This is a genomic window from Agathobaculum butyriciproducens, from assembly GCA_003096535.1.
Taxonomy (GTDB): Bacteria; Bacillota; Clostridia; order Oscillospirales; family Butyricicoccaceae; genus Agathobaculum; species Agathobaculum butyriciproducens.
In genome coordinates, this window is the sequence record QEKJ01000021.1 from 1 (window position 1) to 45,348 (window position 45,348).

37 protein-coding genes and 1 rRNA gene are annotated in these 45,348 nt (G+C 56.3%); 15 read left to right on the top strand and 23 right to left on the bottom strand.

From position 1 onward, the window contains the following. From C7386_RS11640 to C7386_RS13525, 5 genes are all read right to left on the bottom strand, one after another. Window positions 1-203 (bottom strand): 16S ribosomal RNA (locus tag C7386_RS11640); the annotation flags it as partial. Between the two features lie 453 nt (window positions 204-656). Next, the gene (locus tag C7386_RS11645; RefSeq protein ID WP_110435895.1) at window positions 657-1,553 is read right to left on the bottom strand and encodes a DMT family transporter; all 897 of its coding nucleotides are present in this window, start codon (window positions 1,551-1,553) and stop codon (window positions 657-659) included. A 30-nt stretch (window positions 1,554-1,583) separates the two neighbouring features. After that, entirely contained in the window at window positions 1,584-3,452 is a 1,869-nt protein-coding gene (locus C7386_RS11650; RefSeq protein ID WP_110435894.1) for an ABC transporter substrate-binding protein, read from the bottom strand. A 17-nt stretch (window positions 3,453-3,469) separates the two neighbouring features. Continuing rightward, window positions 3,470-4,270: a peptidoglycan editing factor PgeF gene (gene pgeF / locus C7386_RS11655; protein ID WP_110435893.1), complete on the bottom strand. Its 801-nt coding sequence runs from the start codon at window positions 4,268-4,270 to the stop codon at window positions 3,470-3,472. Window positions 4,271-4,359: 89 nt separating this feature from the next. After that, window positions 4,360-4,632 carry a hypothetical protein gene (locus C7386_RS13525; protein WP_165815548.1) on the bottom strand — a complete coding sequence of 91 codons (273 nt, stop codon included), beginning with the start codon at window positions 4,630-4,632 and terminating at the stop codon, window positions 4,360-4,362. A 145-nt stretch (window positions 4,633-4,777) separates the two neighbouring features. Here C7386_RS13525 and rny point away from each other — a divergent pair, with 145 nt between their 5' ends. Next, window positions 4,778-6,322: a ribonuclease Y gene (gene rny, locus C7386_RS11660; protein ID WP_110435892.1), complete on the top strand. Its 1,545-nt coding sequence runs from the start codon at window positions 4,778-4,780 to the stop codon at window positions 6,320-6,322. Window positions 6,323-6,378: 56 nt separating this feature from the next. Here rny and C7386_RS11665 read toward each other — a convergent pair whose 3' ends face one another. The 5 genes from C7386_RS11665 to C7386_RS11685 all read right to left on the bottom strand — a co-directional run bounded on the left by C7386_RS11665 (window position 6,379) and on the right by C7386_RS11685 (window position 13,231). Then, a complete protein-coding gene (locus C7386_RS11665) occupies window positions 6,379-8,148 on the bottom strand; it encodes a sensor histidine kinase (protein WP_110435891.1) in 1,770 nt (589 codons plus the stop codon). Beyond that, complete coding sequence (locus tag C7386_RS11670) at window positions 8,145-8,822, bottom strand: response regulator transcription factor (RefSeq protein ID WP_110435890.1); 678 nt, start codon at window positions 8,820-8,822, stop codon at window positions 8,145-8,147. The genes C7386_RS11665 and C7386_RS11670 overlap by 4 nt, the downstream gene beginning before the upstream one ends. Before the next feature lie 146 nt (window positions 8,823-8,968). Then, window positions 8,969-9,760 carry an HAD-IIA family hydrolase gene (locus C7386_RS11675; protein ID WP_116705587.1) on the bottom strand — a complete coding sequence of 264 codons (792 nt, stop codon included), beginning with the start codon at window positions 9,758-9,760 and terminating at the stop codon, window positions 8,969-8,971. Between the two features lie 609 nt (window positions 9,761-10,369). After that, window positions 10,370-11,695, bottom strand: a complete 1,326-nt coding sequence (gene aspS, locus C7386_RS11680; protein ID WP_110435888.1) for an aspartate--tRNA(Asn) ligase — start codon at window positions 11,693-11,695, stop codon at window positions 10,370-10,372. A gap of 108 nt (window positions 11,696-11,803) precedes the next feature. Then, window positions 11,804-13,231 (bottom strand): lipopolysaccharide biosynthesis protein, encoded by a 1,428-nt coding sequence (locus tag C7386_RS11685; protein ID WP_165815549.1) that lies wholly within the window; start codon window positions 13,229-13,231, stop codon window positions 11,804-11,806. A 343-nt stretch (window positions 13,232-13,574) separates the two neighbouring features. Here C7386_RS11685 and csaB point away from each other — a divergent pair, with 343 nt between their 5' ends. From csaB to C7386_RS11745, 12 genes are all read left to right on the top strand, one after another. Further along, the gene (csaB, locus tag C7386_RS11690) at window positions 13,575-15,797 is read left to right on the top strand and encodes a polysaccharide pyruvyl transferase CsaB (RefSeq protein ID WP_252197192.1); all 2,223 of its coding nucleotides are present in this window, start codon (window positions 13,575-13,577) and stop codon (window positions 15,795-15,797) included. A 73-nt stretch (window positions 15,798-15,870) separates the two neighbouring features. Then, entirely contained in the window at window positions 15,871-17,058 is a 1,188-nt protein-coding gene (locus tag C7386_RS11695; RefSeq protein ID WP_110435885.1) for a glycosyltransferase, read from the top strand. Between the two features lie 277 nt (window positions 17,059-17,335). After that, the gene (purE, locus tag C7386_RS11700; RefSeq protein WP_110435884.1) at window positions 17,336-17,827 is read left to right on the top strand and encodes a 5-(carboxyamino)imidazole ribonucleotide mutase; all 492 of its coding nucleotides are present in this window, start codon (window positions 17,336-17,338) and stop codon (window positions 17,825-17,827) included. A gap of 334 nt (window positions 17,828-18,161) precedes the next feature. Beyond that, complete coding sequence (gene purC, locus C7386_RS11705) at window positions 18,162-18,872, top strand: phosphoribosylaminoimidazolesuccinocarboxamide synthase (protein ID WP_110435883.1); 711 nt, start codon at window positions 18,162-18,164, stop codon at window positions 18,870-18,872. Between the two features lie 42 nt (window positions 18,873-18,914). Further along, a complete protein-coding gene (gene purF, locus C7386_RS11710) occupies window positions 18,915-20,387 on the top strand; it encodes an amidophosphoribosyltransferase (protein ID WP_110435882.1) in 1,473 nt (490 codons plus the stop codon). A 161-nt stretch (window positions 20,388-20,548) separates the two neighbouring features. After that, window positions 20,549-21,589: a phosphoribosylformylglycinamidine cyclo-ligase gene (gene purM / locus C7386_RS11715; RefSeq protein WP_110435881.1), complete on the top strand. Its 1,041-nt coding sequence runs from the start codon at window positions 20,549-20,551 to the stop codon at window positions 21,587-21,589. Between the two features lie 145 nt (window positions 21,590-21,734). Further along, complete coding sequence (gene purN / locus C7386_RS11720) at window positions 21,735-22,358, top strand: phosphoribosylglycinamide formyltransferase (protein WP_116705589.1); 624 nt, start codon at window positions 21,735-21,737, stop codon at window positions 22,356-22,358. Window positions 22,359-22,375: 17 nt separating this feature from the next. Beyond that, complete coding sequence (locus C7386_RS11725) at window positions 22,376-23,089, top strand: IMP cyclohydrolase (RefSeq protein ID WP_110435879.1); 714 nt, start codon at window positions 22,376-22,378, stop codon at window positions 23,087-23,089. Window positions 23,090-23,119: 30 nt separating this feature from the next. Then, a complete protein-coding gene (locus tag C7386_RS11730; protein WP_116705590.1) occupies window positions 23,120-24,295 on the top strand; it encodes a phosphoribosylaminoimidazolecarboxamide formyltransferase in 1,176 nt (391 codons plus the stop codon). After that, window positions 24,295-24,828: a hypothetical protein gene (locus C7386_RS11735; RefSeq protein ID WP_116705591.1), complete on the top strand. Its 534-nt coding sequence runs from the start codon at window positions 24,295-24,297 to the stop codon at window positions 24,826-24,828. The genes C7386_RS11730 and C7386_RS11735 overlap by 1 nt, the downstream gene beginning before the upstream one ends. Continuing rightward, complete coding sequence (gene purD, locus C7386_RS11740) at window positions 24,829-26,079, top strand: phosphoribosylamine--glycine ligase (protein ID WP_116705592.1); 1,251 nt, start codon at window positions 24,829-24,831, stop codon at window positions 26,077-26,079. It abuts the gene before it with no gap. Between the two features lie 126 nt (window positions 26,080-26,205). After that, complete coding sequence (locus C7386_RS11745) at window positions 26,206-26,730, top strand: type III secretion system chaperone family protein (protein WP_110435875.1); 525 nt, start codon at window positions 26,206-26,208, stop codon at window positions 26,728-26,730. 320 nt (window positions 26,731-27,050) lie between these two features. On the opposite strand, the gene C7386_RS11750 is transcribed toward C7386_RS11745, so the two are convergent. Together C7386_RS11750 and C7386_RS11755 are read right to left on the bottom strand one after the other, a co-directional pair. Beyond that, window positions 27,051-28,514, bottom strand: coding sequence for a DNA recombination protein RmuC (locus C7386_RS11750; RefSeq protein WP_242994927.1), 1,464 nt, complete (start codon window positions 28,512-28,514; stop codon window positions 27,051-27,053). 11 nt (window positions 28,515-28,525) lie between these two features. Continuing rightward, window positions 28,526-29,191, bottom strand: a complete 666-nt coding sequence (locus C7386_RS11755; RefSeq protein ID WP_110435874.1) for a GTP pyrophosphokinase — start codon at window positions 29,189-29,191, stop codon at window positions 28,526-28,528. A gap of 197 nt (window positions 29,192-29,388) precedes the next feature. Here C7386_RS11755 and C7386_RS11760 point away from each other — a divergent pair, with 197 nt between their 5' ends. Beyond that, complete coding sequence (locus tag C7386_RS11760) at window positions 29,389-30,102, top strand: M23 family metallopeptidase (protein WP_116705593.1); 714 nt, start codon at window positions 29,389-29,391, stop codon at window positions 30,100-30,102. 1,159 nt (window positions 30,103-31,261) lie between these two features. Here the strand turns inward: C7386_RS11760 and C7386_RS11765 are convergent. The 5 genes from C7386_RS11765 to C7386_RS11785 all read right to left on the bottom strand — a co-directional run bounded on the left by C7386_RS11765 (window position 31,262) and on the right by C7386_RS11785 (window position 35,071). Beyond that, window positions 31,262-31,924, bottom strand: coding sequence for a response regulator transcription factor (locus tag C7386_RS11765; protein WP_158580978.1), 663 nt, complete (start codon window positions 31,922-31,924; stop codon window positions 31,262-31,264). A gap of 187 nt (window positions 31,925-32,111) precedes the next feature. Then, window positions 32,112-33,176, bottom strand: a complete 1,065-nt coding sequence (locus tag C7386_RS11770; RefSeq protein WP_110435871.1) for an aminopeptidase P family protein — start codon at window positions 33,174-33,176, stop codon at window positions 32,112-32,114. A gap of 19 nt (window positions 33,177-33,195) precedes the next feature. Continuing rightward, window positions 33,196-33,630, bottom strand: a complete 435-nt coding sequence (gene aroQ, locus C7386_RS11775) for a type II 3-dehydroquinate dehydratase (RefSeq protein WP_110435870.1) — start codon at window positions 33,628-33,630, stop codon at window positions 33,196-33,198. Window positions 33,631-33,696: 66 nt separating this feature from the next. Then, a complete protein-coding gene (locus tag C7386_RS11780) occupies window positions 33,697-34,566 on the bottom strand; it encodes a TIM barrel protein (protein ID WP_110435869.1) in 870 nt (289 codons plus the stop codon). Beyond that, entirely contained in the window at window positions 34,559-35,071 is a 513-nt protein-coding gene (locus C7386_RS11785; RefSeq protein WP_110435868.1) for a YqeG family HAD IIIA-type phosphatase, read from the bottom strand. The genes C7386_RS11780 and C7386_RS11785 overlap by 8 nt, the downstream gene beginning before the upstream one ends. A gap of 113 nt (window positions 35,072-35,184) precedes the next feature. Here C7386_RS11785 and C7386_RS11790 point away from each other — a divergent pair, with 113 nt between their 5' ends. Next, window positions 35,185-35,961: a hypothetical protein gene (locus C7386_RS11790; RefSeq protein WP_110435867.1), complete on the top strand. Its 777-nt coding sequence runs from the start codon at window positions 35,185-35,187 to the stop codon at window positions 35,959-35,961. A 195-nt stretch (window positions 35,962-36,156) separates the two neighbouring features. Here C7386_RS11790 and ybaK read toward each other — a convergent pair whose 3' ends face one another. From ybaK to C7386_RS11820, 6 genes are all read right to left on the bottom strand, one after another. Beyond that, entirely contained in the window at window positions 36,157-36,636 is a 480-nt protein-coding gene (ybaK, locus tag C7386_RS11795) for a Cys-tRNA(Pro) deacylase (protein WP_110435866.1), read from the bottom strand. A gap of 324 nt (window positions 36,637-36,960) precedes the next feature. After that, on the bottom strand, window positions 36,961-40,071 hold the full coding sequence (locus C7386_RS11800; protein WP_116705594.1) for an efflux RND transporter permease subunit: 3,111 nt from the start codon (window positions 40,069-40,071) through the stop codon (window positions 36,961-36,963). A gap of 6 nt (window positions 40,072-40,077) precedes the next feature. Beyond that, window positions 40,078-41,256, bottom strand: coding sequence for an efflux RND transporter periplasmic adaptor subunit (locus tag C7386_RS11805; protein WP_158557384.1), 1,179 nt, complete (start codon window positions 41,254-41,256; stop codon window positions 40,078-40,080). Between the two features lie 56 nt (window positions 41,257-41,312). Then, window positions 41,313-42,578, bottom strand: a complete 1,266-nt coding sequence (locus C7386_RS11810; protein WP_165815550.1) for a TolC family protein — start codon at window positions 42,576-42,578, stop codon at window positions 41,313-41,315. A gap of 19 nt (window positions 42,579-42,597) precedes the next feature. After that, window positions 42,598-43,881, bottom strand: a complete 1,284-nt coding sequence (locus C7386_RS11815; protein WP_165815551.1) for a TolC family protein — start codon at window positions 43,879-43,881, stop codon at window positions 42,598-42,600. 13 nt (window positions 43,882-43,894) lie between these two features. Further along, entirely contained in the window at window positions 43,895-44,917 is a 1,023-nt protein-coding gene (locus tag C7386_RS11820) for a LacI family DNA-binding transcriptional regulator (RefSeq protein WP_110435861.1), read from the bottom strand. Window positions 44,918-45,348 lie beyond the last annotated feature (431 nt).

The following is a 45,348-nucleotide window of genomic DNA, read 5'->3' on the forward strand; positions in this document are numbered from 1 at the left end:
ATTTAATGCTTTATGCGGTATTAGCAGCCGTTTCCGACTGTTATCCCCCTCTTAAAGGCAGATTGCTCACGCGTTACTCACCCGTCCGCCACTAAACTAAAGATTCCACTCCCGAAGGAGTTTCCAAAATAGTTTCGTTCGACTTGCATGTGTTAGGCACGCCGCCAGCGTTCATCCTGAGCCAGGATCAAACTCTCTAAAAATTGTATTAAAAGAACCGAAGTTCATTTAATCGACTTTAGAGTCTGACGTGTCACTTTGTTTTAACTGGAGTTGTGACTTCCAGCGATTTACCAAGAGTAAAAAACTCTCGAAATTTCAGGTTCGCACTACAACCTTCGTTCTTTTGAACAAAAGTTTAAGCACATCGTTGTTTAATTTACAAGGTACAATCTGCTGTTTTCAAAGAGTTTTCACAACTTTTCGTTGTTCTTAACTGCTCATCAACAGCTTATTTAGTATATCAAAACCAGAAGCATTTGTCAAGAACTTTTTTCAAATTCTTTTTTGAAGAATCAAGCCGTTCTAAATCAAACTTTTCGGTTTTGCGCTTGTCTCTGAGAGACAGCTTTAATAGAATACCAAATCCAAGAGCATTTGTCAAATACTTTTTTCGTTTTTTGCAAAAAATTTTGCTGCAAACGAAAAACGACGGCTCACGCCGTCGTTTTCTCTTTCTCCCGATGTTCGGACAAAATCAGACCGCCGAGCGCCAAAACCGTGCCCAGCCACATGATCGGCGTCATGGTTTCGTGCAGAATCAACGCTGAGCTTACTATTGTAATAACCGGCGTTGCATAAATGTACACGCTGGTTTTCACCGGACCGAGCAGGAAAACCGCGCGATTCCACGTCACAAAGCATGTTGCAGACGCACAAAGGCCCAGAAACAGCAGATTTGCCAGATGAACCGGCTGCGTCCACACGCTCAAACCGGACGGAAACCCTTCAATCACCGCAGGAACGAGCAAAAACAACAAACCGTATCCAAAAATGCGGCAGGTAAGCGGAATGGTACGGTAGCCCATGTGACCAAGTTGGCGCACGAGCACCGAGTACACACCCCAGACCAAAGCCGCGCCTACGCCGAGCAGTGCGCCAATCGGGCTGAAATGCAGCTCACTGACGCCCGCGAGCGACACGAGCGCGACACCCGCCATCGCACAAACAAAGCCGAAAAAGAACCATTTGCTGAGTTTTTCGTGCAGCACGACCGCTGCGATCAGCGCGGTAAACAGCGGCGCTGCCGCTACGATAACACCGACCAGCGACGCGGAAATGTATGTCAGCGCAATATTTTCCATCAAAAAGTACAGCGTAACGCCCGAAAGACCGGCCAGTGCAAACAATCCCTCATGCCACCGTTTCTGCGGGCGCATGAGGCCCTTTCCCACGATGAGCAGCGCCAGAAAGCCGAGCGTGAACCGCGCTACCATAATCTCCAGCGGCGTGAACGCGCGCAGCAGCACCTTGGTGGAGACAAATGTCGTGCCCCAGACAAGCACGCTGAACGCGCCGAACAAATGCCCCTGTATTCTGCTATTTTCCTGCATGATATTCTCCTTTTCAGCGAAAACAGGCGGTTACGGCTTGACCCAGTTCTCCTGTCCTGCGAATGCGTTATACGGTGCCGGATTGAAATGATTGATCAGACCGCTTCTGAGCACAACCTGCTGCCGCTCAAATGCCAGCGGAATGAGCGGCATTTCGTTCAGAAATGTCGTGTACAGACCCTCCGTATTCTCGCCGCTGCGGTACGCCGTGATGGCATTGCTCATGTCCTCACTCGAGTACGATCCATAGTTCAGTCCGCCCTGCGGAGACAGCAGCGGGCGCAGATCGAAGTCCGGCGTCAGCTGGGTTTCGCCGTAGTACGCGTCGAACGATCCGCTCTGCAGCATGGAAACATAGGTATCATACGGCTCCTCATCCACCGTGACATTGACGCCGTTCAGCGAATTCCACGAAGCCGCGACCTGTTTTGCCGCCGCTACCTTAAACGCGTTGTCCGAGTTGACGAGCAGGCGGAACGAAAGCTGCACGGTCGCCGCATCCGTCACTATCGTATCGGTTACTGCGGTATCGGTCGAGCCGGAACCGTCCGTAGAATCGGTCGAATCGCCAGAGTCCGTATTCTCATTGTCCAAAAGCACAACTTTCCCGTCTGAAACCGTCGAATCGGTCCGGTTTTTCGGCGTGCGCACGGTCAGAAAATCCACCTTGTAATCGGTATCGCTTGCCCGGCCGCTCGTATAATAGATAAAGTCGCCGTCCTCGTCGTAGTAGCCGTCCTCCTCGGAAGAGTCCGAAGAAGTGTCCGAATCATCATCGGAATTGTCCGTAGAATCCGAATCTCCGTCCGAAGAATCGGTATTGCCGTCGCTGCCGCCTGCCGAAGCCGCACCCTCCTGTGCCGCCTCGCGCAGCAGCTGTGCCGCAGTCATCAAATCCGCCGACAGGCTGTACGACACGCCGGTGTCCGCCGGCTGCGGATTGATCGGCAGCACCGCCGGATCGGCATAATCCTGCAGCTGGGTTGCACACAGACCCTGACGGCTGATCGCCATAGAAAGCGCCTGCCGCACTTTTGCATTCGTGAACTGGCTGTTATTGTAATTCAGACCGATATAATGCAGCATAGCACTGCTCACCGGAACGGTATCGACCTCGCCGGTGAATGCGATATTCTGGTCGTCCGGCGCAATACGGGCGCTGCGCATGATGGATACATCGCCGGTGCGGAAGCTGGTGTCCGCCGCATCCGCGCGCGTCATTTTGACCAGCGTAATGTGCCGAATGGTGCCGAGAAAGCCGCCGTGCCAGTTCTCGTTGGCCTCCAGCGTCCATGCGGCGCCGTTCTGAACCGGCTTGTACGGTCCGGTACCCTCGGCGAACTCTCCTTCGTCAGTCGTACCCGCCCGATAGATCGGAATATCCAGCAGTTTCGGGAAGTTAACATTCGGCGACGCAAGCGTAATGCGGACCATGCGCTTTGTCACCGCTTCGATCGAGGCAACCTCGGTCAGTCGGTTGTGGTACGGCGAACTTTCGTTTTCCAGCACAGTCTTGAGACTTTCGGCAACATCACTTGCCGTCAGCTCCGCACCCGACCAGAACTTGATGCCCTTTTTTATCGTAAAGCTGAACGCGGTTCCATCGCTCGTATAATCCTCGCACAGCTCGTTTTCGAGTGTAAAATCACTTTTTATCTCAAAAAGACCCTCGTAAAGCGCCTCACGCAGCATGCTGTTGACCTCGGTGCCGTCCATGACCGGATTGAGCGTTGTGCCCGAGCGATACCACGCCAGACCGAAATACGCGTCCGACACATCCACGTTGTCTACCGGTGCGCCGTCGCCGTCGTTTCCCTGTCCAAATGGGAACGTGCAGCCGCTGAGCACGACCAAAGCCGCCATTGTCAGTGCCAGCGCACGTTTTTTCCAACTTTTCATTGTATTGATCCTTTCGCTTACAGACAGATCATGCCGCCCTGCACGCCGCGCACGCCGTGCGTTACGCGGTGCGACCAGAACTCATCCGAATGACACATGGTGCAGATGCCGCTGTCGATCACATTTTCCGCCGAAAGTCCGGCATCCTGCAACAGCTTTACGCCAATGCCCTGCAGGTCCACATGGAATTTCGGACCTTTCTCCATGATGAACGGATGCACCTGTGCACCGAGCAGCTCTTCCATCGCTTCCGGCACATCCGCATCAGTCTCGAAGCACTCCTGCCGGATGGACGGACCGAGCACGGCGATCAGGCTTTCACGTTTTGTGCCGAGCTGCTCTTCCATCACATCAACGGTTTTCGGCAGAATGCCTGCCGCCATGCCGCGCCAGCCGGAATGACACACGCCTGCGGTATGCGTCGCCGGATCATATAATAAGGTGACAACGCAGTCCGCGTAAAAGCCGATGATGGGCGTGTCCGCGAGTGCGGTCACGATCGCGTCCGACTGCCATTCCATCGGGCGGTGCAGACCCATGCCGACCTTGTCCTCGGTCACGACCGACACCTGCGTGTCGTGGATCTGCTTGGTGAGCGTCATGCGCGTCTCATCCACGCCGAGCGCCTCGCCCAGCAGGCGATAGTTTTCGCGCACATTCTCCAACTCGTCACCGCGGTTGAAGCCTAAATTCAGACTTTCGCACGCGCCTGTGCTCACACCGCCGAATTTGGTGGTGAAGGCATGCCGCACCGGAATCCGTCGGCAGGTATAATATACGAAAGAACCGCGCTGTACGCGGCACATAGACTCGTTCATAGTCGTTCCTCCTCGTCTCTTCCATGAGGGAATACAGAATTATTATAGCAAATCGCCCTGCTGTTCACAAGAGCGCACACCGGCCGTTTTCAAAAAACACCAAAAACCGCGTATGTCAGCTTGTCTTTTTCTTGACAGTTTGACGAATAGGCTTTACAATTAAACATAGTATAATACCTGCTGTAACAGAGCCGGTGCCAATGGTGAGCACGGCTTTTTTCAAAGGCATTATCATGAACCGCCAATTCCGATGCGGATTGACGGAACCGCATTTTTCTTTTGACAGCGCAAAACCCTGATTTTTTCGAGCGAATCTTCGCTTTTTCGGCGTATTCTGCCTTTATTCTTCGTGCAGTGCTCATGCGTGCTGCGCGTGTTTCACCGTGGAATCAGCTTGTTTTCTGCCGAACTGCCGCTCTATTGAGAAACAGCACCGCAGATCTGCGGTATTGTCTTGGTTTTGTGCCGTCTCCCAAAATTCGTAAATAGGAGGACACACCAACAGACATGAGCAACATCATCATACCGATCATCACCGGTATCGTGTGTCTCGCAGTAGGCGTAATCATCGGATTCCTGTATCGCAAGAGCGTTGCGGAAAAAGAGATCGGCTCTGCCGAGACCGAGGCCACCCGCATCATCAACGAAGCGATCAAGGCCGGCGAGACCAAAAAACGCGAATCCATACTCGAGGCAAAGGACGAAATCCACAAGCAGCGCGTCGAAGCCGACCGCGAGCTGAAGGAACGCCGCAATGAGACCCAGCAGCTTGAGCGCCGCCTGATTCAGCGCGAGGAAGCACTGGACAAGAAGAGCGACATGCTCGACCGCAAAAATGATGACCTTAACCGCCAGCTGGATGCAAGCCAGAAGGAAAAGGAAGAACTCGAGCGCATCAAGCTCGAGCAGGTAGAAAAGCTGGAGCAGATTGCCAGCATGACCCGCGACGAAGCACGCGAGATGCTCGTCCAGTCCATTGAAAACGAAGCGACCCACGATGCAGCCGTCAAGCTGCGCGAGATCAATCAGCGCCTGAAGGACGAGAGCGAGCAGACCGCCCGCGAGATTATCTCGACCGCAATTCAGCGCTGTGCCGCCGATCAGGTATCCGAGGCGACCGTTTCGGTCGTTCCGCTGCCGAACGACGAGATGAAGGGCCGCATTATCGGCCGAGAGGGCCGCAACATCCGCACGCTGGAAACCCTTACCGGCGTAGACCTCATCATCGACGATACGCCAGAGGCTATCACCCTGTCCTCGTTCGATCCGGTTCGCCGTGAGATCGCACGTCTGGCCCTCGAAAAGCTGATCGTTGACGGTCGTATTCATCCGGCCCGCATTGAGGAAATGGTTGACAAGGCTCGCCGTGAGGTTGAGCAGATCATCAAGAGCGAAGGCGAGCGTGCTACCTTCGAGACCGGCATCCACGGCATTCATCCGGAGCTGGTCAAGATTCTCGGCCGCCTGCGCTACCGCACCAGTTATGGTCAGAACGTCCTGCAGCACTCCATCGAGGTGGCACACATTGCCGGCATGATGGCCAGCGAACTCGGCCTCGATCCGGTTCCGGCACGCCGTGCAGGTCTGCTGCATGATATCGGCAAGGCCATCGACCACGAGGTTGAAGGCAGCCACGTTCAGATTGGCGTAGACCTTGCCAAGAAGTACAAGGAATCCCAGCCGATCATCCATGCCATCGAGGCACACCACGGCGATGTAGAGGCTAAGACCATCGTAGCATGTCTGGTTCAGGCAGCCGATGCCATCTCCGCTGCACGTCCGGGCGCTCGCCGCGAGAACCTGGAGAACTATATCAAGCGTCTGGAGAAGCTCGAGAGCATCGCCAACGAGACGCCCGGTGTTTCCGGTTCGTTTGCCATTCAGGCAGGCCGCGAGATTCGCATTATTGTCAATCCGGAGAAGGTTTCGGACGACAAGATGGTGCTTCTCGCCCGCGAAATCGCCAAGAAGATCGAGAACGAGCTGGATTATCCCGGCCAGATCAAGGTCAACATGGTACGCGAAACGCGTGCGATCGACTACGCAAAGTAAAAGCATACCCCGCAAGAGAATCTCTTGCGGGGTATTTTTATGCCTTTTTTCAGCTTTTAATCTTTATTGCAGACGATGAACCGCACGCCGCCCTTTATATTTTCCGCCTTGCATGTCAGGCCGTGCAGAGCGAGGATTTTCTGCAGAATGGCCAGTCCCAGTCCGTGCCCGCCTGCGCGGCCGCGCGCCTTATCGCCGCGATAGAACATCTCGAACAGGCGCGGCAGCTCGTCCTCCGGAATGGGCTCACAGTCATTCTCGACGGTCAGCAGATGATTGCGGCTGTTCGTCAGCCGAACGGACACGCGCCCGTTTTCCGGCGAATACTTGGCGGCGTTCTCCAGCAGGCAGCCGACGGCACGCCGCAGCAGCGTTTCGTCGCCGCGGATACGCACGCTGTCCGCAATATCGGCGGTCAGGCGGCGTTTTTCGAACAGCGGCGCATACTCGGTCAGTACATCGCGCACCAGCGCGGTCAGATTGAGCGTTTTGCGGTTTTTCAGCTCATCCGTGCGGTCCAGACGGGTGTAATCCAGCATTTCGCGCACCAGACCGTTCATCCGGTCGGTTTCCTGCTCGATAGCGGCAAGGTAGCGCGCGTTTTCCTCGGGCGAAATGTCCTGCGCGATGGCCTCGGCGTACCCGCCGATGAGCGCGAGCGGCGTTTTCAGGTCGTGGCTGGCCGCCGACACGAACTGCTGGCGTTTGTCCTCGAGGTCGCGCTCGCTGTCCCAGCGGGTGTGCAGAGTAGCCGCCATTTCGCTCAGCGCACGGTTGAGTTCGCCGATTTCGTCTCCGCGGTTCAGGTCAGGTTTGAATTCGTCGAATGCGAGAATGGATACCCGATTGGCTTCTCTTGCCGTATCAACCAGTGGGTCGGACACCATTCGACGCACAATTTTATAAAAGAGGAACACAAATATCAGGTACAGCGCAATCGTGATAGGCGGCATAAGGTAAAAACAAGTACCGTATGCGCTTTCTCGATTGACCAGCGCCGCTGTAACAAAGATTACCTTGCCATCATACGGCATCGTTTTCAATGTGCCGACATACCGTTTCGAGGCCCGTATCTCTGCCCACTCTTCGTCCGGTATGTTTTCGCCGTCTATCGCCCGCAGTTCGGTATCCAGATAGCGCAGTGCGTCAAAGTAGCCCTCCATCACTTCGTCCGTGCGAAATGGCCATTTCCCCGGTATGTATGCACCTATGTACTCGCCTCCGTCGGAGCAGAACTGATTTGTTTCCTCAACCGGTGTTTGAGCCGTCCATTCCTCATAAACAATCTGAATTCGATTCGGGAAAAAGATAACTTGTGTATCTGTCTTGACCTGTCGGCCATAGACTGTAACTATCGGTTCCGAAAGCTCGTGAGTGTATGCCTCGTTCATTTCGCGCAGAGACTGTTCGGAAAAATCGCTCAAATCAATACCATAGTCCATTCCCGAAGACGGATGATAGTACAGCATCAGCGGCGATTTAATCAGAACCCGCTTATGATTTTCATCATAATACCGTATGATATAGGGCGTATCTACATTGTAATAGGGTGTATCTACACCATCCCTCCACAGATTGCCGCGCAGCAAATCATATTCCTCTGTGCCCGCCGCCGGATAGCGCGCCGCATCGCCTTTCAGAACTTCAAGGTCACGCATCAGCCAGCCCGTGTTTGCTTCCATGCTGGCATTAGCTTCCTCTCGAGCTTTATCCTGCGCAAGCTTTGCCACTTGCCACACCCACGGCACCAGAAACACCGCCAGAATCACCGCCACAACCGCGGTCAGCCTGGCCGCGATGCCGATTTTACGAAACCGCTTTTTCATGTTGATCCCCCCAATCGGTAGCCCTTGCCGTACACCGCACGGATATGCTGCGACGCTGTACCGAGCGCTTTACGCAGGCTGGCAATGTGCCGGTCGATCATGCGCTCGTCCCCGTCGAAATCTGTGCCCCATACCCGCTCGATAAGCAAATCGCGCGACACCGTGCGTCCCTGCTCACGCAGCAGCAGTTCGAGTATCTTCGCCTCCTTGGGACGCAGATTCACCGGATTTCCGTCCACCGTTACCGTGCCCGAGGCCGTATCCATCAGGATATTCGCGTAGCCGAGCTCACTCGCGCCCAGCCGCAGCCCGCGGGCCCGCCGCATGAGCGCCTGTGCCTTTGCCACCAGCACCGGAAACGAAAACGGCTTGGTGATATAATCGTCCGCGCCCGCGCGGAACCCTGCCAGCGTGTCGCCCTCCTGCCCAAGTGCCGTGACGAAAATGACCGGTACGTCGCTCTCCTGCCGCACCGCTTCGCAGACCTCCAGCCCGTTCAGATGCGGCATCATAACGTCCAGCACCAGCAGGTCGAACGGCTGCGCCTGTGCCAGCACGAGCGCCTGTTCGCCGTCATACGCCGGTGTCACCGCCACGCCTGCCGCCCGAAAGAAATCCTGCATCAGCGCGGATAACGCCTTGTCGTCCTCCGCCAAAAGAATGTGTCCTGCCATGGGAATGCCCCCTCTCTATCTGTCATTGGTCTATCCTTTTCCTGTATTTAGTATAGCATAGAATTGTCCATTCTTTATCCAATGAAAAAAGCCTTTCCGAAAAAATTTCGGAAAGGCTTTTGTATCGTTCGATTGAGACGGCTTCTTTACGCCTGCGGCGGGATACAGCCCACGCCGTCCAGAATAAAGTGCGGACGGTATGCGTAGTTCTCCACATCCTGACGGGAAGTGCAGCCGGAGAGCACCAGAACGGTGTCCAGACCGGTTTCGATGCCGGCAACGATGTCGGTGTCCATGCGGTCGCCGATCATGGCCGCCTCGTGCGAATGCACGCCCAGCAGGCGCAGACCGGTACGCATCATCAGCGGATTCGGCTTGCCGACATAGTATGCGGTCTTGCCGGTGGCCAGCTCGATCGGCGCAACCAGTGCGCGGCACGCCGGAATGATGCCCTGCTCGGACGGGCCGGTCAGATCGGAGTTGGTCGCGATCAGGCGCGCGCCCTTGTTGATCAGATCGACCGCCTTGAGGATGGTCTGATAGTTGTAGGTGTTGGTTTCACCCGCGATAACGTAATCCGGGTCAACATCGTTCATCACGATGCCCGCCTCGTACAGCGCACCAACCAGACCGGGCGCACCGATTACATACGCAGATGCGTGCGGCTTCTGGCTGGCGATGAACTTCGCGGTAGCCAGCGCGGAAGTGTAGAAATGCTCCTCGCCGATCTCCAGACCCATGCGGGCCAGCTTCTGCTGCAGCTCAAGCGGCGAACGCTCGGAGGAGTTGGTCAGGAAAAGGAAGCTCTTGTTTTCACGCTGCAGCCAGTCTACAAATTCAGGTACACCGGGCAGCAGACGGTTGCCGTGATAGATAACACCGTCCATATCGCAAATGAAGCCTTTCTTCTCGCGAAGCAGCTCTAATTCTTCGTTCATTATGCTGATCTCCTTTCGGTAACGACCCATGCTCAAACAGCATGGCCGGAAATCTTTTTGTCCATTCTTATTATGCGGAAAATTTCAGCCAACGTCAAGAGCCAACCGAGGAAAAAATGTTAAATCCTCGTAAAGAGCTGAAAAGAGAGCGGAGAGTGAGGAGTGAAGAGTGAAGATTTTCTTCTCCGGACGCATACCAAGGGACACAGGCGGCTCTGCCGCCGTGTCCCGCCCCGCGAACGCAGTTCGCGGCATAAAATACGCGATTTGCTTGCATAATCGCACCCACAAGGCAGGCGGTGCGCACCGCCGAGCCTTCCGCGGGCGCCCATGTTCACGCCAACCCCAAAATCCCGCAGGGATTTCTGCACCCAGAAAACCCGTCACGCCGCGGAGCGCGTAAAATGGAGCGCCTCCGGCGCGACAAAAAAGTCAGGACATGCGCCTGACTTTTTTAACAAACACGAAAACACCCCGAAAACCGGAAAGTTTTCGGGGTGTTTTCGTGCAATAGGTGTTCCCGCCCTGCCCACAAAGCGGGCGCGCGCGGCGACACCGTCCCTCGTACCAAAGGCCGCAGAGCGGCCTTTGGTACGACGCGAGAGCCTTTTACGGCTCGAGTCGGTTCATATCACGCGGGAACATGGATGCCTCGCGGATGTTGTTCAGCCCCAGCAGCTGCATGGTCAGGCGCTCCAGACCGATGCCCAGACCGCCGTGCGGCGGCATACCGTACTTGTGCAGCATGGTGAAGGACTCAAACAGCTCGGCGTTCATCTTGCGGGCCGCCAGCTTGTCCATCTGCTCCTGATAATCGTGGATACGCTGACCGCCGGTGGTAATCTCCAGGCCGCGGAACAGCAGGTCGAACGACAGCGCCAGCTTCGGGTCCTCCGGGTCGTCCTTTGCATAGAACGGACGCTTTGCGGACGGGAAGTGGGTTACGAATACGAAATCAGAGTCGTGCTCCTCCTTTGCCCACTGGCACAGCAGCACTTCTTCGTCCGGGTTGAGGTCGTAACGGTTCTTGGACTTATGACCGAACTTCTCCTCCATGATCTGCTTGGCCTCGTGGAAGCGGATGGTCGGGATCTCCTTGATCTCCGGAACCTCGGCGTTCAGCATAGCGAGTTCCTCAGCGCAGTGCTCCTTAACGTAAGCCATAACGGACTTCAGCATGCCGGTCTCCATTGCCATTACATCGTACATGGAATCGATATAGGCCATCTCGAAGTCCAGACCCATATACTCGTTCAGATGACGGGAGGTATTGTGACGCTCTGCACGGTAAACCGAGCCGATCTCGTATACACGGCCGAATGCACCGGCGAGGTACTGCTTGTGGAACTGCGGGGACTGTGCCAGATAAGCCGGAGTGCCAAAGTAATCCAGCTTGAACAGGTTTGCGCCGCCCTCAGCGCCTGCAACTACGATCTTCGGGGTGTGGATGTGGGTGAAGCCCTGCGACTGCATGTACTGTGCAAAGCCGTCAGCGATCGCACCCTGTACGCGGAAGATCGCCTGCTTGCGCGGATGACGCAGCGTGATCGGACGCAGCGGCAGATCAACATCGAGGGACAGACCCATATACTTCTTGCCGAGCGGTACCGGCAGCTGGTCGTACGGCTTGCCGAGGATGGACAGTGCGCTCAGAACGACCTCAACGCCGTGCTCTGCACGCGGCTCCTCACGAACGGTACCGGTAACCTCGAGTACCATTGCGTCCTTGACATCCGAACGCTTGATGCCGCCGATCTCGTCACCCTGGAAGGTGCACTGGATCAAACCGCGCTCAACGCGCATTACAACAAAAGAAAAGTCAGACATATCGCGTACACGGTGAACCGTGCCGCGGAACGTGACCTCGCTGCCGACTGCTTCGCAGACGCGCTTTACGGTGTCAACGTACTGACCCGCTTCATGAATCATTTCCATAATATTACGCCTCTCTGTTTACAATTTTCAGATAGAGTTATTGTAGCATGGATTTACTGCCGTGACAAGGTTTTACCAGTGAAATCCACGCTGTTTTGACAATTTTTCTTATCGTTTCAGCCTGCGGAGCACCGCCTGTACTTCCTCGCGGCCCTCACCGCTGACGATAATGCACACCGCATAAACACCTGCACCGACCACGACAGCCGCGCCAAGGCGAATGAGATTGCCGACCGGCAGCAGCGTGCACGCAAAGGCCGCCGCGCCGCACAGCAGCGCCGAAACGATGATGCGCACCAGACTGATCGGTGCCACACGGAACAGGAATCGGCTGCGCACGCGCACACAGGTAATGATAAAGTAGGACGCAAATGCGACCACCGAACCGAGCGCACCGCCCGTAAATCCGAGGGTTTTGAGCAGAATGACACTCGAAACCACCTTGATAACTGCTGCGATCGCGCTGTTCTGCAGAACGTGTACGGTGGACTGCTCCAGCTCATACGCCTTGTTGGCGTACTCGGTCAGGCCCATGAACAGCATGGCAAGCGCAGTATACGCAATGACCGGCGCACCGGCGGCATACTTCGCGGGGAACAGAAACCGGCTGAGCGGCAGCGCCACCGCAGTCAGACCCGCAACAGCAGGCACAGCAATCAGCAGATACAGCCGCACGCCCTGATCGAGCAGCGGCTTTGCCGCGGCTTTGCCGCCCTCGCGCCAGCCGCGCAGCACGGCAGGATACACGCCGCGCATAATACCGACCGAGATCATCGTGAACAGACCGCTCGCGATCGAGTTGTTATTCGAGTAGTATGCGTACAGAATGTTGCCGTAAAAACCGACAACGAGGTATTTGTCGATCTGGTTGAGCAGCGCCACCGAGATGGAAACGCCCATCAACGGTACGCCGTATTTGAGGAACCTGTTCAGCAGCGGCTTGGAGAAATACTTCAGCCGCACAACAACCGGCAGGCTGAGTGCAAACACCGCACCGATGGCAGCTACACCATCCGCAATGGTATTGGCAAAGATAGCCGGGAACGGCGACGGATAATTCGACTTGCCGCCGACAAGCGCGAATGCAACCGCGAGCTTGAGCACCGCCGAGGTCAGCGACCACAGGATGGATGCTTTGACGCGGCCGAGCTGAATCAGCGCCGCATTAAGCACCTGAAACGCCGTGTAGGTGCAGAACATCAGCGCACCGCCCAGATAAACCGGGCTTTGCGTCACAGCTGCCGTAATGCAGCAGCCGATGGCAACGAGCACGCACAATCCCACATAGATGGTAGAAACCGTGGAGAACAGGCCGCGTCCTTCATCGGCGCGGTACTCCTCACCGACATAGCGGGTGGCGGAATTCGCCATCCAGCCCGCAAGGATGAGGTACAGCAGCTGTATCGTGGTGTTGGTCAGGTTGAATGCACTGACCGCACCCTCCACAAAGATGTGGGAATACAGCGAGGAACACCCGATGACGAGCAGTCCTTCGACCACCTTGGCCGGCAGGAACAGCATCGCATCGCGTGTCATGGTATTTTTAGAGGACAAAAGAAAAACCCTCGCTTTCCGTCAAATAGATAGGCAAGACCGCATAATTGAACAAAAGCGCAAAATTTCCGTAAAGCGCCGCGGCAGCGCGACCGGAGCCTGCGCAAGGAGCCGCGGCAGCGCGACCGGAGCCTGCGCAAGGAGCCGCAGCTTCAATTGTGCGGTGTTGCCTTAAGTATACCATGAAAGCGGTGGAAACACAAACTTCGTTTGCCGAAAAATCGCCGAAAAAGCCGCATTTTCCTGTCTCACGGTTTTGCAATCCCCCTGTTTTCATGGTATACTGATTATACTTGTCAAGTGGAGGTATTTGACTTTGCGAATCATGCATGTAATGGGCGGCGGCGATGTAGGCGGCGCCAAGACCCAGATTATGAATACCGTGACCGGACTCAACCGCAATAACGATGTAATGCTCATCTCGTTCCGCGCAGGTCCGTTTGCAGATGAAGCGCGCGAGCGCGGCATTGATGTGCGCGTGATCGAGCGGCACAATCCGTTCCGCGCGGCACGGACCATGCGCGACCTGGTAGATGCGTTCAAGCCCGACATTATTCACTGCCACGGCGGCCGTGCCAACCTGATGGGAGCCATGGTGCGCCGCAGCCGTCAGGTGCCGATCGTCACGACCGTGCACTCAGATTACCGGCTGGACTACCTCGGCAGTCCGCTCAAGCAGTACACGCTCGGCACGGCGAATGCCATCGCGCTGCGCTTTCTCGACTTCTATCAGCCGGTCGCAGACCGTATGGCGCGCACGCTCATCGAGCGCGGCTTTGACCCGGAGCGCATTGTAAAAATCTACAACGGTATGGATTTTGATCGTCCGGAGGGTGAATTTGACCGTGTGGCCTATCTGCGGGACACCTACGGTGCTAAGATCGAGGACGGCGACGTGCTGTGCGGCATTGCCGCGCGTCTGACCGCCGTCAAGGATATTGCGACCACCATCCGCGGCTTTGCCGAGGCGCTAAAATCCGCGCCGCAGCTGCGCCTGTTCATCGCCGGCGACGGCGAGGACGAGGACATGCTCAAAAAGCTGTGCGACCAGCTCGGCATGCACGAGCGCGTGACATTCTGCGGCTGGGTATCGCCGGTCATGCCGTTCTTCCGCGCGATGGATATCAACCTGCTGTCCTCGGTGTCCGAAACCTTCCCGTATTCCATTCTGGAGGGCGTTTGTGCCGGCTGTGCGACCATCTGCTCGGATGTCGGCGGCATGCCCGAACTCATCGACACCGGTGAAAACGGCTATATCTTCCCGGTCGGGGACGATAAGCGGCTGGCGGAATATCTGATCCGTCTGGGCAACGATGCCGCGCTGCGGCAGAAATTCGCGGATGCGCTGTACGAAAAAGCCTCCCGCGATTTCTCGCGCGACAAGATGTGCGAACGCCAGATGGAAAACTACCGTCATCTGCTGGCACGGTTCCATCGTCCGAAAAACGAGCGTGAGAGCATTGTCATCTGCGGCGCGTACGGACGCGGCAACGCCGGTGACGATGCCATCCTCGAGGCCATTGTGCAGGAGATGCGCCAGCTCGATCCCGAACGCACCATCTGCGTGATGTCGCGCCGTCCCAAGGAAACGCGCCTCGTTTACCGCACGAACGCCATCTATACGTTCAACGTGTTCTCCGTGCTGCGTAAATTCCGGCACGCGGCGCTCTATATCAACGGCGGCGGCTCGCTGATGCAGGATGTCACGTCCACCCGCTCGATCTGGTACTACTGCTACACGCTGTACGCCGCCAAAAAGCGCGGCTGCAAGGTAATGATGTACGGCTGCGGCATCGGTCCGATCAACCGTCCGGGCAACCGCCGGATGGCCGCCAGGACCATTGACACATCGGTTGACCGCATCACGCTGCGCGATGACAATTCCCGCGCACTGCTTGCCGAAATGGGCGTTACCCGGCCGGATATCCGTGTTTCCGCCGACCCGACCATCATTCTGACGCCGGCGCCGCGTGAAATCGTCAATATCGCCCTCGAGCAGAGCGGCATTGACCCGAACGGAAAGTATATCGGCTTCGGTCTGCGCAACTGGAAGGGTCTGGACACGGCTCTGCCCGAAATCGCGGCTGCAGCCAACTACGCCTACGAAAAGCACGGCCTGACGCCGGTTTTCGTACCCATCGAGTTCCCGAGCGACCTCATGCCCGCAGAACGTGTCGGCGCACTGCTGCACTGTCCGTGGCACGCCGTGCGTACCCGACAGCCCATCGAAGTCACCATCGGCATCCTCTCCCGCATGAAAACCGTGGTTGGCATCCGACTGCATTCGCTGATGTTCTCCGCCGGTCAGGGCGTTCCGGTCGTCGGCATGAGCTACGATATCAAGGTGGACGGCTTCCTGAAATATATCGGCAGCCGCACCTGCCTGCAGCTTTCGTCCGTCAAGGCGGAGCCGCTGTGCCGCCTCATTGACGAGTGCGTCTCCGGTGCGCTCGATAACGAGGTGCACCGCACCGCGGAAATGCTGAGAGAAAGAGAATCCGAGAATGTGAAGGGTGCAGCGAAGCTGCTGAACATTTCCGAAAACTAAACCGTAGGGCGGGGTGCCCTCAGCCCGCCCTACGATATATGATAAAACAATCCACTAAAGGGGTTATATAGATATGAAGAACCACATCGTCTGTCTTTCGACAACGAACTACCATCCTCTGCCGACGCGCAAGCAGAACGTGATGAGCCGTCTGCGCAACAGCGAAATCCTGTATTTTGATCCTCCGGTGTCCATGATCGCACCGCTCAAGGACAAAAAAGCCTCCGCATATATCGAAAAGTACAAGCAGCCCGGCGAAAAAGTCGAGGGACACGAAAACATCACTGTGTACGCACTGCCGCCGGTACTGCCGTTTTTCAACAAATTCCGCTGGATCAACAAAATTAACCAGAAGCGGCAGGCGGCGTTCATCCGCGAAAAGATGCGCGAGCACGGCTTCGGCGACGAGACCGTGCTGTGGTGCTACTCGCCGTCCTCGTGCGACATTGTGGAGCACCTGCCGCACGCCAAGCTGGTATACGACTGTGTAGACCGTCATTCCGCGTACAAGGGTCACATCAATCCCAAGGTTGTGGACAAGATGGAGCACGATCTGGCCAAGCCTGCCGATCAGGTATTCGCAACCGCGGTCGGTCTGGCAGAGACACTGGAAAAGATCAACCCGACCACCCAAATGATCCCGAACGGCGCGGCTTACGAGATCTTCTCGCGCGTACAGACCGAGAAGGACACCCTTCCCTGCCCGGAGGACATGAAGGATCTGCCGCATCCGATCTACGGCTTTGTCGGCATGCTGCAGGAGTGCATCGACTATGCACTGATCGAAAAGCTGGCGAAGAGCCGTCCGAACGCGACGATTTTCCTGATCGGACGCACGCTGCCGGGTGTTGACCTGACAAATCTCAAGCAGTACCCGAACATCGTATTCCACGGTCTGGTGCCGCAGCCCGAGCTGCCCGCATATCTGGCGCAGATGGACGTCTGCCTGAACGTATTCCGTGCCGGTGCGCTCTCCAAGGACGTTTCACCGCTCAAGTTCTACGAATATCTGGCAACCGGCAAGCCGATCGTTTCCACGCGCGAGCCGCTGCAGGTCGAGGATTTCAAGGATGTGGTCTACATTGCCCGCAATCCCGAGATGTTTCTGCCGCTGTGCGATGCCGCTGCCAAGGAAAACCGTCCGGCATGGACGGAAAAACGCCTTGCCTACGGCGCGCAGTGCTCGTGGACCGAGCGCGTGCACCAGATGGAAGAGGTGCTTTACAAAAAGGGCGTTCTGCACGAAAGTGCAGAGGAGTAAAATTTATCTTTGGGCATTTACACGAATCCCGAAAAAAGCGGGTAAAATACTTGCATTAACAAGTTAAATTGGCTAAAATAAATATGTATCGTCACCGTTGGTTTTAAGAAAGAGGTGTACTCATGACCGGCAGCGTATTTTTGAACCAGACTGCAGCTGAACAGTTTTTTGTTCTCGGGCATTCGTGCATTCTCTCGGGCATCGGTGCACATAAATGAGCGATTATAGGGCACGGGTATACCCGTGCCCTCATTTGTTTTTGTAGGAGGAATAACAAATGAAAAAAGTTCTCGTTGTCATGGGATCCGACAGTGATCTCAAGGTAATGGAAAAGTGTGTTGACCGTCTGAAATCGTTCGATATTCCGACTGAGGTCCGCATCTGCTCCGCGCACCGCACCCCGGCCGCTGCCGAGCAGCTGGCGAAGAACGCGGCAGCCGAAGGCTTCGGCGTTATCATCGCGGCAGCAGGCAAGGCCGCACATCTCGGCGGTGTACTGGCGGCTTACACCACGCTTCCGGTAATCGGCGTGCCGATGGCCACCAGCGTCATGGGCGGCATGGACAGCCTGCTCTCCATCGTGCAGATGCCCAAGGGCATTCCGGTGGCAACCGTTGCGATTGACGGCGCAGACAACGCCGCTATCCTCGCAGCACAGATGATCGCCCTGTCGGATGACGCGCTGGCACAGAAGCTCGCGCAGTTCAAGGCCGATATGGCAGCGGAAGTTACCGCAAAGGACGAAAAGGTTCGCGCTCAGTTCGCGTAATCTATATAGGTATCTCTGATACCGCATCCCCGCAAGGTAAAGGCATTGGTGCCGCTCCCATTGGCAGCTAAAATGTACAACCTGCAAACACTTAGCAGCACTAAAACTCCCGCGCCGCAGCGCGCATTAAATCCAACCACAGGTTCGTAAAAACCGGGAGCATGTATCACGGTTTTTACACAAGTGCGTGCAAAAGTTTCAACCACCGGGCGGAACTTTTGGTAGCTTAGGGCATATCCGAACACTGTTCGGTATGTCCCCTCGATTGAAAGCGTGCTTTCAATCGAAAAGTCGTTTCAAATTAACACTACTTATACAAATGGAGGAATTGGACATGGAAAAGAAAGAACAGCTGTACGAAGGCAAGGCTAAGAAGGTATTTGCTACCGACGACGCAAATCTCGTAATCGTTGACTACAAGGACGATGCAACCGCATTCAACGGTGAGAAGAAGGGCACCATCACCGGCAAGGGCGTGATCAACAACGTAATGAGCAATCACATGTTCCAGCTGCTCGAGCAGCAGGGCGTGCCGACCCACTTTGTCGAGCAGCTCTCCGAGCGCGAAACCCTGGTAAAGAAGGTCTCTATTGTACCGCTGGAGGTCATCATCCGCAACATTTCCGCCGGTTCCTTTGCAAAGCGTTTCGGCGTGGAAGAGGGCATCGTATTCGACGAGCCGACCATCGAGTTCTCCTACAAAAACGATGAGCTTGGCGACCCGCTCATGAACGCTTACCACGCTATCGCACTGAAGGCTGCTACCCGTGAGGAGATCGAGACCATCAAGGCAATGGCCTTCAAGGTAAACGAAGTTATGAAGCAGTACTTCGATACCCTGAACGTCATCCTCGTTGACTTTAAGCTCGAGTTCGGCAAGACTGCGGACGGCAAGATCGTTCTCGCAGACGAAATCTCTCCGGATACCTGCCGCCTGTGGGACAAGACCACCAAGGAGAAGCTGGACAAGGACCGCTTCCGTCGTGACATGGGCGGTGTCGAGGAGGCATATCAGGAGATCATGAAGCGCGTTATGGGCAAGTAAGCCCATCCGCAAGGCAAGATTCGGACAAGAAAAGGCTGAAGAATGAAATATCGTATTTTAAGAAAAAGCAGCACTCCGTTTGACAAGGTGCATGAGGAGTGCGGTGTATTCGGTATCGCAGCGCCGGAAGGCAAGGAGATTTCCGCCGCGCACGACGCGTATACTGCACTGTTTGCTCTCCAGCACCGCGGTCAGGAGGCTGCCGGTATCGCCGTGAACAAAAACGGCGTGATCCACTGCCATAAGGACACCGGTCTGGTCAGCGCCGTGTTCAATCAGGAGATTCTGGACAACATGCCCGGCTCGATGGCTATCGGTCATGTGCGCTACTCCACCACCGGCGATACCCGTCGCGAGAATGCGCAGCCGATCTCCATCACCCATGTAAAGGGCAATCTCGCGGTTGCGCACAACGGTAACCTCGTAAACGCAGGCGAGCTGCGCCGCGAGATTGAGCTGGACGGCGGCATTTTCCGTTCCTCGAACGACACCGAGGTGCTGGTCTACACCATTGTTAAGGAACGCCTCAAGTGCGGCTCTATTGAAGAAGCCGTTATGAACACCATGCACCGCATCGAGGGTGCCTACTCGCTGGTCGTCATGTCCCCGCGCAAGCTGATTGCGGCACGCGACCCGCACGGCTTCCGTCCGCTGTGTATCGGCCTGCTGGACAACGACTGCTACATTTTCGCTTCCGAGACCTGTGCTCTGGACGCGCTCGGTGCAAAGTTCATCCGCGATGTAGAACCCGGTGAGGTCTGCGTTGTCGAAAACGGTGAGCTGCGCTCCATGCACTGCGGTATCGAGTGCAAGTCCTCCGCGTGCGTATTCGAGTACATTTACTTTGCCCGTCCGGACTCCATCATCGACGGTGCATCGGTTGAGCTGGCCCGTCAGGAGGCCGGCAAGTATCTGTCCATCGAGCATCCGGTCGGCGCTGACGTGGTTATCGGCGTACCGGATTCCGGTATCCCGGCAGCCATCGGCTACGCGAAGTTCTCCGGCATTCCGTACGGCGTCGGTCTCATCAAGAACCGCTATATCGCCCGCACCTTTATCCAGCCGGGTCAGGACAAGCGCGAGCGCTCCGTGCGTCTCAAGCTGAATGCCCTGCGCACCGCTATTGAGGGCAAGCGCGTCATCATGGTCGATGACTCCATCGTCCGCGGTACGACCTGCGGCCGTCTGGTAAAGCTGCTGCGCGACGCAGGCGCGGCTGAGGTTCACATGAGAATTTCGGCACCTCCGTTCCGTCATCCCTGCTTCTTCGGCACGGATATTCCGGAGCGCAACCAGCTGCTCGCACACAACCGCACGGTTGAGGAAATGCGCGAGATCATAGGCGTGGATTCGCTCGGCTTCCTGTCGCTCGAGGCCTGCCGCAAGATTGCAGTCGGCTGCAAGCTGGGCTTCTGCGATGCATGCTTCTCCGGCGAGTACCCGATCCCGGTACCCGAGCAGGTGGATAAGAACATGTTCGAGATCGAGATTCCGCTCCCCTCTAACAAAGACTAACTTTTGAATTGAGAATGGAAAATGGAGAATGGAGAATGACGGTTACGCGCATAGCGCGTCAATTTAATCCGGCGCTCTGCGCCGAACCACAATTCTCAATTCTCCATTATCAATTTTCCATTTTTCTCGTTCATACGATAAATGAAAGTGAGATGTAAAACATGAGTGTAAGCCGTTCTGAAAGCTACAAGGCTGCCGGCGTTGACGTTACCGCAGGCTATGAAGCGGTCAAGCTGATGAAGCCGATGGTAGAAAGCACCTTTACCAAGGGCGTTATGGGTACGCTCGGCGGCTTCGGCGGCCTGTTCCGTCCGGATTTCAATGGCATGAAGGATCCGATCCTCGTTTCCGGTACGGATGGCGTCGGCACCAAGCTCAAGCTGGCGTTCCTGATGGACAAGCACGACACCGTTGGCATCGACTGCGTTGCCATGTGCGTAAACGATATCGCCTGCTGCGGTGCACAGCCGCTGTTCTTCCTCGACTATGTTGCAGTCGGCAAGAACCACCCGGAGAAGATCGCACAGATGGTTTCCGGTATCGCAGAGGGCTGCCGTCAGGCAGGCTGCGCGCTGATTGGCGGCGAGACCGCTGAAATGCCGGGCTTCTATCCGGAAAACGAGTACGATATGGCCGGCTTCTCTGTCGGCATGGTCGATAAGGAAAAGATGATCGACGGCACCGGCATCAAGGCCGGCGACGCGCTGATCGGTGTTGCCTCCTCCGGCGTACACTCCAACGGCTATTCTCTGGTTCGCAAGACGCTCGGCATCAACGAGAAGTCTGTCCGCCGCTACATCGACGAATTCGGCAAGACCCTCGGCGAAGAGCTGCTGACCCCGACCAAGATCTACGTTAAGGCGATCCAGTCCCTGATGGGCAAGGTTGAGGTCAAGGGCATCAGCCACATCACCGGCGGCGGCTTCTATGAAAACGTACCGCGCATGCTGCCGGCAGGCATCGTTGCCAAGATTGAGAAGGCTGCTATGCCGGTTCCGCCGGTATTCGACCTGATCGCAAAGACCGGCAAGATTCCGGAGCGCGACATGTACAACACCTTCAACATGGGCGCCGGTCTGGTTCTGGCCGTTGCCGCTGAGGACGCTTCCCGCGCGGTTGCAGCAATTTCCGCTGCAGGCGAGCAGGCTTATGTGATCGGCGAGTGCGTAAACGGCGCTGAAAAGGGCGTAGAGCTGGTATAATCTATCCCGTTTTGTAGGGCGGGGTGCCCTCACCCCGCTGCTTCTAACGATAAGCAGATAATTTATAACGGCGGGGTGAGGGCACCCCGCCCTACGGAGAAGAAGATGCTGTTTTCAGCATACTTCGATTTTCGGAGAAAAATAAATGACAAAAATTGCAGTTTTGGTTTCGGGCGGCGGCACGAACCTGCAGGCGCTCATTGACGCACAGCAGGCGGGCAAGATCGAAAACGGACAGATTTCGCTCGTTATTTCGTCCAACCCGAAGGCGTATGCACTCGAGCGTGCCGCAAAAGCGGCTATTCCCTCCAAGGTGCTGCGCCGCAAGGACTTTTCCGACGCGGAAGAGTACGGCAAGGCGCTTACCGCTCTGCTGGAGAACGCAGACATCGGTCTGATCGTGCTCGCAGGCTTCATGACCGTCCTGCCGGACAGCTTCTGCCGCCATTTTGAAAACCGCATTATCAACGTACATCCCTCGCTCATCCCCTCCTTCTGTGGAGAGGGCTTCTACGGTCTGCGCGTGCATGAAGCCGCGCTGGCAAAAGGGGTAAAGGTTACCGGTGCGACCGTACATTTTGTATCCGAAGTGGTAGACGGCGGCGCAATCATCGCGCAGAAGGCCGTTGAAGTAGAGGATGGCGACACACCGGAGACCTTGCAGAAGCGCGTCATGCAGAACGCAGAGTGGATTCTTCTGCCGCAGGCAGTATCCGACTTCTGCGCAGGCAGACTGCGCGTGGACGGTGCTATCGTCCATAAAAACTGAACAGGAGTAACAGCATTATGAGCAAGAATGTTTTTGACATCAGCCAGGAGCTGATGAGCAACGCATATCCCGGCCGCGGCATCATTCTCGGCCGCACCCCGGATAATAAAAAGAATGTTATCGCCTACTTCATCATGGGCCGCTCGGAGAACAGCCGCAACCGCGTGTTCACCGAAACCGAGGACGGTATCCGCACCGAGGCATTTGACCCGTCCAAGATGGTCGATCCCTCGCTGATCATCTATCATCCGGTGCGCCTGTACAACGGCACGCTGGTCGTTACCAACGGCGACCAGACTGATACCATCGTGGACTATCTCAAGCAGGGCAAGAGCTACTTCGAAGCGCTCCGTACCCGCGAGTTTGAGCCGGACGCGCCCAACTACACCTCCCGCATTTCGGGCGTTGTCAATCCGGACGGCTCCTACAGCCTGTCCATCCTCAAGAACTTCACCTCGGACCGCACCGCCAACAAGCGTTTCTTCTATGAGTACGATAAGCCGGTTGCCGGTCTGGGACACTTCATCCATACCTATCAGTGCGACGGCGATCCGCTGCCGCCGTTCCGCGGCGAGCCCAAGTGCATCCGCATCGAGCTGCCCATCCGCGAGTTCACCAACCTGCTCTGGAACAGCCTGAACGAGCAGAACAAGGTTTCGCTGTTCGTGCGCTACGTCGATCTGGAGACCGGCGAAGTTGAGCAGGAAATCCGCAACAAGAACGCAGAATAACTGCGACCTGATGAGCAGAAAGGACTATTTATGAAAGAATTAGCCTTAAAGTACGGCTGCAATCCGAACCAGAAGCCGGCCCGCATTTTTATGACCGAGGGCGAGCTTCCGATCGAGGTACTCAACGGCAAGCCGGGTTATATCAACTTCTGTGACGCATTCAACTCTTGGCAGCTCGTCCGTGCGCTGAAAAAGGCGACCGGCCTGCCCGCAGCTGCGTCCTTCAAGCACGTTTCTCCGGCCGGTGCCGCTCTCGGCAAGCCGCTGACCGATATTGAGAAGCAGATGTACTTTGTTGACACCGACAAGGAGCTGTCTCCCATCGCATGTGCGTACATCCGCGCACGCGGCGCTGACCGTCTGTGCTCCTACGGCGACTGGGCGGCTCTGTCCGACACTTGCGACGCAGACACCGCTTCCTACCTTGCACACGAGGTTTCCGACGGCATCATCGCGCCGGACTTCACCGCTGAGGCCCTCGAGATCCTCAAGACCAAGCGCAAGGGCGGCTACAACGTTGTCAAGATCGACCCGAACTATGAGCCGAAGCCGATCGAGCAGCGCGATATTTTCGGCATCCGCTTTGAGCAGGGCTACAACAACTACGAAATCAACGAGAGCCTGCTCACCAACATCGTTACCGAGAACAAGAATCTGCCGGAGAGCGCAAAGCACGACATGATCCTTGCGCTCATCACGCTCAAGTACACGCAGTCCAACTCGGTCTGCTACGTCAAGGACGGCATGACCATCGGTGTCGGCGCAGGTCAGCAGAGCCGCATCCACTGCACCCGTCTGGCTGGCAACAAGGCCGACAACTGGTTCGTTCGTCAGCATCCGAAGGTTCTCGGTCTGCAGTTCGTTGACGGCATCCGCCGCCCGGACCGCGACAACGCAATCGACGTTTACACCTCGGACGAGTATGAGGACGTACTGGCTGAAGGCGTATGGCAGAAGACCTTCAAGGTAAAGCCGGAGGTGCTCACCGCCGAGGAAAAGAAGGAGTGGATCGCCAAGAACACCGGCGTAACCGTTGGTTCGGACGCATTCTTCCCGTTTGGCGACAATGTAGAACGCGCACGCAAGTCCGGCGTGGAGTACATCGTACAGCCGGGCGGCTCCATCCGCGATGACAATGTTATCGAGACCGCGAACAAGTACGGCATCACGATGGCGTTCACCGGCATGCGTCTGTTCCATCACTAATGAAACTGCTGAAAGGCTATTATGCCTACTTAGCCGTATCCGGCGGACTGCTGCTCGGTCTGGCCGCGCAGAACAACTGGGCACTGCAGATGCTGGCGTTCGCGCTGGTGTCTGCCGGTGCGCTGTCCGTGCAGAATGTGTCCCGCTGGTACATGCGCGCAAGCATTGCCGCGGACGTGACGATGGCGTTCAAGCTCATCCTCGGTCCAGCAGTCATCCCGCCCGGCCTGCTGCGGATTGTGCTGCAGTATGCGGCACTCGTGCCGCTGCTGCTCACCGGCTGCATGCTGCTGATGGGTGTCAAAGACCAGATGCACAAGATCGACCGCAGCACCCTGCCCGAATGGGTTTTGCTGGTGGTCTGGAGCACAGGCTGCATCCTTACACTGCTCATCGCGCCCGGCTGGCTGAATGACTATCTGGCGCCGCTGGCGGCAAAGGCGGCAAACACGCTCCTGCCGGTCGGCTATGTTGCACTTATTGTAGAAATGTTCCGCGCACAGCGTGTGTATTTACAAACGGAGGAACAATAAATGAAAGTTTTGGTTATCGGCGGCGGCGGCCGTGAGCACGCCATCGTCCATACATTGAAGAAGAGCCCCAAGGTGGACCACATCTGGTGTGCGCCGGGCAACGGCGGCATTGCCGCTGAGGCAGAGTGCGTTGCCATCAAGGCAACCGACATCGACGGCATGGTTGCTTTCGCCAAGGAGCACAAGCCGGATCTCGTTATGGTAGCACCGGACGACCCGCTTGCACTCGGCATGGTAGACGCACTCGAGACCGCAGGCATCCGTGCCTTCGGTCCGCGCAAGAACGCTGCCATCATCGAGGGCAGCAAGTCCTTTGCGAAGGATTTAATGCAGAAATACAACATCCCGACCGCGGGCTACGCTGTTTTTGAGAACTCCGCAGACGCGATCGAGTACATCAAGAAGAACGGTGCGCCGATTGTTGTCAAGGCGGACGGTCTTGCACTCGGCAAGGGCGTTACCGTTGCTATGACCGAGGAAGAAGCCATCGAGGCAGTCAAGGACGCGATCGACGGCGGTGCATTCGGCGGTGCCGGTGCGCGTGTCGTTATCGAGGAGTTCCTGACCGGTCCGGAGGTTTCCGTGCTCGCCTTCGTAGACGGCAAGCACCTCAAGACCATGCCGTCCGCACAGGATCACAAGCGTGCCTACGACCATGACGAAGGCCCGAACACCGGCGGTATGGGCGCATTCTCGCCGTCCCGCTTCTATACCGACGACATTGCCGCCGAGTGCATGGAGACCATCTTCAAGCCGACCGTCGCGGCCATGGAGAAGGAAGGCCGTCCGTTCAAGGGCGTGCTGTATTTCGGCCTGATGCTGACCCCGAAGGGCCCGCGCGTTATCGAGTACAACGCTCGTTTCGGCGACCCGGAGACGCAGGCTGTCCTGTCCCGACTGGACACCGACCTGTTCGACATCTTCAATGCCGTTATCGACGAAAAGCTCGAGGATATCGACATCAAGTGGGCGGACAATGCCGCCTGCTGCGTCTGCATGGCGTCCGGCGGCTATCCGAAGGCCTACGAAAAGGGCAAGGAGATCACCGGTCTGGACGATGTGACCGACTCGTTCGTATTCCACGCCGGCACCGCCGTCAAGGACGGCAAGCTGGTAACGAACGGCGGCCGCGTGCTCGGCGTAACGGCTACCGCACCGACCCTTGACGAAGCCATCCAGAAGGCTTATGCCGATGTGAAGAAAATTCACTTCGATAAGGCGCATTACCGCACCGATATCGGCGTAAAGTAATATTTTACGTTTATTGTAGGGCGGGCTGACCCCAGCCCGCCGTCGTTCGCGTCAGCAGTTGACGAAAACGGCGGTGCGGGGTCACCCCGCCCTACATTCTGCGTTAATGGAAGAAAGGAAAAAAGAATGAAAATCGAACAGCAAAATCAGATTTTGGGCTGCATGAACGATGTTCTCAACCAGAACGGCTTCCGTGCGGAGATCATGCAGAAGGACGGCGCACCGACCATTCTGCGCTGCGAGGCGATGCGTCAGGGCAAGGTTGCCAAGGACGTTGTGATCGAAGCCTGCTTCATCCCGATGCAGCTGCCCGCAGAGGACATGGGTCTGCTGCAGTTCTTCGTCACTCTGTTTCAGGGTGCACCGGAAAACAACAAGGTGCAGCTCCGCCATGCGTGCGACTACTGCAACAACTTCTGTGCGCTCGGCTCGTTCGGCTTCTTTGAGGAGGCCGGTCAGATTTACCTCAAGCACAACACATTGGTAGACGGCTCTCTCGAGCTCGAGAAAATCATTCCGTTTGTGGCGGACAACATTTCCGTGCTCATCGCGGCAGTCTCCCGCTTCATCGACGGTCTGGCGCAGATTGCCTACGCAGGCATGACGCTCGACGCTGTTATTGAGCAGGATTTGTTCCCGAAGCTCGGCTAATTGCAAACAAGAAAACACCGCAGAGTCTTGCTCTGCGGCGAGGCTGTCGCGGAACTACAGTTCCGCCAACAAGCAGGAACGGACCGTAGGCCGTTCCAAAGTCGTCCGAAAATTCCTATATAGAAACTTTCTCCCTCCAGAAGTCAAAAAAGCGTGATACATGCTCCCGCTTTTTTGGCATTTGCAATGCAAATGCTATTTGACACGCGCTATCGCGCTAATTGGTTGAAATCACAAAATTATAAATTTATCGTCGAAAAACACCGCAGAGCAAAGCTCTGCGGTGTTTTCTTTTTCCGAGAAAGCGGTTAAAAATCTCTTCACTCTTCTTCCGAATCGGTGCCGATATCCAGAACCTTCTGCGTTTCGCTCTCGCTGAGCTCGGTAACGCCCTTCAGCTTGCGGCGGATAGCGCGCGTGCGCGTACCGACCAGCTTATCCAGTTCACGGCTCGCCTGATCAAGTCGGTTCTGCGTCTGCGTCAGGCAGGCTTCAAACTTATCAAACTCGGTCTTGACTGCGCCGAGCACGCTCCAGACCTCACCCGAGCGCTTCTGAATCGCAATCGTGCGGAACGACATCTGCAGACTGTTCAGCAGCGCCGCCATCGTGCTCGGACCTGCCAGATTAACATGATAGTCCCGCTGCAGAATCTCCACCATGCCGCGGCTGACGGCTTCGGCATACAGTCCCTCGAACGGCAGGAACATGATGCCGAACTCGGTCGTATGCGGCGGCGCAAGGTACTTATCATGAATGTCCTTCGCCTCGGATTTGAGGGTGGCGATCAGTTGCTTGACGCATGCGTCAATCTGCTCGCGCGAGCCTTCCTCATATGCGTCACGGAGCGCCCCGTAGGTGTCTCCCGGGAACTTGGAGTCAATCGGCAGCCAGACAAAGCTGCCGTCCTCAACGGGCAGCTTGACCGCGTACTCGACTACATTGCGGCTGTTCGGCACGGTCGCCACGTTGGTCTCGTACTGCTCGGGCGCGAGAATATCCTCGAGGATCGCACCCAGCTGAATCTCGCCCACAATGCCGCGGGTCTTGACATTGGTGAGCACCTTCTTCAAATCACCGACACCCTGTGCCAGCGTCTGCATCTCACCGAGGCCCTTGTAAACCTGCTCCAAGCGCTCGTTGACCAGCTTAAACGACTCGTTCATGCGCTCAGACAGCGTTTTCTGCAGCTTTTCGTCTACAATCTGGCGCATATCGTCCAGCTTTTTGTTGTTGTCCTCCTGCATGGCACGCAGATTTTTATCCACCGTAACGCGGATATTCTCCAAATCCTGCTTGGTCTCACCCGTGAAGGTGTGCAGATTTTTATCTACCGTTTCGCGGATAGTTTCCAAATCCTGTTTGGTTTCGCCGGTGAACGTGTGCAGATTCTTGTCCATCGTGCTGCGGATAGTTTCCAGATTCTGTTTTGTCTCACCCGTGAAGGTGTGCAGGTTTTTATCCACGGTTTCGCGGATATTAGTCAGATTCTGCGTTGTTTCCGCCGTAAAACCCTGCAGACGCGTCTCAAACCGGCCGAGCTGATCGGTCAGACCGCTCATTTTGTCTCCAAGGCTCTTGTCCATCGCGGAAAGCTGATTGCTCTGCGCTTCCCGGCCTTCGCGCAGGTTTTGCGTCACGAGCGTGCCGAGCGCAGTAATGGATGCGGTTGGGTCAATCTGCTGCGGAAGCTCCGGCTTTTCCGGCTTGCGGGTCAGCAGAACGATGACCAGTCCCAGCAGGATTACCACCAGAACCAGGGTTATAATGGGTATGTATTGCATAATTTCTCCTTTTACAGCACTTTCAGTTCTTTTGCGATGCGCTGCATCTCCTGATCGGTCTCCGCAATAACATCCGCACACTTCTTCAAATCATCGGACATATGCTCCGGAATCTCCACATCGGATTTATAGCGCAGCTGGTGCTCCAGGCTGGCCCAGAAATCCATCGCCATCGTGCGAATCTGCAGCTCGATGCGTACCGGCTGCGTGCGTTCCGCGAGGAAAATCGGCACCTCGAGGATCAGATGCAGGCTGCGGTAGCCGTTCGGCTTGGGATTGGCAATGTAGTCTTTCTTCTCGATCAGCGTCAAGTCGTCCTGCCGCATGAGCATGTCCGCTACCGTGTAAATATCCTCGATAAACGGACAGATCACGCGGATACCGCCAATATCATTCAGATTGTCTATCATGGACTGCAGCGTGATCGGAAATCCGCGCCGCTTGAGCTTGCCGATAATGCTGCGCGGACTTTTGATGCGGCTCTTGATGGCATCGATCGGGCTTGGCTTGCCCGAAATACGCGACTCGTCGCTCAGAATATCCAGCTTGGTTTTGATCTCGCGGATGCCGGATTCGTACAGCATCATCATCTGCTGCATTTGCATCGCGGATTCGATCAGCAGTTCCTCGTCGTGCTGCGACAGCCGGTCAATCGCGAAAAAGTCAGCCAGTTCCATAGTTTTTCCCTCCTTGGGTCACTCTCTTCTGCGGTTATTATACCACATTCGGCGATTGGGTACAATCCGCAGACGTCCCCCCTTTTGTGGGCTATCCGGCATCTGCCGATGAAGTGTCCGCTGTGCGGCAAATTTTCGGCGGCGCGTATATTTTCCGCAGCAGCCGACCATACTGTCAGCAACGGAGGTAAAGGGACATGAAGCAATATCAATCCAAACACACCGCGGCGCTCTCTACCCGCGGATTCTACACCATTCTTTCGCTGTGTGCGCTCATCATCGCCGCATCCGCATGGGTGATCTGGGGCAATGCACACCGGCAGAACGCGGTCGAGCCGGACACCGGCATGCCTATCATCGCACCGGCCGACTCGACCGCCGAAGCACCGACCGAACCGGCCACCGTTCCGCAGCAGGAGCAGGAACCCGAGTCAGTGATCGAGGAACAGCCGGTCGCGGCGGCAGAGCCGGAACCGGCGGTGACGGTCAGCGCACCCGTGTATGTGCGGCCGGTGTCCGGAGCCGTGCTGACTCCATTTTCGGGTGACACGCTGCTGTTCCAGCCGACCATGGGTGACTGGCGTGTTCATGCCGGCACAGACTTCTCTGCCGAAGCCGGCGAAACCGTGCTCGCACTGACCGACGGCACTGTACAGCAGATTGCCGAGGACGGTCTGTACGGCACCTGCGTGACACTGACGCACAATAACGGCCTGACCTCGTCGTACTGCGGCATGGACGATGTACGCGTGCAGGAAGGGCAGGTTGTCTCCGCCGGTGAGGCGCTCGGCGTGTGCGCGGACAGCATTCCCGCAGAATCCGCACTCGGCACCCATGTGCATGTGCAGGTGACGCAGAATGACGCGCCGATTTATGTACTCACGCTGCTCGATGAAGATGAGCCGGAGTAAATTGACACAGACTGTGCGTCCTCTGCTCCTTCACAAATATTTAAGGCAATACCGCATAATTGAACAAGAGCGATTTGCGAGCAAATTTTGCGTGCTGACAAGGCGCGGTTTTGCGGTAATACTTGATGTATTACCGTGAAATCGCAACAAAGTCAGGACATAAAATTTCCGCAAAGCGCCGCAGCTTTAATTGTGCGGTGTTGCCTTAAGAAATCTTTCATCATTTTGTGCAGGAATCGGCGAAAAAATTGCGGTACAATAATACCGTAAAAAGAAAACTTTCCCGCAGGAGGAACAGGCTGTGAAACAGAATAATTTGACGAAAAACAGGCTTTGGGCATGGCTGCACCGCCTGATGGGGTTGTGCTTTGGGCCGATTGAACAAAGCAAGAATCGCATTTAGCCGCTTGCGAAGCGAGGGAAATTGCGCTGACGCCGCGCGGGCGCACAAGAGGGTGGACAACCTACGGTTTTCCACCCTCTTGTGAATCTCCCCTTTTCCCTTAGATAGCTTGGCGCAGATTACCCACATGTGACCGCTTCGAAATAAGGGAACGGCAGAGGTTTTTTACTACCGTGTCTTTCTCAACATATTCGCAGTGTCAGACAGCGTACTACTACACATACGGGCTACTCTGCGCAGGTGCGGCATGACAGTGCCGCACAATTCTTTAGCGCGTTATAATAGACAGGGCCTACGAAGATAAATGGTACCAAACGCCTAATCCGTAGGTGCTGTCTATAATCTCCGACTAACGAATTGCGCGACACTGTTATGTCGCGCCTGCTTAGACTTTCCGTTATGTGTAGCAGCACGCTGTCTGTGAACTGCGAATATTTCACGAAACAAACGTAACGGTAACCCGACTGCCGTTCCCCTTTTCGAAGCGGTCACCGCTCTCCGATTTGCATCAGACTATCTAATAAGGGAAAGGCAGGAGTTCAAAGAGGAAGGAAAACCGCAGGTTGTCCTTCCTTTTTGCCCCCGCGGCGGGCGCCGCGAATCCCCGCGCTCCGCAGAGCGCAACTCCCCCCGCTGGGTCAGTGCAGCGAAAAAAGGCTGCCGCTCGGAAAGGCACAGCACCAACGTGCCTCGTGTGCCCCAGATAGTCAGTGCAGGAAAAATAAAAGGACGTACCATGAAAGTACGTCCTTTCCCTTATTCTGCTTCCTGCAGATAATAGCCGATGCCTCGCTCGGAGATCAGCTCGGCCTTCGATCCGACCGCACGCAGCTTGCGGCGCACAAGTGTCAGATAAACCTCGATGTTATTGTAGGTCGCGTCCCTGCCTGCTCCCCAGACCTTCTGGTGCAGCATTTCACGCGGCAGCACCTGTCCCGGTTCCCGCAGGAACATCTCTACAAGCTGCAGCTCCTTGCCGGACAGACGGACTTCGCCGTCATTGCTCGACAGCACACAGCGGCCGCGGTCAAGCGTCAGGTCGCCGGCGGTCAGGATTTCACTCTGCATCATTCTCGGCCGACGTGCCAGTGCATTGACATGCGCCAGAATCTCATCGCTCTGGCACGGACGCATGAGTACATTGTCCGCACCCGCATTCAGAATACGGATACGCGCCCGCGCGGTCGTGTGACCTGCCATGACGAGCAACGGTGTCATATCACCGCTTTCTCGCAGAGAGCGCACCGCATCGACGGTCTTCTCATCCAGCTTAGTGGCATTGTACACGATTACATCATATATATTCTCCGAAATATCAAGCGTGTCGCTCTCCGGCTGCTGATCATACAGAATATGTTCATGCTTGAAGGTGGCGAACAGGCGCTCGTCCTGCTCTGCATTGATTAGCAAAATACGCATGAGAACATCTCCTCCTATCGGTGTAACCATTGTGCCGAACTTGTGTGGATTTTTTGTGTATAGCTTATGGATAAATTGTTAAATTGATTCTTTTTCATCAAGCTGCCGTCAAGCGATACGGCAACCCATTTTCAACATTCACGGAATATAAAAGGGAGAAAACAACGTTTTCTCCCTTTTTCGCAATTTACAGAACAATAAGCTGCTTGGACGCATCGGTCAAATCAATGCAGCCGTCCTCAATGACGTACAGCATATCCTCAATACGCACGCCAAACTTGCCCGGCAGATAAATACCCGGCTCTGCGGTGACGATACTGCCTGCCGGCAGCGGCGCTTCTCCGCGCGGAGAGGCAACCGGAGCCTCGTGGATCTCCAGTCCTACACCGTGGCCGAAGCCGTGGCCGAAGGCATCACCGTAGCCTGCCGCCTCGATAATCTTACGGCCTGCTGCGTCAACGTCCCGACCGGTCACACCGGCCTTGCAGGCAGCAATGCCTGCAAGCTGTGCGTTCAGCACCGTGTCGTACACGGTCTGCATCTCGTCGGTGACATGGCCGACCGCGACCGTGCGCGTCATATCCGAGCAGTAGCCGTCATAAATACAGCCGAAGTCCATCGTCACGAAATCGCCCGCTTGGATGGTCTTTTCACCCGGTACGCCATGCGGCTTGGAGCTGTTCGCGCCCGAAACGACGATCGGATCGAACGACATGTTCTCCGCGCCATAGTGTAGCATGAGGTAGGTCAGCCGTGCCGCGATCTCCTTCTCGGTCACGCCGACCTTGATGTCGTTCAGTACCTCCTCGAGCGCCTGCTCCGCGATTCGCTGTGCCGCGACGATCTTCTCAACCTCGTCCTCTTCCTTGCACATGCGCAGCTGCTCCACACCGTCCTCGAGACGGACGGCTGTCGCGTGCAGCGCCGTGCCCCAGGACATGAACTCCGCATAGGTAAGCGTTTTGTCCTCAAGAGCGACCTTTTTCGCGCCGTCCTCGTCAAGCAGCTCATTGATAAGCGCAGAATAGCTCTGGCCCGCCTTGATCTCGCGCACCTCGAAGTCCTTGATGGCCGCGTGTGCCGCTTCGACATAACGGAAATCCGTGAAGAATACCGCCTGTTTAGCCGACAGGTACACCGCGCCTGCCGTCGAGTGAAAGCCCGTGGCGTAGCGGCGGCTGATCTCGCTGGTCAGCACCAGCGCGTCATACGGCTGCTCGAGCAGCATGGCACGCAGTTCGTTTCTTTTCATGGTAATCGCCTCTTAAATATTAGCCGATGATGGATTTTACCGCATCCACGGCGAGCAGATAGCTGTGCTTGCCGAAGCCTGCAATGACGCCCGCACACACCGGTCCGATGACCGACTTGTGGCGGAATTCCTCGCGCGCATGCACGTTGGACATATGTACCTCCACGCAGGGCAGGCGCACAGCCGCAATCGCATCGCGGATGGCGTAGCTGTAGTGCGTGTACGCACCGGCGTTCATGATGATCGCATCGCAGTCCTCACGAGCCGCGTGAATGCGGTCGATCAGCGCACCCTCGGAGTTGGATTGAAACACCGCGCATTCCATCCCCAGCCGTTCGCACTTCTGTACAACCTCCGCGTTGATGGATGCCAGCGTGTTCGAACCATAAATGCCCGGCTCGCGCTGACCGGTCAGGTTCAGGTTGGGACCGTGGATCAGTAATACCTTTTTCATGGTGATACCCCCCGTTTTCTTTTGTTATCGTCTTTGATGGAAGCCTATTTTTCTTTTAATCAGTAATTACACATTGAGAATTTCTAATTTGTCCATGAAGCACTGCTTCATGGCTAAAGCGTCCTCCGCCTGCGTTCCGGCGGATTCGCAGATAAACGTCGGTGCGTAGCCGCGTGCGGCGGTTTCCTCAGCGACCGGCGTGAAATCCGGACCGTATACCGTATCCGCGAACGTCAAATGGCGCACCTCGCCCTTATCGTTATACTCGATATGAGAGAAGTGGGCGTGCAGCTTGGCGGTACGCTCGTGACCGATGGTATTTTCCATCAGATCGAACAGCGCTCTCACTTCCTCTCGGGTGTTCATATGGCCGCCCGTGCGGCAGTTGAGATGACCGAAGTCGATGCACGGCAGCAGGCGGTCATCGGCAGCCACCAGCTCACAGACCTCCTCGGCAGTGCCGAGCACGCTCTTTTTGCCCATGGTTTCCAGGCAGACCGCGCAGCCGGTCAGGTGAGCCTCATCCAGCGCACGCAGGATGTTTTTTACGTTTTCGTGCGAGTTGCGCATGGCGCGGTCACGGGTCAGCTTGCCCTGACCGCCGCAGTGCACGACCATACGCGTTGCGCCAAGCGGCACAGCCAGCCGCGCGGTCTCCAGCACATAACCGACATTTTTCTCCATGCGCTCGCTCTCCTCGGACGAGAGATTGATGAAATACGGCGCATGAACGCTCATCTGAATGCCGTGCTGCTTGGCTGCCGCACCGATTTTGAGGGCGGTCTCCTCGCCGCAGCGCACGCCGCGTCCGCACTGATACTCAAACGCGGTCAATCCCATCTGTGCGAGCCATGCAGGCGCATCCTCGCTCTTCTTGAAGCCTGCGGCGGCAAACGACTCCGAGTTGCCCGCAGGACCGAATTTCGGCTCAGCCATGATGTGCTCTCGCCTCCATTCTGCGCCGTCCGCGCGCGATAAAGCCGCGCTCAAGCTGATAGCGCACATTGATCCAGAAAAACCGGCGGTCGAGCGTTTCGACGTAGCAGGTCAGCGCGCCTGCGCGGTTGCCGCCGAACACGTCGGTGAAAATCTGGTCGCCGATAACGGCAATCTCGCGCATGGACAGGCCAAGCCGATTTGCCGCCTTGCGGAAGCCGCGCGAAAACGGCTTTCCGGCATGGCTGATATAACCCACACCGAGCGGCTCGCAGAACTTTCCTACCCGCTCGGGATGGTTGTTGGAGAACACCAGCACAGCGATGCCGGCATCCTTCAGCCGATCGACAAAGGTGTGCAGCGTATCGGGCGGCAGAGCAGCCTTGTGGGATGCCATTGTGCCATCCAGATCGACCAGCACGCCGCGTACGCCGTGGGCAGTCAGCACCTCCGGCGTAATATCGTAAATCGAATCAAATACATAATCGGGAATCAGTTTGCTCATTCATACACTCCTGTTAATACCCGTATTCTAATTTAGCGTAATGCTACATATAGTGTAATGGAATTTATTCAAAAAGTCCAGAAAAGATAATTTTATCGCAAAGGAGTCGATCCATGATGGTCTACACGAAAAACCTTATTCTGGTATGCACCGGACGCGACACGACGAAAGCCGCTTCGCTCGGCATGCCGGTTTTGCAGCTTTGCCTTGGCATTTCGCAGTCCGGGGCGCTGCAGCGGCTCAAGGTGTCCGCGGTGCAGCGACACTGCCTGCTCGGCGTGACCGACCCGCCGCAGGCTATCAACTTCTGCAGCGCCGAGCGCATTGCCGCCGATCTGGTTTTCGAGGCGCGGCGCACGGAAGCGCCCGGCGTATTCGCGGATTTTGAGCACGACACGCCGCTGAACCGCCGCCTGCTGGCCGCATTCGACGAAGCACTGTACGATGCGGATATTCCGCTGTATGTGCCGCTCGAGTGCGGACGCACGCTGTCGCACGCGATACTCACGGTCTCCACCGCGATTTCGGGCGGCAGTCTGACCGAGTACATTTCCTCCCTGCAGGGCATTTACAGCGCTGCGCGGATTGCCGCGTTTCTGCAGCCGGTTTCGCAGGATTTCACCCTGCCGTCACCCACGCCGAACGGCATTTCACTCAGTGCCGCAGCAAGAGCCGCGCTGCTCGCGCAGACCGGCGCGCAGCCGTTCTTTTCGCGCGAGCTGTGCGCGAAATACTTCACCTACATGGATGCAGACGGACAGGCACACTTTGTCCTGTACGACGATGATTCCACGCTGGCAGCCAAGCTGGCGCAGCTGGCGGGCTGCGGCGTGCAGAACGTGTTCGCGCTGTTTCCGGATGCGGCAGGGCTGCTGAAGCCGCAGACGTAAGGCAGCACTGCACAATTAAGACTACGGCGCTTTGCGGAAATTTTGTATCCTGACTTTATAACGGTTCCTTGTGCAGGCTCCGGTCGCGCTGCCGCTGATTCTACGGTAATACATCAAGTATTACCGCAAAGCCGCGCCTCGTCAGTGCACAAAATCCACTCACAAATCGCTCTTGTTTAATCATGCAGTATTGCTTTAATCCGTCGTGATATGCGCGGTCGCGGCGCGTGTCAGCTTGATGAGATCCGCCGGTGCACATTCGATCTGGAAGCCAATCTTGCCCGCAGAGACCATCACGGTCGGAACATTGTTCACGCTCTCGTCAAACACGGTCGGGAACGCCTTTTTCATGCCGACCGGCGAGCAGCCACCGCGTACATAGCCGGTAAGTCCCAACAGTTCCTTGACATGCACCATCTCGACCGACTTTTCGCCTGCCGCCTTGGCTGCTTTTTTCAGGTCAAGCTCCTTTGCGACCGGAATAACGAATACATGAAAGCCGCCCGATTTGCCTCGTGCAACCAGCGTCTTGAATACCTGATCGGGGTTCTGACCGAGCAGTTCCGCAACCGAAACACCGTCTACGGCGTCCTTGCCGTGCGGATATTCGTGCGGCTTATAGGCGATCTTGTGCTGCTCGAGCACACGCATTACATTTGTTTTATCCGAAGCCATATTGTTCGCTCCTATCTGCAATTTATACAAATATTATAGACTTCACTTGTGCGATATGCAAGGGAATATCGGAATTGAAAATTGAGAATGAAGAATGGAAAATTATCGCGGCGGTTGAATCAATACGTCGTTTGTAAATTCATTTGCACTCGTATACCTCGTAGGGGCGAACAGTGTTCGCCCAAGTCATCGTTAAATGAGTGCGGGAACACACTGTGCTCCCCTGCGGAGTAGATAGTACAGACATTGGACAACTGCGGTACCCATTTTACCCGCCATTCATTCTCAATTCAAAAAGGGAACCGAAATCGGTTCCCTTTTTGCTTACTGCTGCGGATTTTTCTTATGGAAGTTAAACTTGGGCAGCTTGATTTTCTTAAACAGGCCGGAAAGGCGGGAAGCGACGCTGTCGGTCAGCGAATAGTAAACCGGGGTGATAAACAGCGTTGCGATGGTGGAGATAACCATACCGGTCATCATAACAACACCCATCGGCTTCATCATCTCGGAGCCTTCGCCGCTGGAGCATACCATCGGCACAAGGCCGAGGATAGTGGTCATAGCGGTCATCAGCACCGGACGGACACGGCGCGGACATGCGTTCAGGATAGCCGTATTCTTATCCTCACCGCGCTGACGGCGCTGCAGGGTATAGTCGATCAGCACGATGGACGAGTTGACGACTGTACCGGCCAGAATGATAACACCGAGCAGTGCGACCATGGAAACATGATTTCCGGTCGGCCACAGCAGGATCATCGAGCCAAGCAGACCGATCGGCAGGATCAGCATGATTGCAATCGGCAGCGAGAACGAGTTGAACTGCGTTGCCAGAATGAAATATACCAGCAGGATTGCCACCGCAAGGGCCAGCATCAGCGTACCGGTGGTCTCTGCGATCTGCGAAGCAGCGGTATCGCCTTCGCCGACCTCTACGCCGTCCGGCAGCTCGTACTTGGCAACAATGTCGTCAACAGCCGCCTTAATGGCATTGCTGTCACCGGATTCGCTTTCACCGGTGATGGTAACGGTCTCCTTCTGGTTCTTGCGCACGATGGACTGCGGGCTGAGCTCGGTGTAGACATCCGCCACCATGGACAGCGGTACGGTGCCGCCGGTCATAGTCGGAATTTGCATGGAGCGCAGTGCGTCCAGACTGGTTGCTACATCCTCGTCACCGGCAACGGTAACGTCGTATTCCTCACCGTTCATGCGGAGCGTGGTTGCGGTCGAGCCGGTCAGCTCACCACGAACCAGACCGCCAATGGTAGCCGCATTCAGACCGAAGCGAGACGCATTCTCGCGGTTGATCTTAACGGCAACACGCGGGGTCTGCTCGCCTGCCGAGGATTCCACGTTGATAGCATCCGGCAAGGCGCTGATCTGGTTTGCCAGATCGCCTGCCGTCTCAGCCAGCTGGTCGTAGTCATCGCCGGTCAGCTCAACGCTGATGTCCGAATCCGTGGACATCGACATGGTGCTGCTGGTCGAAACCGTCAGTTCACAGCCTGCAATATCCTGCAGGTCATGGCGCAGCTGCTTGGCGATATCCGCTGACGAGCGGTCACGCTGATCGAGATCTACCAGTGAAATGGTAACGCTTGCGCCCGAGGACGAGGACATGATCGAGGTCGAAGAACCGGTCGAGTAGTAGATCTGCTCCAGCTCCGGGATGGTATCAACTGCGATGGCCGCAATGCGGTCCTCGATGGCGGCAGTGTCCTCCATAGTCGAACCGTTCGGCATGGAAACCGTAACACTCACCTCACCCTCATCCATCTCCGGGATGAGCTCCATGCCCGCCTGGCTGACGCTGAGCACGCTGACAATACAGATGACAACGGTCAGCGCGACGCCTGCCCAGCGGTGGGTGATCAGGAAATTCAGCGAACTGCGGTATGCACGCGACAGCGGCTTTTCGGTGATCGGCGTTGCGCCCGAGCCCTGCGGCTTGATGCTCTGCTGCTTGGTGCCGCCGAGCAGGAAATAGCACAGCAGCGGCACGAGCGTGATGGAAATGATCAGCGAGCTGAGCAGCAGCGCTACGATGGTGATACAGAATTCCTTGAACATCATGCCGGCCATGCCGCCGGAGAGTGCGATCGGCAGGAATACGGCGACCGTGGTCAGCGTGGAGGCGATAACTGCACCGATGACCTCGCCGGTGCCCTTGGTGCAGGCCTCCAGACGGTCGTAGCCGTCCGCTCGATAGGTAAAGATGTTCTCCAGAACAACGATCGAGTTATCCACGATCATACCTACGCCGAGCGTGATACCGCCGAGCGACATCATGTTCAGCGTAATGCCCAGCACGTTCATAATCAGGAACGTAAACAGGATACAGCACGGCATTGCGATGGTAACAGCCATGGTCGCGCCGAAGTCGCGCAGGAAAAGGAACAGCACGATTGCGGCGAACAGCACGCCCATCCAGATGTTCTGAATAGCGTTATCAACCGTCATGTTGATATAGTCGGACTGATCCATAACGATATTCCACTGCAGGGAATCGTTGCTCTTAAGCAGGGAGTCAAACTCAGCCTTGGCCAGCTCGGCAATCTGCACGGTGTTCGAGCCAGACTGCTTGTTGACCGACAGGATGATACATTCCTCACCGTCAACCTTGGAGATGGCGTCCTGATCCTTCGGCTGCATGGAAACATCCGCAATCTGGCTCAGACGGACCGTGCCGCCTGCCGGAAGCGAGATCAGAGCGTTCTTAACATCATCAATGGACGAATACTCGCCGTCCGTGCGGACAGCCAGCGTCTGCGAACCGTTATCCAGATCGCCGCCCGGAATGGCGATGTTGTCCGCGCCGAGCTGCTGACCGATGGACGAAATGGTCAGGTTATAACCCTTCAGGCGGGAGGCGTCCGTGTGGACTGCGATCTCCTGCTCGTAGCCGCCCGAAATATCAACAGACGCTACGCCGTCCAGACGCTCAAGCGCCGGCTGAATCTCGTCCTCGGCGATGGACTGCAGAGAGGCCAGATCGTTGCCACGCAGCGCCACCGAAACGACCGGCATGGAGTCAATATCAATCGACATAACGGTCGGGTCGGATGCGTCATCCGGCAGCTGGCTCTTTACCTGTGCAACCTTGTCGCGCAGGTCGGTCATTGCCTGATCCATATCGGTATCATTCGTAAACCGGATGACCAGCATAGCCATATTCTCGGACGAGGTGGACTGGAGCGTATCCAGACCGGACAGACCCGCTACCGCACCCTCGAGTTTTTTGGTTACCTGCTGCTCGATATCCTCCGGACCGGCACCCGGGTAAGTAGCGTAAACAACCGCTGCCGGAACCTCCATGGACGGCATGAGCGCCAGCGGCAGGTTCTGGAAGCTGTAAAAACCAAACACAACGACCAGTATGTACAGCAGGATGGTCATTACATGGTGTTTGATAAAGGTTTGTGCGAATTTCATGCGCGCTTAGCCCTCCCCGCCGTCTGCGGCGTCCGAGGTAACGACATGCACGGCTGCACCGTCCGACAGATAGGACTGACCCTTGGTAACAACCCGGTCGCCCGCCTTGAGGCCGGAAACGATCTCGGTCGAATCCTTGGTAACCAGTCCGGTAGTGACGGTAACGCGGGTTGCGGCAGTTCCGTCCGCATTTACGGTGAACACATACTGCTCGTTGTTGTTGCCGGTCAGGATGGACTCGGTCGGCACGGAAATCGTGCTTGCGCGGCGGTCGGTATAGAAGGTGACGGTAGCAAACGCGCCGATCGGCGGCTTGGTGCCGGACGGCAGAGAAACCGAAACGTCATACAGATTGGTCTGTGCATTGGCAGCCGCCGGCAGCGTGCTGACCGTACCGTTCATCGACTCCTTGGAGACAGCGGAAACCGTGACGCTTGCGGTATCGCCGACCTTGATGCCGGTGAATACGTCCTCAGCGACAGAAACCTGCACCTCAACCGCACCGTTCTCGGCAATGACCACGCTCGGCTGCGCCGAGGATGCCATGCCGCCGCGGTCTACGTTTACAGCCGTAACCGTACCCGAGCACGGAGCGGTTACCGTGCCAAGGCTTGCCTGCTTGTTGATCTGGTCCATAGATGCCTGAATCTGCGCCAGAGACGCGGACTGCTGGGCCTCAGCCTGCGCGACACCCGCCTGCGCCTGCGTCAGTGCCTGCTTGGCCTTGGTCAGATCCTGCTCGGCAGCCGCACCGGCTTCGAGCAGTGCTTCCGTGTTGCTGACCGCCAGTTCCGCCTGCTCCACACCGACCTTTGCCGATTCAATCGCACGGTCGGTCGCGGTCTTTGTGGCGCTGTAGGATTGCTGCAGCGAGCTCATCGTCGAGGTAACCGTCGAGGTATCCACCGTAAACAGGGTCTGACCCTTGGATACGGTGTCGCCTTCGCTGACGTTCAGCGTCTGCACCTGACCTGCCAGCAGTGGGAACACCTGCACCTCATTGACGGCGGCAATCTTGCCATTCAGCGTGTACTCCGAGCTCATCGCACCCGAGGTAACATCGGTTACCTCAACCGCAGTGCTGTTTGAACTTTCCTCCTCGGTTTCCTCTTCCTTGCCGCAGCCTGCACACAGTACCATCGCACCGGCCAGCAGCGCCGCAAGGATTCGTTTGCTATTGCTCATCGGGGTCCTCCAATTCATTATATATATCTGCTATATTCGCAAAAACGGTCAGCTTATCAAGTTGTTGCCGTAATTACACCGCGTTTTGCCCACTGATAGGTGTTGTAAGCGGTCAGCAGATCAATACGCGCTGCAACCTCGGTCTCCTGTGCGGTGGTGAAGGTATCAAGCGCATCCGTGTACGCCATCTTGGAGATCATGCCGCGCGTGTACTGCACCTGGCTTACCGTAAACGTCTTTTTCGCCTGTGCGAGATCGGCATCCGCCGCAGCAAGTGCGGTCTGCTTCTCCTGCAGGTCGGTATACAGCTTGCGGAAGGAAGCGGTCGTGCTCTCCTTCTGTGCGTCGCGGTCGATCTTGGCTGCCTGATAAGCATACAGCGTGTTGGTCTTATTGTTCTCGTAATCGTCGGACGCGGTCTGCATTGCGTACTCCTTGGAGTAGATCGCGTAGCTGTTCTTGAGCGCCTCGGCAAGATCCTTGTTATAATCAATGGAGGTGACCTGCTCGGCGGTTACGACCGGAAGATCGCTCGTTTCGATCTGCGTACCGGTGGTATAGCCGCACTGGATAGCGAGCGTGTTGGTCAGCGCCTCTACCTGCGTGGTCAGCGAAGCCTTGCCGGCAACGGCGCTCTCTCGCTGCGCCTGCAGGCTCTTGAGCGTGTTTACACCGGTCATACCCAGCTTTACCTGCTTCTGCACAGTCGCAATGTTGCGGTCGAGCTGCTGAATGCTGCGGTTTGTCTGGTTGAGCGTATACTTCATGCCGCGCAGAGAAATGTACGTGTTTTCCGCACTCAGGCAGATTTCATCGGCTGCATTCTGCATCTGACGGCGGGTGTTATCAACCGTTTTCTCCTGATCTTCCTCGGCGTCGTCCTCGTCGTCGTCGAGGTTCTTGTACGATGCTTCGGCGGCTGCCAGGTTGCGCTGCAGAATGGAAATCTGGCTCTCAAGCGTCTTGCGCAGACCGGCGTTCTCCTTGTCGGTTCCCAGTTCCTTCAGCGTTTTCTGCAGTTCCTTGATCTGCTTCCGGTAGGACGAAATCTGCTCGGAAAGCTGGAAATAGCTTTCCATGTACCGGTCGCTGACATCGGTCTTTTCCGCGCTGAGCACGGTGTTGTTGTTCGCCTTGATGGTGACGTTGTTCTGGCGGACGGTCTCCTCCAGCTTGTCAAACGTCAGCTTGACCGGCGCCGTCGGCTGGGTCTGGGTGGTGCCGGTGGTGTTCGTCGCGGTCTTGGTATCGGCGGCAAATGCCGGTACGACCATGCCGCACAGCAGAGCAGCAGAAAGACCAGCTGCAATGGTTCGTTTCATTATAATATATACTCCTCTCTTATGCGGCTGCGGTGGTGATAAGTACGCCTTCCTTGGCCCATTCGTACTGGTTATATGCAGTATACAGCGACAGATACGCGCTTTCCACATTCAGCTTTGCGGTCGTTACGGCATCCTGCGCCTGCTGATACGCCAGCTTAGAGATGATGCCCTTCCTGTACTTCACGGTCGCGGTTTTCAGGTCAAGCTCCGCCTGTGACTGTGCGGTTCGCTTGGCTGCCAGAGTCGTCCGGCAGTCCTTGACGGTCTTGTAGGTGCTGTCGAATGCAGCCACTACCGACTCCTTGGCCGCCGCCAGTGCGTCCTCAGCGGACTTGACCGCCTCGGCGGTACCGCTGATGTTCTTGTCGTACGAGTTGTACGCGCTGCGCACAGCATCCTGCTTCTGCCAGATGAGGAAGCTGTTCTTCTGCGCCTGCTCCAAATCCTTCTGATAGGACATCTTATCCAGATTGCCCTCGTACAGCGTCTCAAAGTCGGCCGGCATCACGATGGTGTTCGCGTCCAGACCGCACATCAACGCAACGCTCGAACCGAGGTTTTCGCGGGTGGTCTCCAGTGTGTCGATGGACTGCGCCAGCTTGTCGCGCTGATTCTGCACCGTGTCAAGCTGCAGCTGCCCAATCATGCCGAGTTTTCTCTGAGTTTTCAGCACAGCCAGATTGCGGTCCAGCTGTTTCAGCGTTACCTGCAGGTTTTCCTTGGTGTAGCCCAGATTTTTAATGGTAATCAGCATGGTCTGTGCACCGAGCGCCAGCTGACCGGAGACATTTTTCGCCTGCTTGCGCAGCGTGTACGCCGCGTCATCCAGCTGGGACAGCATGGCCATTGCCTGCTGCATGCCGCTGACGGCATTCTGATTCAGGCTGATCTGGTAATCCTTTAATACCTGCAGCTGTGCTTCGTAGGTTTTGTACAGATCAGGCTGCTGTGTCTTGTTGATTTTCTTCATCGCATCTTCCATGCTGATGATAAGATCGGTGTAAATCTGACTTTCGCTCTGACCTGCCGAGCCTGTCGAGCCACTCGACGCATACGAGCTACTGTCCAGCGAAGCTGCCGTTTTATTCAGCATTTTCACCGTGTTATTGTCACTCTCCACCGTACGCTTGACGCCCAGCAGACCCATTTTCTTGACGGTATACGCCGCCGGTTTGCTCTGCGCGGTGCTCGTCCCGGTCTGCGGCGCTGCCGGTTGTCCGGTGCTTACCGCGCCTGCAGGCCATACAAATCCGGCGCACAGCACCAGAGACAGCAGTGTGCGCTTCCAGTTTGCTTTCATATAGGCTCCTTTCTCACAACAATTCCCTTGTGATAATGCTGGTGTGAATGTATTCGATGCTCTGCCGCGGCGATTCTCCGGTACGCAGTGTATGCGCCAGCACTTCGATCGCGCGCGTCGTCTGCGCCGAAAAATCCTGATCGACGATGAAATCCAGCCGTCCGTCCTCCAAATACTGGCGCGCATGCGGCGTCAGATCGTGACAGACAACGTGAATGCGCCGATTGGGCTTTGCGCGCTCGAGCGCGTCCATACAGCCGCGCACGGACTCGTTTGCCATATAAATACCGCGCAGACGCGGGTTCTGCCGCACCTGCTGCAGTACGCCGTCGTAGGTCAGCTCGTACTGCTCGACACTCTCGATGACGTTTACGTTTACGTTATCATCAAAAATCTCGTGCAGGCGGTCAAGGAAGCCGCGCACACGCAGTCCGTGCGCCGTGAATTCACGGTTGCCGGTAACGACGAGCACATCCTGTCCCTCAACGTACGGTGCAAGCAGTCCGGCGGCAATCCGGCCGGATTTGACCATGTTCTGTCCGATATGATACAGGCGGCGGCTCTGCCGCACATCCGAGTCGCAGGTAACGACCGGAATGCCGATTGCGACCAGCCGGTCGATTTCCTCACTCATCGCTACCGTGTCCGGCGCGGTGACAATGAGACCGTCAATGCCGCGCTCCTCCATGCGTCCGATGGCCTCGAAATACGCACGGTGCGAGCGGTTTTTCAGCTCCTCCACCAGCACATTTACATCATTTAATCCGCGGTTGTGTACAGCCACGCGAATGCCCTCGCGCATCCGGCGGATGAAAAACGCATCCCAGCTCGGCAGGATTACGCCGATGCGGAACGCGCCGTGTCCCGCACGGGCGGCCTGCCGCTGCGACGGCGTTTTGTAGCCGTATTCGCTGATTATTTTCTGCACGCGCTCCCGCACTTCCGGCGCTACATTCGGTCGGCCGTTTACAACTCGGTCCACTGTTCCACGCGATACGCCGCACTGCTCTGCGATCCACTGTGCAGTTACCTTCATAAGATATTCTCCTTTTCAGGCATCCATGTATCCTCTTTTATCCCTAAAAGACACATTTTTGCCACAATACGTTCATATTTTATCATAGTGCAGTAAAGCGCACAAGCGTTTCACCGCATTTTAGACACCAACGTGCAATGTGTTGCATTTTCCTGTGCATTTTCTATTTTAGCACAATGCACGGATATTTTGCACGATTTTTTTGCGCTCCGCTTTGCTATTTTTCACCAAACAGAAGCCCCAAAATTGGGCGGTGCGCTGAAAAATACGCTGCACCCTTGAAGCACACCCGCAAGTGGTTTATAATAGAATCACCTTATATAAAAGGAGAGAATTCCAATGGGCATTTTGAAAATTGGCGTTGTAGGCTGCGGCCGAATCGGCAAGCTGCACATCAACAACCTGATCAACTCCGTACCGGGCGTTCAGGT

Coding starts and splice junctions, on each gene's coding strand:
- C7386_RS13525 (WP_165815548.1), bottom strand. CDS start 4,632: ATGAGCACTGCACGAAGAATAAAGGCAGAATACGCCGAAAAAGCGAAG.
- C7386_RS11765 (WP_158580978.1), bottom strand. CDS start 31,924: ATGCGTATTTTGCTAATCAATGCAGAGCAGGACGAGCGCCTGTTCGCC.
- aroQ (WP_110435870.1), bottom strand. CDS start 33,630: ATGAAAAAGGTATTACTGATCCACGGTCCCAACCTGAACCTGACCGGT.
- C7386_RS11760 (WP_116705593.1), top strand. CDS start 29,389: ATGAAGCAATATCAATCCAAACACACCGCGGCGCTCTCTACCCGCGGA.
- C7386_RS11785 (WP_110435868.1), bottom strand. CDS start 35,071: ATGAGCAAACTGATTCCCGATTATGTATTTGATTCGATTTACGATATT.
- pgeF (WP_110435893.1), bottom strand. CDS start 4,270: ATGAACGAGTCTATGTGCCGCGTACAGCGCGGTTCTTTCGTATATTAT.
- C7386_RS11665 (WP_110435891.1), bottom strand. CDS start 8,148: ATGAAAAAGCGGTTTCGTAAAATCGGCATCGCGGCCAGGCTGACCGCG.
- C7386_RS11820 (WP_110435861.1), bottom strand. CDS start 44,917: ATGAAGGTAACTGCACAGTGGATCGCAGAGCAGTGCGGCGTATCGCGT.
- C7386_RS11770 (WP_110435871.1), bottom strand. CDS start 33,176: ATGAAAAGAAACGAACTGCGTGCCATGCTGCTCGAGCAGCCGTATGAC.
- C7386_RS11650 (WP_110435894.1), bottom strand. CDS start 3,452: ATGAAAAGTTGGAAAAAACGTGCGCTGGCACTGACAATGGCGGCTTTG.
- C7386_RS11645 (WP_110435895.1), bottom strand. CDS start 1,553: ATGCAGGAAAATAGCAGAATACAGGGGCATTTGTTCGGCGCGTTCAGC.
- C7386_RS11745 (WP_110435875.1), top strand. CDS start 26,206: ATGAAAATCGAACAGCAAAATCAGATTTTGGGCTGCATGAACGATGTT.
- purD (WP_116705592.1), top strand. CDS start 24,829: ATGAAAGTTTTGGTTATCGGCGGCGGCGGCCGTGAGCACGCCATCGTC.
- C7386_RS11730 (WP_116705590.1), top strand. CDS start 23,120: ATGAAAGAATTAGCCTTAAAGTACGGCTGCAATCCGAACCAGAAGCCG.
- C7386_RS11800 (WP_116705594.1), bottom strand. CDS start 40,071: ATGAAATTCGCACAAACCTTTATCAAACACCATGTAATGACCATCCTG.
- aspS (WP_110435888.1), bottom strand. CDS start 11,695: ATGGAAATGATTCATGAAGCGGGTCAGTACGTTGACACCGTAAAGCGC.
- C7386_RS11810 (WP_165815550.1), bottom strand. CDS start 42,578: ATGAAACGAACCATTGCAGCTGGTCTTTCTGCTGCTCTGCTGTGCGGC.
- purN (WP_116705589.1), top strand. CDS start 21,735: ATGACAAAAATTGCAGTTTTGGTTTCGGGCGGCGGCACGAACCTGCAG.
- C7386_RS11780 (WP_110435869.1), bottom strand. CDS start 34,566: ATGGCTGAGCCGAAATTCGGTCCTGCGGGCAACTCGGAGTCGTTTGCC.
- C7386_RS11815 (WP_165815551.1), bottom strand. CDS start 43,881: ATGAAAGCAAACTGGAAGCGCACACTGCTGTCTCTGGTGCTGTGCGCC.
- C7386_RS11805 (WP_158557384.1), bottom strand. CDS start 41,256: ATGAGCAATAGCAAACGAATCCTTGCGGCGCTGCTGGCCGGTGCGATG.
- purM (WP_110435881.1), top strand. CDS start 20,549: ATGAGTGTAAGCCGTTCTGAAAGCTACAAGGCTGCCGGCGTTGACGTT.
- C7386_RS11790 (WP_110435867.1), top strand. CDS start 35,185: ATGATGGTCTACACGAAAAACCTTATTCTGGTATGCACCGGACGCGAC.
- C7386_RS11750 (WP_242994927.1), bottom strand. CDS start 28,514: ATGCAATACATACCCATTATAACCCTGGTTCTGGTGGTAATCCTGCTG.
- C7386_RS11735 (WP_116705591.1), top strand. CDS start 24,295: ATGAAACTGCTGAAAGGCTATTATGCCTACTTAGCCGTATCCGGCGGA.
- C7386_RS11685 (WP_165815549.1), bottom strand. CDS start 13,231: ATGACACGCGATGCGATGCTGTTCCTGCCGGCCAAGGTGGTCGAAGGA.
- purC (WP_110435883.1), top strand. CDS start 18,162: ATGGAAAAGAAAGAACAGCTGTACGAAGGCAAGGCTAAGAAGGTATTT.
- C7386_RS11670 (WP_110435890.1), bottom strand. CDS start 8,822: ATGGCAGGACACATTCTTTTGGCGGAGGACGACAAGGCGTTATCCGCG.
- C7386_RS11675 (WP_116705587.1), bottom strand. CDS start 9,760: ATGAACGAAGAATTAGAGCTGCTTCGCGAGAAGAAAGGCTTCATTTGC.
- ybaK (WP_110435866.1), bottom strand. CDS start 36,636: ATGGCTTCGGATAAAACAAATGTAATGCGTGTGCTCGAGCAGCACAAG.
- C7386_RS11725 (WP_110435879.1), top strand. CDS start 22,376: ATGAGCAAGAATGTTTTTGACATCAGCCAGGAGCTGATGAGCAACGCA.
- C7386_RS11695 (WP_110435885.1), top strand. CDS start 15,871: ATGAAGAACCACATCGTCTGTCTTTCGACAACGAACTACCATCCTCTG.
- csaB (WP_252197192.1), top strand. CDS start 13,575: ATGCATGTAATGGGCGGCGGCGATGTAGGCGGCGCCAAGACCCAGATT.
- purF (WP_110435882.1), top strand. CDS start 18,915: ATGAAATATCGTATTTTAAGAAAAAGCAGCACTCCGTTTGACAAGGTG.
- C7386_RS11755 (WP_110435874.1), bottom strand. CDS start 29,191: ATGGAACTGGCTGACTTTTTCGCGATTGACCGGCTGTCGCAGCACGAC.
- purE (WP_110435884.1), top strand. CDS start 17,336: ATGAAAAAAGTTCTCGTTGTCATGGGATCCGACAGTGATCTCAAGGTA.
- rny (WP_110435892.1), top strand. CDS start 4,778: ATGAGCAACATCATCATACCGATCATCACCGGTATCGTGTGTCTCGCA.